42 protein-coding genes and 2 rRNA genes are annotated in these 48,625 nt (G+C 72.5%); 10 read left to right on the top strand and 34 right to left on the bottom strand.

All coding sequences use genetic code 11. The annotated features are described in order from the left end of the window. A partial coding sequence (locus VE614_RS22775) for an MFS transporter (protein WP_324940200.1) occupies nucleotides 1–1,000 on the bottom strand: 1,000 nt, incomplete at its 3' end. Between the two features lie 258 nt (nucleotides 1,001–1,258). On the opposite strand from VE614_RS22775, the gene VE614_RS22780 reads away from it, so the two are divergent. Next, nucleotides 1,259–2,554 carry a hypothetical protein gene (locus VE614_RS22780; RefSeq protein WP_324940203.1) on the top strand — a complete coding sequence of 432 codons (1,296 nt, stop codon included), beginning with the start codon at nucleotides 1,259–1,261 and terminating at the stop codon, nucleotides 2,552–2,554. A gap of 241 nt (nucleotides 2,555–2,795) precedes the next feature. Beyond that, entirely contained in the window at nucleotides 2,796–3,836 is a 1,041-nt protein-coding gene (locus VE614_RS22785) for a phosphatase PAP2 family protein (RefSeq protein ID WP_324940206.1), read from the top strand. A gap of 53 nt (nucleotides 3,837–3,889) precedes the next feature. Here the strand turns inward: VE614_RS22785 and VE614_RS22790 are convergent, their stop codons facing one another. Beyond that, entirely contained in the window at nucleotides 3,890–4,105 is a 216-nt protein-coding gene (locus tag VE614_RS22790; RefSeq protein WP_324940209.1) for an I78 family peptidase inhibitor, read from the bottom strand. 442 nt (nucleotides 4,106–4,547) lie between these two features. Between VE614_RS22790 and ctaD the strand changes: the two genes are divergently transcribed. Then, nucleotides 4,548–6,242: a cytochrome c oxidase subunit I gene (gene ctaD, locus VE614_RS22795; RefSeq protein ID WP_324940212.1), complete on the top strand. Its 1,695-nt coding sequence runs from the start codon at nucleotides 4,548–4,550 to the stop codon at nucleotides 6,240–6,242. 200 nt (nucleotides 6,243–6,442) lie between these two features. Here the strand turns inward: ctaD and VE614_RS22800 are convergent, their stop codons facing one another. Further along, complete coding sequence (locus tag VE614_RS22800; protein WP_324940216.1) at nucleotides 6,443–7,075, bottom strand: transglycosylase family protein; 633 nt, start codon at nucleotides 7,073–7,075, stop codon at nucleotides 6,443–6,445. Nucleotides 7,076–7,863: 788 nt separating this feature from the next. Between VE614_RS22800 and VE614_RS22805 the strand changes: the two genes are divergently transcribed. Continuing rightward, complete coding sequence (locus tag VE614_RS22805) at nucleotides 7,864–8,646, top strand: hypothetical protein (RefSeq protein WP_324940219.1); 783 nt, start codon at nucleotides 7,864–7,866, stop codon at nucleotides 8,644–8,646. Between the two features lie 133 nt (nucleotides 8,647–8,779). Continuing rightward, complete coding sequence (locus tag VE614_RS22810) at nucleotides 8,780–9,151, top strand: hypothetical protein (protein WP_324940222.1); 372 nt, start codon at nucleotides 8,780–8,782, stop codon at nucleotides 9,149–9,151. A gap of 53 nt (nucleotides 9,152–9,204) precedes the next feature. Here the strand turns inward: VE614_RS22810 and der are convergent, their stop codons facing one another. The 15 genes from der to VE614_RS22885 form a co-directional block, all read right to left on the bottom strand. After that, nucleotides 9,205–10,686, bottom strand: a complete 1,482-nt coding sequence (der, locus tag VE614_RS22815; RefSeq protein ID WP_324940225.1) for a ribosome biogenesis GTPase Der — start codon at nucleotides 10,684–10,686, stop codon at nucleotides 9,205–9,207. A gap of 76 nt (nucleotides 10,687–10,762) precedes the next feature. Beyond that, a complete protein-coding gene (locus VE614_RS22820; protein ID WP_324940228.1) occupies nucleotides 10,763–11,410 on the bottom strand; it encodes a lysophospholipid acyltransferase family protein in 648 nt (215 codons plus the stop codon). Next, nucleotides 11,407–12,102, bottom strand: a complete 696-nt coding sequence (gene cmk / locus VE614_RS22825) for a (d)CMP kinase (protein ID WP_324940231.1) — start codon at nucleotides 12,100–12,102, stop codon at nucleotides 11,407–11,409. The genes VE614_RS22820 and cmk overlap by 4 nt, the downstream gene beginning before the upstream one ends. Nucleotides 12,103–12,354: 252 nt before the next feature. Next, nucleotides 12,355–13,440 carry a prephenate dehydrogenase gene (locus VE614_RS22830; protein ID WP_324940233.1) on the bottom strand — a complete coding sequence of 362 codons (1,086 nt, stop codon included), beginning with the start codon at nucleotides 13,438–13,440 and terminating at the stop codon, nucleotides 12,355–12,357. Then, nucleotides 13,437–13,799 carry a chorismate mutase gene (gene aroH / locus VE614_RS22835; RefSeq protein WP_324940236.1) on the bottom strand — a complete coding sequence of 121 codons (363 nt, stop codon included), beginning with the start codon at nucleotides 13,797–13,799 and terminating at the stop codon, nucleotides 13,437–13,439. Before aroH ends, VE614_RS22830 begins: the two co-directional genes overlap by 4 nt. 124 nt (nucleotides 13,800–13,923) lie before the next feature. Next, nucleotides 13,924–14,526, bottom strand: coding sequence for an ADP-ribosylglycohydrolase family protein (locus VE614_RS22840; protein WP_324940239.1), 603 nt, complete (start codon nucleotides 14,524–14,526; stop codon nucleotides 13,924–13,926). A 30-nt stretch (nucleotides 14,527–14,556) separates the two neighbouring features. Next, nucleotides 14,557–15,675, bottom strand: coding sequence for a pseudouridine synthase (locus VE614_RS22845; protein ID WP_324940242.1), 1,119 nt, complete (start codon nucleotides 15,673–15,675; stop codon nucleotides 14,557–14,559). Beyond that, nucleotides 15,675–16,244, bottom strand: coding sequence for an SMC-Scp complex subunit ScpB (gene scpB, locus VE614_RS22850; protein ID WP_324940316.1), 570 nt, complete (start codon nucleotides 16,242–16,244; stop codon nucleotides 15,675–15,677). The genes VE614_RS22845 and scpB overlap by 1 nt, the downstream gene beginning before the upstream one ends. Nucleotides 16,245–16,300: 56 nt before the next feature. Beyond that, entirely contained in the window at nucleotides 16,301–17,272 is a 972-nt protein-coding gene (locus VE614_RS22855) for a segregation and condensation protein A (protein ID WP_324940245.1), read from the bottom strand. A gap of 18 nt (nucleotides 17,273–17,290) precedes the next feature. Continuing rightward, nucleotides 17,291–17,842: a hypothetical protein gene (locus tag VE614_RS22860; RefSeq protein ID WP_324940319.1), complete on the bottom strand. Its 552-nt coding sequence runs from the start codon at nucleotides 17,840–17,842 to the stop codon at nucleotides 17,291–17,293. After that, nucleotides 17,839–18,975: a ParA family protein gene (locus VE614_RS22865; RefSeq protein ID WP_324940248.1), complete on the bottom strand. Its 1,137-nt coding sequence runs from the start codon at nucleotides 18,973–18,975 to the stop codon at nucleotides 17,839–17,841. The genes VE614_RS22860 and VE614_RS22865 overlap by 4 nt, the downstream gene beginning before the upstream one ends. A gap of 424 nt (nucleotides 18,976–19,399) precedes the next feature. Continuing rightward, nucleotides 19,400–20,524 carry an alanine dehydrogenase gene (ald, locus tag VE614_RS22870; protein WP_324940251.1) on the bottom strand — a complete coding sequence of 375 codons (1,125 nt, stop codon included), beginning with the start codon at nucleotides 20,522–20,524 and terminating at the stop codon, nucleotides 19,400–19,402. Between the two features lie 132 nt (nucleotides 20,525–20,656). After that, nucleotides 20,657–22,744, bottom strand: coding sequence for a tetratricopeptide repeat protein (locus VE614_RS22875; protein ID WP_324940254.1), 2,088 nt, complete (start codon nucleotides 22,742–22,744; stop codon nucleotides 20,657–20,659). Nucleotides 22,745–22,907: 163 nt separating this feature from the next. Further along, entirely contained in the window at nucleotides 22,908–23,534 is a 627-nt protein-coding gene (locus VE614_RS22880) for an NUDIX hydrolase (protein ID WP_324940257.1), read from the bottom strand. Between the two features lie 98 nt (nucleotides 23,535–23,632). Continuing rightward, nucleotides 23,633–25,291, bottom strand: a complete 1,659-nt coding sequence (locus VE614_RS22885) for a CTP synthase (RefSeq protein ID WP_324940260.1) — start codon at nucleotides 25,289–25,291, stop codon at nucleotides 23,633–23,635. Nucleotides 25,292–25,813: 522 nt separating this feature from the next. Between VE614_RS22885 and VE614_RS22890 the strand changes: the two genes are divergently transcribed. Further along, the gene (locus tag VE614_RS22890; RefSeq protein ID WP_324940263.1) at nucleotides 25,814–27,616 is read left to right on the top strand and encodes a glycoside hydrolase family 15 protein; all 1,803 of its coding nucleotides are present in this window, start codon (nucleotides 25,814–25,816) and stop codon (nucleotides 27,614–27,616) included. Between the two features lie 69 nt (nucleotides 27,617–27,685). Beyond that, complete coding sequence (locus VE614_RS22895) at nucleotides 27,686–29,068, top strand: FAD-binding oxidoreductase (protein WP_324940267.1); 1,383 nt, start codon at nucleotides 27,686–27,688, stop codon at nucleotides 29,066–29,068. Nucleotides 29,069–29,080: 12 nt separating this feature from the next. On the opposite strand, the gene VE614_RS22900 is transcribed toward VE614_RS22895, so the two are convergent. Next, entirely contained in the window at nucleotides 29,081–30,712 is a 1,632-nt protein-coding gene (locus VE614_RS22900; RefSeq protein ID WP_324940270.1) for an NAD(P)/FAD-dependent oxidoreductase, read from the bottom strand. 11 nt (nucleotides 30,713–30,723) lie between these two features. Beyond that, complete coding sequence (locus VE614_RS22905; protein ID WP_324940273.1) at nucleotides 30,724–32,250, bottom strand: APC family permease; 1,527 nt, start codon at nucleotides 32,248–32,250, stop codon at nucleotides 30,724–30,726. A 223-nt stretch (nucleotides 32,251–32,473) separates the two neighbouring features. On the opposite strand from VE614_RS22905, the gene VE614_RS22910 reads away from it, so the two are divergent. Then, a complete protein-coding gene (locus VE614_RS22910) occupies nucleotides 32,474–34,117 on the top strand; it encodes a PucR family transcriptional regulator (RefSeq protein WP_324940276.1) in 1,644 nt (547 codons plus the stop codon). A gap of 117 nt (nucleotides 34,118–34,234) precedes the next feature. On the opposite strand, the gene VE614_RS22915 is transcribed toward VE614_RS22910, so the two are convergent. The 6 genes from VE614_RS22915 to VE614_RS22940 all read right to left on the bottom strand — a co-directional run bounded on the left by VE614_RS22915 (nucleotide 34,235) and on the right by VE614_RS22940 (nucleotide 40,460). Then, the gene (locus VE614_RS22915; protein ID WP_324940279.1) at nucleotides 34,235–35,371 is read right to left on the bottom strand and encodes a glycosyltransferase family 4 protein; all 1,137 of its coding nucleotides are present in this window, start codon (nucleotides 35,369–35,371) and stop codon (nucleotides 34,235–34,237) included. Between the two features lie 293 nt (nucleotides 35,372–35,664). After that, entirely contained in the window at nucleotides 35,665–36,405 is a 741-nt protein-coding gene (locus VE614_RS22920; RefSeq protein ID WP_324940283.1) for a hypothetical protein, read from the bottom strand. Between the two features lie 71 nt (nucleotides 36,406–36,476). Beyond that, nucleotides 36,477–38,198 carry a DNA repair protein RecN gene (gene recN / locus VE614_RS22925; protein ID WP_324940322.1) on the bottom strand — a complete coding sequence of 574 codons (1,722 nt, stop codon included), beginning with the start codon at nucleotides 38,196–38,198 and terminating at the stop codon, nucleotides 36,477–36,479. Nucleotides 38,199–38,453: 255 nt separating this feature from the next. Next, entirely contained in the window at nucleotides 38,454–39,359 is a 906-nt protein-coding gene (locus VE614_RS22930; protein ID WP_324940286.1) for an NAD kinase, read from the bottom strand. Continuing rightward, complete coding sequence (locus VE614_RS22935; RefSeq protein ID WP_324940289.1) at nucleotides 39,356–40,171, bottom strand: TlyA family RNA methyltransferase; 816 nt, start codon at nucleotides 40,169–40,171, stop codon at nucleotides 39,356–39,358. Before VE614_RS22935 ends, VE614_RS22930 begins: the two co-directional genes overlap by 4 nt. A gap of 7 nt (nucleotides 40,172–40,178) precedes the next feature. After that, nucleotides 40,179–40,460, bottom strand: a complete 282-nt coding sequence (locus VE614_RS22940) for a hypothetical protein (protein ID WP_324940291.1) — start codon at nucleotides 40,458–40,460, stop codon at nucleotides 40,179–40,181. Between the two features lie 41 nt (nucleotides 40,461–40,501). Here VE614_RS22940 and VE614_RS22945 point away from each other — a divergent pair, with 41 nt between their 5' ends. Further along, nucleotides 40,502–40,849: a sterol-binding protein gene (locus VE614_RS22945; protein WP_324940294.1), complete on the top strand. Its 348-nt coding sequence runs from the start codon at nucleotides 40,502–40,504 to the stop codon at nucleotides 40,847–40,849. Here VE614_RS22945 and VE614_RS22950 read toward each other — a convergent pair. The 4 genes from VE614_RS22950 to VE614_RS22965 all read right to left on the bottom strand — a co-directional run bounded on the left by VE614_RS22950 (nucleotide 40,833) and on the right by VE614_RS22965 (nucleotide 44,959). Further along, nucleotides 40,833–41,705: an ABC transporter ATP-binding protein gene (locus VE614_RS22950; RefSeq protein ID WP_324940297.1), complete on the bottom strand. Its 873-nt coding sequence runs from the start codon at nucleotides 41,703–41,705 to the stop codon at nucleotides 40,833–40,835. The two genes, VE614_RS22945 and VE614_RS22950, sit on opposite strands and share 17 nt — an antisense overlap. Continuing rightward, nucleotides 41,702–42,766 carry a FecCD family ABC transporter permease gene (locus VE614_RS22955; protein WP_324940300.1) on the bottom strand — a complete coding sequence of 355 codons (1,065 nt, stop codon included), beginning with the start codon at nucleotides 42,764–42,766 and terminating at the stop codon, nucleotides 41,702–41,704. The genes VE614_RS22950 and VE614_RS22955 overlap by 4 nt, the downstream gene beginning before the upstream one ends. Then, a complete protein-coding gene (locus tag VE614_RS22960) occupies nucleotides 42,763–43,806 on the bottom strand; it encodes a FecCD family ABC transporter permease (protein WP_324940303.1) in 1,044 nt (347 codons plus the stop codon). The genes VE614_RS22955 and VE614_RS22960 overlap by 4 nt, the downstream gene beginning before the upstream one ends. Before the next feature lie 124 nt (nucleotides 43,807–43,930). Then, on the bottom strand, nucleotides 43,931–44,959 hold the full coding sequence (locus tag VE614_RS22965) for an HAD hydrolase-like protein (protein WP_324940306.1): 1,029 nt from the start codon (nucleotides 44,957–44,959) through the stop codon (nucleotides 43,931–43,933). 77 nt (nucleotides 44,960–45,036) lie between these two features. On the opposite strand from VE614_RS22965, the gene VE614_RS22970 reads away from it, so the two are divergent. Then, complete coding sequence (locus tag VE614_RS22970) at nucleotides 45,037–46,329, top strand: DUF1015 domain-containing protein (RefSeq protein WP_324940308.1); 1,293 nt, start codon at nucleotides 45,037–45,039, stop codon at nucleotides 46,327–46,329. Nucleotides 46,330–46,400: 71 nt separating this feature from the next. Here the strand turns inward: VE614_RS22970 and VE614_RS22975 are convergent, their stop codons facing one another. From VE614_RS22975 to VE614_RS22990, 4 genes are all read right to left on the bottom strand, one after another. Next, on the bottom strand, nucleotides 46,401–47,030 hold the full coding sequence (locus VE614_RS22975; RefSeq protein WP_324940310.1) for a hypothetical protein: 630 nt from the start codon (nucleotides 47,028–47,030) through the stop codon (nucleotides 46,401–46,403). Continuing rightward, on the bottom strand, nucleotides 47,015–48,139 hold the full coding sequence (locus VE614_RS22980; protein ID WP_324940313.1) for a hypothetical protein: 1,125 nt from the start codon (nucleotides 48,137–48,139) through the stop codon (nucleotides 47,015–47,017). The genes VE614_RS22975 and VE614_RS22980 overlap by 16 nt, the downstream gene beginning before the upstream one ends. Before the next feature lie 146 nt (nucleotides 48,140–48,285). Continuing rightward, nucleotides 48,286–48,402: ribosomal RNA gene (gene rrf, locus VE614_RS22985) — 5S ribosomal RNA — on the bottom strand. A 104-nt stretch (nucleotides 48,403–48,506) separates the two neighbouring features. After that, a 23S ribosomal RNA gene (locus tag VE614_RS22990) occupies nucleotides 48,507–48,625 on the bottom strand; the annotation flags it as partial.

Consider the following 48,625-nt stretch of genomic DNA (forward strand, 5'->3'; position numbering starts at 1 on the left):
TGCGGCTGCTGCCGCTGGCCATCGCCGCTATGGTCAGCGGCAGCAGCCGCAGCCCGGTCTCCAGCGGGGACAGCCCCAGCACCAGCTGGAGGTACTGCGCCGCGATCAGCTCCAGTCCGACCAGGGCGAGCATCGCGAGCACGATGCAGCCGACGGAGGTGCTGAACGCCGGGCGGGCGAACATCTTCAGGTCGACCAGCGGATACGCCCGCCGCCGCTGGCGCCGCACGAACAGCACCAGCAGCACCGCGCCCACCAGCAGCGGCACCACCGTGGCCGGGCCCAGGCCCTCGCCGCCGCCGAGCCGCTTCACGCCGAGCACGGCGCCGAAGAGCCCGGCCGCCGCCATCAGGGCGCCGACGACGTCCCACGGGCCCTTGCCGTCGCCCTTGGACTCCGGCAGCAGCATCCGTCCCAGGGGCAGACTGACCAGCATCAACGGGATGTTGACGAGGAAGACCGAGCCCCACCAGAAGTGCTCCAGCAGGAAACCGCCGAGCAGCGGGCCCACGGCCGCGCCGACCGCGGCGACCGCGCTCCAGATGCCGATGGCGAGCGCCCGCTCCCGCCGGTCGGGGAAGACCTGGCGCAGGATCGACAGCGTCGCGGGCATGATCATCGCGCCACCGACACCGAGCAGCGCCCGGGCGACGATCAGCATCTGGGCGTCGGGGGCGAAGGCGGCCAGCGCGGAGGCCACGCCGAAGAGGGCGTATCCGAGGAGGAGGATCCGTCTGCGGCCCACCCGGTCGCCGAGCGTGCCGAACAGGATCAGCAGCGCGGCGCAGACCAGCGGGTAGGTGTCGACGATCCAGAGCAGCTCTATCGCGCCGGGCCTGATGTCCTCGGTGACGGCGGGCACGGCGACGTGCAGCACCGTGGCGTCGACGGCGACCAGCAGCAGGCTGACGCAGAGGACGACGAGCACCACCCAGCGGTTGGCACCGGCCCCGGCCGCCCGACGGCGCAGCCCGACGGCAGCCGTGGTCGTCCCGGACATGTACGTACCTCCCAGATGTTCCCTCGCGCTCGGCGGGCTCACGGAGGTGGGGACTCCCCCGTGACTCGGCCGGAGGAGCGGTGGTCTCCGGCCCGCGCAACGAACGGCGGGTGACACGTCAGCGTACGCGAGTCCACGCCGGGGTCACGTGGCGGAACTCTCACCCGTCCGGCGGATCCGGTGTGGCGTGTGCCACTCGGGCGGCCGGAGCCCGGCCGGCCCGGCCGCCCGGTTCCCCGCCCGCCGATAATCGAGCCCGTGACCGATCTTGAGACCCGGACCGCGGGCCCCGCGCGTCCCACGCGCCCGAGGCTGCCGCGCGCGGCGCCCGCCCTGCTGGGGTACGCGGCCGTCCGCGCCCTGGGCCTGCTCGCGCTGGCCGTGTGGAGCGCCGCGCGCGACAAGAGCGCGTACACCCTGCTGACCGCCCGCTGGGACTCCCTCTGGTACGTGAGGGTCGCCGAGCTGGGGTACGGCTACGAGGTCCGCCTGCCGGGCGGCGACGTGCACTCCAACCTCGCGTTCTTCCCGCTGCTGCCGTGGCTGGAGCGGCTGGGGCACGCGGTGACCCCGCTGTCGTACGCGGACGCCGGGTTCGCCGTCAGCCTGTTCGCCTCGCTCGCCGCGGCCTGGGGGATCTTCGCGATCGCCGATCTGCTGTACGGCCGGCGGGCCGGGATCTGCGCGGTGCTGGCGTGGGCGGTGCTGCCGGTCGGGATCGTGCAGTCGATGGCGTACAGCGAGTCCCTGTTCACCGCGCTGGCCGCCTGGTCCCTGTACGCCGTGCTCACCGGCCGCTGGCTCACCGCGGGCACCCTCGCCCTGCTGGCGGGGCTGACCCGGCCGGTGGGGCTCGCGGTGGTGGCGGCGGTGTGGGCGGCGGGGGCGGTGTCCTTCGTACGGGAGCGGCGCGACCGGGAGCCGCGCGACCGGGGGTCCCCGGCCCGGGCCGTTGGGCCATCCGCGCGACAGCGGAGCACGGCGCCCGCCCCGGGCGCGCACACCGCGCCGCACGCCTCCCTCCACCCCGGCGAGCCACCCCCGGAGGGCGCACCCGCATGGCGGCGCGCCCTCGGAATGCTGCTCGCGCCCCTGGGTGCCACCGGCTATGTGCTCTGGGTCGGCCACCGCACCGGCAAGGGCCCGCTCGGCTATCTGGACGTCCAGGCGGGCTGGCGCAACGGCTTCGACGGCGGCTACGCCTTCGCCCGGTTCGTCGCCGACAAGTTCACGTCGTTTCCGTCGGCTCCGGCCGGGGCCGGGCTGATCGCCGGAGTCGGACTGGTGATCTGGCTGTACATCGTCTGTGTCCGGCAGCGCCAGCCGCTTGTGCTGCTGGTCTACGCCGGGACGGTCACCGCCCTCGCGCTGTGCGCGTCGAGCTACTTCGGCTCGAAGCCGCGCCTGCTGCTGCCCGCCTTCCCCCTGCTGCTGCCGCCCGCGCTCGCCCTCGCCCGGCTGCGCCCCTCCCGGTCGGCGCTGGTCACGGCCGTCCTGGCGGTGGTGTCGGCGGGGTACGGGGCGTTCTGGCTGAACGGCTCGGGTCCGCCCTGACCGGCCCGGCTACGCCCGGTGAGCACCCGGCGAATTCGACCCCATGCGCCGGTGAACGAATTCATAAACGGCGCGAAACCGCCCCTCGCGGAATGATCAAAAGAATTGAAGGGAACACGACCCGGGCATTGCGGAATCCCTGGAAATAAACCCGCGCCTGAGAGCAATCCCACATCACATCGTCATTACAAACCCGGTGATTCGGCGAGGAAGTCAGCTCACTCGCTGTAACGTCGATTGGGTGCGTACCGAACCAAGGCCGACCCGGCTCGACCGGATCTTCGCCCGACTGGACCGCGAACCGCAGCGGCCGGTCCTCGACGTGCCGCGCATGACGCGGCACCGGGTGGTGCTCTTCGGCGCGACGCTCGCCTTCTACCTCACGATCGTCCTCGCCGTGGTGACCACCTCGTGGCTGGTCCGGCTGGACTGGCAGGCCATGCTCTTCCGGCCCTACCAGCAGTGGCCGGAGATCCACGCCTTCCTGGACTACTGGGTGGTCCTCGGCCAGCGCGGCCCCACGGCCGTGATGGTCGCGGCCTGGCTCGGCTGGCGCTGCTGGCGGCAGCACACCCTGCGCCCGCTGCTCGCCTTCGGCGCGGCACTGCTGCTGCTGAACGTGACGGTGGGCGCCGTGAAGTACGGGCTGGGCCGCTCGGGGCCGCACTACGCGACCGAGGTCGGTTCCAACGAGATGTGGCACTGGTTCCAGGCCGGCAGCGACATATTTCCCTCGGGCCACACCGCCAACGCGGTGGTGACCTGGGGCATCCTCGCCTATCTCGCCTCCACGCCGGGCGCCCGCCGCTGGCTGTCGGCCCTGTCGGCGGTGCTGTCGCTGAGCGTCGGCCTGACCACCGTCTACCTCGGTACGCACTGGCTGAGCGACGTACTGCTGGGCTGGGCCGCGGGTCTGCTGGTGCTGCTCGCGCTGCCGTGGCTGGAGCCGACCATCGCCACCGCCGAGGCCTGGCTGTTCACCCAGCGCGACCGGCTCCGCGACCGGCTGCGCGACCGCCGCGGCGGCGCCGTCCCGGTACCCGAGCCCGCGCTGCTCAGCCCGGCCCCGGCCGCCGAGGAGGAGCCGGTGCCGGTGCGGGAGATCGTCCCGCCGACCGCCGTGCGCACCTCGCGGGCGTCGGCGCTGCTGGCGCCGGGCCCGCACACGGCCCGCTCGGAGCGCATCCCCGTCACCCCGGCCGGAAGCCGCCGCCCGCCGCACCCCGACCGCCTCGCCCGCGGCACGGCGGCCCCGGCGGCGCGTCCGCTGACCGGCGGCTGAGAGCGCGTGAGTGAGGCCCCGGTCGTGGCGACCGGGGCCTCACTCACGCGCTCTCAGCCCTTCCAGGCGCGCGCCACCCGGCCGTCCCTGACCTCGAAGTTCAGCCGTCCCACGCGGTACTCCATCGTGATGATCGCCCCCGGTGGCAGCGCGCGCACCGTCGACCACCCCCGTTCCCGGGCGCGCCGCTCGGCGGCGTCCGCGGCGAGGCCGACGTAGGTGTCGGGGCTGTCCTGGGGTTCTGCGGAGGGTTTCGGAATCGGTGCCATGCCGCCACGCTAGGCGCGGGCGGCGGCGGAGGGAAGGGTGGTCCCGGAAGGGCAAGCCGACACACTGGGTCACTGATCCCCCTCCGGTCACACTTCTGTCACAGGATCACGACACGTGTTTCAGGCGGTACGCCTCACACGGATGAGCGGTTCCGTACGCCTTCCGCAGGCATTCGAACGCAATTCCCGCGTGTCGGCGCGGCTCGCCGAATTGCCCGGCGGAAAGTGCCGGGAGGACCGTCCCGGGAGCGCATTCCCTTCCCATTCCCGGCCGAGCGGCGCGGGCCGATTCCACACCGGAAATCCACGCTTCCGGCACAGAAGGCCCGTATGCGCCCTGTCGCGCTGCGCGACCGCGCGAGCATCATGGCGGGGCTCGGCCGCGGGTGCGGCGCGAGCGGCTGCGGGCCCGGGACGCGACGAGCGAAGGGGCGAGCGAGGCATGGGGACGGAGACGGTACCGGCGACGGCGCGACCCGTACGGACCAAGGCGCACGGCCGGGTGGTCATCGACTGGCTGACCACCACCGACCACAAGAAGATCGGTCATCTGTATCTGCTCACGTCGTTCGGGTTCTTCCTGGTCGGCGGGGTGATGGCGCTGGTGATGCGCGCCGAGCTGGCCCGGCCGGGGCTCCAGCTGGTGAGCAACCACGAGTTCAACCAGCTGTTCACCCTGCACGGCACGATCATGCTGCTGCTGTTCGCGACCCCGGCCTTCGCGGGCTTCGCCAACGAGCTGATGCCCCTGCAGATCGGCGCCCCTGATGTCGCCTTCCCCCGGCTGAACATGCTGTCGTACTGGCTGTTCCTGTTCGGCGGGCTGATCGTGCTCGGCTCCCTGCTGGTGCCGGACGGGCCGGCCGCCTTCGGCTGGTTCGCCTACGCGCCGCTGAACAGCCTGGAGCGCTCGCCGGGGGTCGGCCCCGATCTGTGGATCATGGGGCTGGCGCTGTCCGGCTTCGGCACGATCCTCGGCGCGGTCAACTTCATCACCACCATCATCGGGATGCGCGCCCCGGGCATGACGATGTTCCGGATGCCGATCTTCACCTGGAACACCCTGTTCACGTCGATCCTGATCCTGCTGGCGTTCCCGGTGCTGGCCGCGGCGCTGCTCTGTCTGGAGGCGGACCGGCGGTTCGGCTCGCAGATCTTCAACGCGGCGAACGGCGGGGCGCTGCTGTGGCAGCACCTGTTCTGGTTCTTCGGACATCCCGAGGTGTACATCATCGCGCTGCCGTTCTTCGGGATCGTCACGGAGATCATCCCGGTCTTCAGCCGGAAGCCGATCTTCGGCTACGTGGCGCTGGTCGGCGCGACGATGGCGATCACCGGTCTGTCGGTGGTGGTGTGGGCGCACCACATGTTCGCCACCGGCGCGGTGCTGCTGCCGTTCTTCTCCTTCATGAGCTTCCTGATCGCCGTGCCGACGGGCGTGAAGTTCTTCAACTGGACCGGCACCATGCTGGGGGGCTCGCTGTCCTTCGAGACGCCGATGCTGTGGTCGGCCGGCTTCCTGGTGACGTTCCTGTTCGGCGGGCTGACGGGGGTGATCCTGGCCTCCCCGCCGATGGACTTCCACGTCACCGACTCGTACTTCGTCGTCGCGCACTTCCACTACGTGGTGTTCGGCACGGTCGTCTTCGCGATCTTCGCCGGGTTCTTCTTCTGGTGGCCCAAGTTCACCGGGAAGCTGCTCGACGAACGGCTCGGCAAGATCCAGTTCTGGACGCTCTTCGTCGGCTTCCACACCACCTTCCTGGTGCAGCACTGGCTGGGCGCCGAGGGCATGCCACGCCGCTACCCGGACTATCTGGCCGCGGACGGCTTCACCGCCCTCAACACGGTCTCGACGATCGGCGCGTTCCTGCTGGGCCTGTCCACGCTGCCGTTCCTCTACAACGTCTGGAAGACCGCCAAGTACGGCACGAAGGTGGAGGTCGACGACCCCTGGGGCTACGGCCGGTCCTTGGAGTGGGCGACCTCCTGCCCGCCGCCGCGGCACAACTTCACGACGCTGCCCCGGGTCCGCTCCGACTCCCCGGCGTTCGACCTGCACCATCCGGAGTACGCCGCTCCGGCCCCCCAGCACTCCGACCCGGCGCACGACCGGAGCGTCCCCGGGCACCCCTGAACACCTCCCGCCAGGGCTCGTACGCCGGCTGGGCGACGCCGAACCAGCCCGTGGTCATCTCGCCGTGGGACACCCAGCCCACGCCGTCCCGCCGGCCCGCCACCGACAGGCAGTTCCGGGGCCTCGCCGAGCAGCGGCTGCCGCCCGTCCCGCCCGGCCGGACGGGCGTCGGGCAGGAACCGCGCCGCGGGCCGGGGCGCTCAGCGGTGAGGCCGTCGAACTGCGGCGTCGCCGAGCGGCGGGCCGAAGACCGCGGGTGTCCACTCCGGGTACTGGGCGCGGGCGGAGCTCGCCGGGAGGGCGATCATCATGCCCACCGTCAGCAGGTCAGGACGGGAGCCGATCGTCTTCTTGTTGGCCTGGTAGAGCGCCTGCCAGCCGCCCTTGACGCGGTACTTGCGGGCGATCGAGGCGAGCGTGTCCCCGCGTTTGACGGTGTGCATCCGCCCCTTGAGCCCGTACCGCTTGGAGCACACCGGCCAGGCCTCCCATCCCTGCACCGCCAGCACCTCCTGGGCGACGGCGATCTGCTCCGCGCGGGTGGCGAGGTCCGCGCGGGGCGCGTACTTCAGGCCGCCGAACGCCTCCCAGGTGGGCTGCCAGAACTGCAGGCCGCCGTAGAAGCCGTTGCCGGTGTTGATGTGCCAGTTGCCTCCGCTCTCGCACTCGGCGACACACCCCCAGGGCCACTGGTCCTCGGCGCAGGCGTGCGGCGCGCGGAGGGTCTGCGGTCCGGTCGGCGGGGACGGGGGTGCCGTCTGGGCGGCGGCGGGGGCGGGCGCGGTCAGCAGGGCGGCCACGGCCAGGGCGAGCGCGATCGGCGTGCGGAACATCGGCCCACGCTAAGCGGCGCCCCTGGGGCATCCTCCGAGCCGCGCCCAGCGCCCGCGGTGGTCCCACCCGGTCGGCGCACCGGGCCCACCCCGGACGGCGGCCTCAGAGGTTCCAGGCGCGGCCCGGGCACGATCACGTCGGGGGTGTCCCGGCGGTCCGCCCGGCGGGCCGTGCCGGGGCCGCCGGGGAGGCGGGGGCGGGCGCGGCGGGCGAGCTTCCGTACGCTCCGGCGCGCGCCGAGCGGATCGGCCACGCCCCACCCCTGGTCGCACCGGGCTCTGGTGGCGACCGCGAACTGCTGGTCCTTGGCGGCCCGGCCGTCGGCCGGCGCGCAGGCGGTGCCGGTCACGGTCGGCAGCCCTGGCGGGGCGAGCAGGGCAGCCCCGGCGAGAGCCGCCGTCGTAGGGCTCTTACGGACGCCGTCGCGGGCGTTATCGACACAACCGGCGCCCGGTTGACGCAAGCCAGTTCGAAGTTACCGACGGTATCGGCGAATTCCGGCCACCCCATTCATTCGCCGATTTCGGGATTTGTCGACCTCTCACCCGGGCGCCCCGTGACCCACCTCGCGGGCCCAAGTGCCGTAGGGCGCGGCGTAGTTGACGGTGAGCGCCGAACCCCGGCCCGAGGGCGACCCTCCGCGTCGGATGGTTCGATTCCGTTCGCCGTGCAGCGTGACTCCCGCCACAGATCGGCCGTTGTCATCTTCATGAGCCCGGGACCGTCCCGGACCACGGGCCGGGAGCCACCCGGCCTCGCCACGCACCGCATCCCCAGGGAGCCACCCGTGCCGCGCATGCTCGACGTCAGCGACGAGGTTCGCGCCGAGATCGGCGACGAAGAAGCCGACCGGCTGCTCGCCGGAGACAACACCCCGGGCAGTTATGACTGCACGTCCTGCCGCACCCCGGGCGACTCCGAGCGCGAGCGCACCAGCACCGTGCTGTTCATCGGCGACGAGACCGCCGTGCTCGCCTTCGCCCACGCCACCTGCCTGCCCTCCCAGGTCGTCCAGGTCACCGAGGAACAGCTCCAGGGCGCCGTGAGGTCCATCAGCGGCGACACCGTGGACCTGGAGCCCGACAAGGTCGCGCCCGAACAGGCCGTGCTCGGGGTGACCAGCGGGCTCGTCCTGATCGCCGGGGAGTTGCACCCGGCGCTGGTCGTCGAGCCGACCGGCCCCATCGTGCGGCCCGGCTCGACCGCCGTCGGCGACGACTTCCTGCCGCTGCTCATCGAGCAGGGGTTCATGCCGGTGACCGAGCTGAACTCGGTGCCTCCGGTGCTGCACGGATGGTCGGTGCTGCTGGCGATGGGGCAGCTGCACGCGGTGCTCCAGCCCGCGGCGAACGGTGGCCAGCCGGTGGCCTGGTGGCAGGCGCACCAGCCGTTGCAGGTCACGGAGGGCTGGCGGTCCGCCGCCAACAAGCACCAGCAGGTGCTGATGTTCGCCGCGCCGGCGGGGTCCATCGGACGGCAGCCCCGGGAGGACCTGCTGCGCGAGGCGCTGGACAAGGCCGCCGCCGGCGGCAAGCTGGTCGCGAGCACGCTGCCGCTGGCGGGCACGTGAGCGCCTGTTCGCCGTGAGGGTACGGCGCGGGCGGCTGCGGGTCCGTCGCGGTCGATCGCACGGTTCCCCGCGCCCCGTCCAGGCGGGTGTGCTCCCCCGCATCTTCTTGTGCCGTGGTGTCGTTTGGACATACGTGCACGCATACGACGCTCCCCGCCGCCAGTCCTATCCGTCGGTCCCTCCCCCGCCGCGCTCGGTCCATGACCAGAGCGGCCCCTCGCCCACGCCGATCTACGACAAGCTCTACGCCGAGTACGTCAAGTCGTTCCGCACCCTGCCGGGCGACCGCAGCGGTGAGGAGAAGCTGGGATTCACCGCCTTCGGGAGCATCCCGTACGGGGCGGGCTCGCTGGGCGGCTTCCTGGGTGGCTCGCTCGGCGGGTCGTACAGCGCCTACAGCGCGGGCGCGCAGAGCGCCCGGCAGAGCGGCGCACAGCCGTCGCAGTGGCAGCGCGTCCGACAGATCCCGGCGGCGCTGCCCCCGGCCCGGCGCGGCAACCGCTGACCGACGACGTGAAAGGGCGGCCCCTCACGGGGCCGCCCTTTCACGTCGTCACGTCACTTCTTCTTCGCGCCGCGCTTCTCGCGCACCCGCACCGAGATGTGGATCGGCGTGCCCTCGAAGCCGAACTCCTCACGCAGCCGGCGCTCGATGAAGCGGCGATAGCCCGCCTCGATGAAGCCGGAGGCGAAAAGCACGAACCGCGGCGGCTTGGTGCCGGCCTGGGTGCCGAACAGGATGCGCGGCTGCTTGCCGCCCCGGATCGGGTGCGGGTGGGCGGAGACCAGCTCGCCGAGGAAGGCGTTCAGCCGGCCCGTCGGCACCCGGGTCTCCCAGCCCGCGAGGGCGGTCTCGATCGCCGGGACCAGCTTCTCCATGTGCCGGCCGGTGCGTGCCGAGACGTTCACCCGGGGCGCCCAGGCGACCTGGCCCATCTCCGTCTCGATCTCCCGCTCCAGGTAGTAGCGGCGCTCCTCGTCGAGGGTGTCCCACTTGTTGAACGCGATGACGAGCGCCCGGCCCGCCTCGACGGCCATGGAGATGATCCGCTGGTCCTGCACGGAGATGCTCTCGGAGGAGTCGATCAGGACGACCGCGACCTCGGCCTTCTCCACGGCGGCGGCCGTGCGCAGCGACGCGTAGTAGTCGGCGCCCTGCTGGAGGTGGACCCGCTTGCGGATGCCCGCCGTGTCGACGAACTTCCAGGTCTTGCCGCCCAGCTCGATCATCTCGTCGACCGGGTCGCGGGTGGTGCCCGCCACCTCGTTGACGACGACGCGCTCCTCGCCCGCCACCTTGTTCAGCAGGGAGGACTTGCCGACGTTCGGGCGCCCGATCAGGGCGATACGGCGCGGGCCGCCGACGGCGCTGCCGAAGGTCTGCTCGGGGGCGTCCGGCAGCACCTCCAGAACGGCGTCCAGCATGTCGCCGGTGCCCCGGCCGTGCAGCGCGGAGACCGGGTGCGGCTCGCCGAGCCCCAGGGACCACAGGGAGGCCGCGTCGGCCTCGCCGCTCGGGCCGTCGACCTTGTTGGCGCACAGCACGACGGGCTTGCCCGCCTTGCGCAGCAGCCGGACGACCGCCTCGTCGGTGTCGGTGGCGCCGACCTTGGCGTCGACGACGAAGACCACCGCGTCGGCCGCCTCGATGGCGAACTCGGCCTGCGCGGCGACGGAGGCGTCGATGCCGAAGACGTCCTGCTCCCAGCCGCCGGTGTCGACGACCTTGAAGCGGCGGCCCGCCCACTCGGCCTCGTAGGTGACCCGGTCGCGGGTGACGCCCGGCCGGTCCTCGACGACCGCCTCGCGGCGGCCGATGACCCGGTTCACCAGGGTCGACTTGCCGACATTGGGGCGGCCGACGACGGCGAGCACGGGCAGCGGGCCGTGCCCGGCCGCCTCGATGGCGCCCTCGACCTCCGCCGGGTCGAAGCCCTCTTCCGCGGCGAGCTCCATGAACTCCGCGTACTCGGCATCGCCGAGCGCCCCGTGGTCGTGCTCGAAACCGTCCGAGCCGCCGGGCTGGATCTGGTCGTTCATGAAGTCCGTACCTCGTCGTTCATCGTGGTGATCGGTGGAGTGCCCCGATTCGGGGTGATCCACTACTCAGTGTCGCTCAGCGCCCGGTCAGACGCCTGGCGTTTTCCAGGTGCAGGCTGAGCTGCTTCTGGATGCGTTCGGTCGCCTCGTCCAGCGCCGTGCGCGTGCGCCGCCCGGAGCCGTCGCCCGCCTCGAACGGGTCCCCGAAGACCACGTCGATGCGGCTGCGCAGCGGGGGCAGCGCCTTTATCAACCGTCCGGGGCGCCCGGAACTTCCCAGCACCGCCACGGGCACCACCGGGGCGCCGCCGCGCACCGCGAAGTAGGCGAGCCCGGCGCGCAGCGAGGCGAAGTCGCCCTCGCCCCGGGTGCCCTCCGGGAATATGCCCAGCACCCCGCCGTTCTCCAGCACGCCCAGCGCCCGCGTGATGGCGGTGCGGTCGGTGGAGTCGCGGTCCACCTTCAGCTGGCCGATGCCGGTCAGGAAGGGGTCCAGCGGGCCGACGAACGCCTCCTTCTTGATCAGGAAGTGCGTCGGCCGGGGCGCCACGCCCATGACCATCGGCCCGTCGATGTTGTGCGAGTGGTTGATCGCGAGGATCACGGGTCCGCTCGGCGGGACCTTCCAGGCGCCGAGCACCCGGGGCCGCCACAGCCCGTACATCAGCCCGACGCCGATGCGCCGCCCGACCTCGGCGCCCCGCGCCGACGGAACCTCGCTCACTTCCCGGCCCGCTTCTCCTCGACGAGGGTGACCACGCACTCGACGACCTGCGCCAGCGTCAGGTCGGTGGTGTCCACCTCGACGGCGTCGTCGGCCTTGGCCAGCGGGGAGGTCTTGCGGCTGGAGTCGGCCGCGTCCCGCTTCAGCAGGTCCTCGCGGGTCGCGTGGACGTCGGCGCCCTTCAGCTCGCCGCTGCGGCGGGCGGCACGCGCCTCCGGGGAGGCGGTGAGGAAGATCTTCAGGTCGGCGTCCGGCAGAACCGTCGTCCCGATGTCACGGCCCTCGACGACGATGCCGTGCTCGGCGGAGGCCGCGATGGACCGCTGCAACTCGGTGATCCGGGTCCGCACCTCGGGGACCGCGCTGACCGCGCTGACCTTGGAGGTGACCTCCTGGGTGCGGATCGGGCCGGAGACGTCCACGCCGTCGACCGTGATGGCCGGGGCCACGGGGTCGGTGCCGGAGACGATCTCCGGCTTCCCGGCCACGGCGGCGATCGCCGTCGGGTCGTCGAGGTCGATGCCGTTGGTCGCCATCCACCAGGTGATCGCCCGGTACTGGGCGCCCGTGTCCAGGTAGCTGAGGCCGAGCTGCGCGGCCACGGCCTTCGACGTGCTCGACTTGCCGGTGCCGGAGGGGCCGTCGATGGCGACGATCACTGACGGAACGGTCCGGGCGGCGCCGTTTTCCACGGGGGGACACCTTCCTGGTGCGGGTGGCGGGGGCGGGGGGCGGTTCGGGTGCCCCGGACAAGGTTACTGGGTGCGGGTCCCCCATCCGGACGAGCGCCCGCCGCACGGCCCTCCCAGCCCGTCCGGCGGCGCCTCGCCGACACGGTCAGCAGGATCAGCCCGTCCGGCGTGTGCGGACGAGACCCGTCCAGGGCCGAAGCGGGGGCCCGGGGGCGGCGGCCCCGGAGACGACGGCCACGACAACGCGGGCCACTACTGCCGGATCGCCCAGCCCCGCTCCCGCAGCGCGGCACTCAGCACGGCCGCCGCCTTCGGCTCGACCGACAACTGCACCAGACCGGCCTGCTGCCCCGTCGCGTGCTCGATCCGCACGTCCTCGATGTTGACCCCGGCCTGCCCCGCGTCCGCGAAGATGCGGGCCAGCTGCCCCGGCTGGTCGTCGATGAGCACGGCCACGGTCTCGTAGGCCCGCGGCGCCGAACCATGCTTGCCGGGCACCCGGACCTGTCCCGCGTTGCCGCGCCGCAGCACGTCCTCGATGCCCGTGGCGCCCTCGCGCCGCTTGGCCTCGTCGGAGGACTGGAGGGCGCGCAGGGCACGTACCGTCTCGTCGAGGTCGGCGGAGACGTCCGCGAGGAGGTCGGCGACCGGCCCGGGGTTGGCGGAGAGGATGTCGATCCACATCCGGGGGTCGGAGGCGGCGATCCGGGTCACGTCCCGGATGCCCTGCCCGCACAGCCGTACGGCGGCCTCGTCGGCGTGCTCCAGGCGCGCGGCGACCATGCTGGAGACCAGGTGGGGCATGTGCGAGACGAGCGCCACGGCCCGGTCGTGGGCGTCCGCGTCCATCACCACGGGGACGGCCCGGCAGTGCGAGACCAGTTCCAGGGCGAGGTTCAGCACCTCGGTGTCGGTGTCCCGGCTCGGGGTGAGCACCCAGGGGCGGCCCTCGAAGAGGTCGCCGGTGGCGGCGAGCGGCCCGGACTTCTCGCGGCCGGACATGGGGTGGGTGCCGAGGTAGGACGCCAGGTCGAGGCCGAGCGCCTTCAGCTCGCGCCGCGGGCCGCCCTTGACGCTGGCCACGTCGACGTAGCCGCGCGCGACCCCGCGCCGCATGACGTCGGCGAGCACGGTGGCGACGTGGGCGGGCGGGGCGGCGACGACGGCGAGGTCGACGGGCCCGTCGGGTGCCTCGTCGGTGCCGGCGCCGAGCGCGGCGGCGGTGCGGGCCTGCTCGGGGTCGTGGTCGTCGAGGTGGACGGTGACGCCGCGCTGGACGAGCGCCAGGGCGGCGGAGGTGCCGATCAGGCCGGTGCCGATGACGAGTGCGGTCCTCACTGGGCGATGTCCTTGCGCAGAGCGGCGGCGGCGCCGAGGTAGACGTGGTGGATGTCGGCACGGGGCCGGTCGGACTCGATGTGGGCGAGGACCCGTACGACGCGGGGCATGGCGCCCTCGATGTCGAGTTCCTGGGCGCAGATCAGCGGCACGTCGGTGATGCCGAGCGCGCGGGCGGCGGCGGCCGGGAAGTCGCTGTGCAGGTCGGGCGTGGCCGTGAACCAGATGCTGATCAGGTCGTCGGCGGTGAGGCCGTTCCGCTCCAGGATGGCGGTGAGCAGGGCTCCTACCTGCGCGTCCATGTGCTCGGCGTCGTCCCGTTCCAGCTGGACGGCCCCCCGGACCGCTCGTACCGCCACGGCGCTGCTCCTTGCTGTGTGCGTACCGATCTGCGTCCGACCAGCCTAGTCAGCCCGGGACCGCCCGGCGCCCGGCGCCCGCCACCTGAGACGGGGCTTGCCCGCGCCGGCGCGACGGGTGCGCTCAGGCGTCCCGGAGCGCGCCCGGGGTCACCGGCTCGTCCCGGTACTCGATCCGGTCCGTCCAGGCCGCCGGCCAGACGTCCGCGCCGTGGTGGGCGCCCGCGAAGGCGCCGGTCAGGCAGGCGATGGAGTCGGAGTCGCCGGAGGTGCGGGCGGCGCGGCGCGGCGCGCCGAGCGGTTCCTCGACGGGGAGCAGGAAGCGGAGCAGCCCGGTGGCCGGCGCTTCCTCGGCGATCCAGCCCGCTCCGGTGGCGAGGCAGGGGTCGGTCTCCGGGGAGACGGTGCGGACCGCGTCCGCGCGCACCTGCCGCGCCAGCCGCTCGGGGGCGAGGAAGCCGCGTTCCATGGCGGTGCGCAGCCCGCGGCCGAGGGCGAGCGTCATCCGGGTGTCGTGGGAGACGAGCGCGGGCCGGGGCAGGTCCATCGGCCGCCAGGGACCGAACTCGGCGAGGATCGGCGGCACGTCGTCGAACTCGGCCGGAAAGCCGAGGGCGTCTCCGAGGGCGAGGCCGAGGAGCGCTCCGGTCGCGGCGCGTTCGGCACGCGGATCACCATCCCCTTTATCGTCACTCTGACAATAAAGGGGATGGCGGGACGCCGACAAGCCGTTTCCACGGTCGGCTCAGAGGTCGGCTTAGAGGTCGACTTCCTTCATCAGCATCCCGACCTCCGTGTTGGACAGCCGCCGCAGCCAGCCCGACTTCTGGTCGCCCAGGGCGATCGGGCCGAAGGCGGTGCGCACCAGCTTCTCGACCGGGAAGCCGGCCTCCGCGAGCATGCGGCGCACGATGTGCTTGCGGCCCTCGTGGAGGGTCACCTCGACCAGGTAGTTCTTGCCGGTCTGCTCGACGACCCGGAAGTGGTCCGCGCGGGCGTAGCCGTCCTCCAGCTGGATGCCGTCCTTCAGCCGCTTGCCCAGGTCGCGCGGGATGGGCCCGACGATCGCGGCCAGGTAGGTCTTCTTCACGCCGTACTTGGGGTGGGTCAGCCGGTGCGCCAGCTCGCCGTGGTTGGTGAGCAGGATGATGCCCTCGGTCTCGGTGTCCAGGCGCCCCACGTGGAAGAGCCGGGTCTCCCGGTTGGTGACGTAGTCGCCGAGGCACTGCCGCCCCTCCGGGTCCTCCATGGTGGAGACGACGCCGGCGGGCTTGTTCAGCGCGAAGAACTGGTACGACTGGGTGGCCACGGTCAGCCCGTCCACCCGGATCTCGTCGTTCTCCGGGTCCACGCGCTTGCCCTGCTCCAGGACGATCTCGCCGTTCACCTCGACCCGGGCCTGCTCGATCAGCTCCTCGCAGGCGCGCCGGGAGCCGTAGCCGGCGCGTGCGAGCACCTTCTGCAGCCGCTCGCCCTCCTGCTCGGCGCCCGGGAACGTCTTGGGCAGCTTGACGTCCTTCTTGTCCGCGTACCGCTCCCGGTTGCGCTCCTCGACCCGAACCTCGTACTCCCGCGAGGTCGCAGGGGCCGACCGTCCGCGCTGCTGAGGCTTCCGGGGACCGCCCTTGGCGCCGCCCCGGGCCGACGGGCCGCGGCCCGACTTCGCACCGTCCTGGGTGGCGCCGGGGCCGACGTCGTAGCGCCGCTCCTCCGGGCGCGGCTTCTTCGGTCGACCACTGCCCTGCTTGTCGTCGCGGTTGTTGCCGGCGCCGCGGAAGTTACCGCGCCCGCCGCCGCTCCCGCCGCGGCCGCCGCTGTTGCCACCACGGCTCCCGCCGTTGTTTCCGCTGCTGTTCCTGCCGCTGCTGCTTCGCATCAAAGTTCCGTCTTGTCGTCTGCGTCCTCGAAGTCCGGAGCGTCCGGATCGAACGACGGTACGCCTTCCTGGGTCTCGGCCTCGATCGCCTCCGCCTCCGGGAGGAAGGGCGCGAGCTCCGGGAGCTCGTCCAGACCGCGCAGGCCCATCCGTTCCAGGAAGTAGTTCGTCGTCCTGTACAGGATCGCACCTGTTTCGGGTTCCGTGCCCGCCTCCTCGACCAGTCCGCGCTGGAGGAGGGTGCGCATGACCCCGTCGCAGTTGACCCCGCGGACGGCCGACACCCGGCTGCGGCTCACCGGCTGACGGTAGGCGACGACCGCGAGCGTCTCCAGCGCGGCCTGGGTGAGCCGGGCCGTCTGGCCGTCCAGGACGAGGCGCTCGACGGCCGCCGCGTACTCGGGGCGGGTGTAGAAACGCCAGCCGCCCGCGACGAACCGCAGCTCGAACCCGCGGCCCTGCACGGCGTACTCGTCGGCCAGCTCCCGCAGGGCGTCGGCGACCTGCCGCCGGGGCCGCTCCAGGATCTTCGCCAGGTGCTCCTCGGTCGCGGGCTCGTCCACGACCATCAGCACGGCCTCCAGGGCGGGCTTGAGATCGAGTGCGGCGACCGTCTCCTCGCTCGTCACGCCTTCTCCTCCTCCTTCGGCTGCTCGGGCGGCCGGTCGAACTCGTCGGTCACCAGGGGCCGGTCGTCCCCGTCCCCACCGGTCCACCGCACCAGCAGATCCCCGAGGGCGGTCTCCTGCTCCAGGGCCACCGCCTTCTCCCGGTACAGCTCCAGCAGCGCCAGGAACCGGGCGACGACGGTGAGGGTGTCGTCGGTGTCCTCGACGAGCGCGCGGAAGCTCGCCTCGCCCAGCTCCCTCAGCCGGGCCACCACGATCCCCGCCTGTTCCCGCACGCTGACCAGCGGCGCGTGGATGTGGTCGACGTACACCTGCGGCTTCGGCTTCGGCTGCATCGCCTTGACCGCGAGCTTCGCGAACCCCTCCGCGCCGATGCTGATGACGACCTCGGGCAGCAGCTCGGCGTGCTGGGGCTCCAGGCCGACGGTACGGGGGTAGCGGCGGGCCTCGCCGTCCAGGCGCCCGCTGAAGATGTCCGCGATCTGCTTGTACGCCCGGTACTGGAGCAGCCGTGCGAAGAGCAGGTCCCGCGCCTCCAGCAGCGCCAGGTCGGCCTCGTCCTCCACCTCGGCGGCGGGCAGCAGCCGGGCCGCCTTGAGATCGAGCAGGGTGGCCGCGACGACCAGGAACTCGGTCGTCTGGTCCAGATCCCAGTCCGGCCCCCTCGCCCGGATGTGCGCCATGAACTCATCGGTGACCTTCGACAGCGCGACCTCGGTGACGTCCAGCTTGTGCCGGGAGATCAACTGGAGCAGCAGATCGAAGGGCCCCTCGAAGTTGGCGAGCCGCACCGTGAAGACACCGTCGTCAGGGGCCTTCGGCTCCGGCTCCGGCTCTGCTGCGACCGGCTCCGGTTCCGGGATCTCCACGGGAGCGTCGTCCGGCTCCACCGGCGGAACGCCAGGCCCCTTGCCCAGCGCGCGCCGACGCCCGGCACGGCCGGAGGCGGAAGCGTCGTACGAGGTCATAGCCCCCGCAGGCTACCGCTACCGCCCCCGCAGCCGCCGTACGAGGATGCTGGCGTCCCCCCGGGTCTCCAGATCGGCGAGCACGACGGCCACCGCCTCGCGCACGATCCGGCCCCGGTCGACGGCGAGCCCGTGCTCGCCGCGGAGCACGAGACGCGCGTGCTCCAGGTCCATCAGCTCCTCGGCGGAGACGTAGACGGTGATCTTCTCGTCGTGCCGCTCACGTCCGCTCGGCCGCCGCGTGGCCGTCCGCCCGCGCTTGCGGGGCGCGGCCGCGGCAGAACCTTCCTGCGCCGGCTGGCGCCGGGTGGCGCGCTCCCCGGCGGCGCCCCGGCTGCGGGACTCGCCCGCCTCCGCGGCGTCGGGCTCCGCGGGCATGTGCTCGGCGCCGTCGCCGTCGCCGCCCTGCGCGGGCACGGCCTGCGGGGCGTCGTCCGCGATCGACGGGTCGCTCTCGCCGGCCGGAGCCGGCACCCGGGGCTCGCCACCCGCCGGGCGCCGGGGAGCGGACGGCTGGAGTGCCATGCCCCCTGTCGTGCGGAACAGTTCGTCGGCCCCCGGCAGACTCACTCGGCGTGACACCGGGCGAGCACCTCCCTGGCGAGCTGGCGGTAGGCGGCGGCACCGACGGAGTTGGAGGCGTACGTGGTGATCGGCTCACCGGCGACCGTGGTCTCCGGGAAGCGGACCGTACGCCCGATGACCGTGTGGTAGACGTGGTCGTCGAAGGCCTCCACGACCCGGGCGAGCACCTCGCGGCTGTGCACGGTGCGCGAGTCGTACATGGTGGCGAGGATGCCGTCGAGCTCCAGCTCGGGGTTGAGCCGCTCCTGGACCTTCTCGATGGTCTCGGTCAGCAGCGCCACACCGCGCAGCGCGAAGAACTCGCACTCCAGCGGCACGATCACCTTGTGCGCGGCCGTCAGCGCGTTGACCGTGAGCAGGCCGAGCGAGGGCTGGCAGTCGATCACGATGTAGTCGTAGTCGGGCAGCAGCGGCTTGAGCGCGCGCTGGAGCGACGACTCACGGGCGACCTCGGAGACCAGCTGGACCTCGGCCGCGGACAGGTCGATGTTGCTGGGCAGCAGGTCCATGTTGGGGACCGCGGTCTTCAGCAGCACCTCGTCGGCCGACAGGCCCCGCTCCATGAGCAGGTTGTAGACGGTGAGGTCCAGCTCCATGGGGTTGACGCCGAGACCGACCGACAGCGCGCCCTGCGGGTCGAAGTCCACGAGCAGCACCCGGCGTCCGTACTCCGCGAGCGCGGCACCCAGGTTGATGGTGGACGTCGTCTTGCCGACGCCGCCCTTCTGGTTGCACATCGCGATGATCGTCGCGGGGCCGTGGTCGGTGAGCGGACCCGGGATCGGGAAGTACGGCAGGGGGCGTCCGGTCGGGCCGACGCGCTCACGGCGCTGGCGGGCCGCGTCGGGTGCGAGCGTGGCCGCGTACTCGGGATCGGGCTCGTACTCGGCGTCGGGGTCGTAGAAGTGCCCCTCGGGCAGTTCCTCGTAGTCGGCGAAGTGGTTGTGGGGCGCGCCACTTCCGTCGCCGGCCATGGCGTTCACGTGATGGCCATCCATGCTCTGGGGTGCTGTCTGAGCCATGTGGGGGCTGGTCTGGCTCTGGTGGGCTGCGAAGGTTCGGACAGCGACGGAGCCGACAGCCTCGAGCCCCGTGGAGCCCTGGCCCCGCGTAGGCATTCCTGGTTGACCACCCCCGGGAGAAAATGTCGACTCATTCACAAGTCGTCTTACCTCCTTGGTGACCAGGAAACTTCTAGACAAGGTCAGCGTGGCACCATGCCGACGTTCGGCGACTCTATGGCGTGTCGGGCGTCCGCAGCAACACAATCCGCCGGACCCGGCCCGATGTGTCGGCAATGAAACATCCCGCTGTCAAGGGCGTACGAGCGTCACACAGCAGATTTCACCGGTGTACGAATCGGTTAAAGGGATACGTTCGAGGCGAGTTGACCGAGAGTCGCAAAGTGACCATACACACATCCGGCCGGACCTTGTCGGGCAAGGTCCGGCCGGATGTTCACGGTTGACGACCCCTGTTGACGAATCGCCTTTTCCGTATGGATGACTTGAACCAGTCGCTGGGGCGCGGACCGGCGGGGCGTCAGCCGAGGAGCGACTCCAGCTCCACGTGCTCCAGGCCGTGCGCCTGAGCGACCTCCTTGTAAACGACCTTGCCGTCATGGGTGTTGAGACCCTTGGCGAGCGCGGCGTCGCGGCGCAGCGCCTCGACCCAGCCGTTGTTGGCCAGCGACACGATGTACGGCAGCGTGGCGTTGGTGAGGGCGTTGGTGGAGGTGTTCGGGACGGCGCCGGGCATGTTGGCGACGCAGTAGAAGATCGAGTCGTGGACCTGGAAGGTCGGCTCGGCGTGCGTGGTCGGACGGGAGTCCTCGAAGCAGCCGCCCTGGTCGATCGCGATGTCGACAAGGACACTTCCGGGCTTCATCCGGGAGACCAGCTCGTTGGTGACGAGCTTCGGGGCCTTCGCGCCCGGGATGAGGACGGCGCCGATGACGAGGTCGGCGTCCAGGACGGCCTTCTCCAGCTCGAAGGAGTTGGACATGACGGCCTTGACCTTGGTGCCGAAGATCTTGTCGGCCTCGCGCAGCTTGTTGATGTCGCGGTCCAGCAGGGTCACGTCGAAGCCCATGCCGACGGCGATCTGGGTGGCGTTCCAGCCGGAGACGCCACCGCCGATGACGACGGCCTTCGCCGGGGTGACACCGGGGACGCCGCCGGGCAGGACGCCGCGGCCGCCGTTGGCGCGCATCAGGTGGTAGGCGCCGACCTGCGGGGCCAGGCGGCCCGCGACCTCGGACATCGGGGCGAGCAGCGGCAGCGCGCGGCTGGGCAGCTCGACCGTCTCGTAGGCGATGGCGGTGGTCCCGGACTCGACGAGGGCGTCCGTGCATTCCTTGGAGGCGGCCAGGTGCAGGTAGGTGAAGAGGGTCTGGTCCTTGCGCAGGCGGTGGTACTCCTCCGCGATCGGCTCCTTGACCTTCAGCAGCAGGTCGGCGGTGGCCCAGACCTCGTCGGCGGTGTCGAGGATCTCGGCGCCGGCGGCGACGTACTCCTCGTCCGTGATCGAGGAGCCGAGGCCGGCGCCCCGCTCGATGACGACCTGGTGGCCGTTGCGCACCAGCTCGTGCACGCCGGCGGGGGTGATGGCCACCCGGAACTCGTTGTTCTTGACCTCGCGGGGGATGCCGACCTTCACGTCGATCACGGTCCTTGGCTCAGAGGGGGGTGTGGTACGTGACATACCCGGATGTACAGGGCACACCGGGAGACACCGCAGGAGAACGTGCGGCAGAGCCAGTCTAATGAAGGCGTTCCCGCTGTCTAGCCTTTCATTGCATCAATCTTCAGCGGATGTACTGCGGATTTCGCAGGCGTTAGCTCCGTGTTCCGGTTGTTGATCTTCCGGATCGCCCTCCTGCGCGGTCTCCTGGAGCTCTTCCCCCAGCATGCGCTCGGCCGCGCTGCGGTGCAGTCCGGCCGCCGTGGGATCGCCGAGGTGGTCCAGGGTGTCGGCCAGCCGCAGGTGCAACGCCGCCTGGAGCCGTACGTCCTCCGCACGGCGCGCCCACTCCACCGCCTCCTGGCAGGTGCGCAGCGACTCCTCGGGCCGGCCCGCGTACTCCTGCACCCGGGCCAGCTCGCTCAACGCCCGCGCGTGCGCGGCGACATCGCCGAGCTTGCGGTACCCGGCGACGGCCGCCCGCCAGCCGCGCACCGCCTCGCCGTAGCGGCCCGCGTAGGTGTGGACGGCGGCGATCCGGCCGTACAGCCGGGCGGCGTCCGCGCGCTCGTCGCGGGCCAGCCGCTGGGCCAGCGCCCGGCCGAACCAGTCGGCGGCCCGGTCGTAGTCGCCCAGCTCCTCGTGGGCACCACCTACGGATTCCATCGCGCGGCCGGTCGCATACGGGTCGTTCGCCTCCCGTCCCGCGTCCAGCGCGGCCCGGTAGCGCACCAGCGCCTCGGCGGTACGGCCGGTCTGGGCGTCCAGATCGGCCAGGTTCAGCAGGGCCGCCGCTTGCTCCCGGGGCAGGTTCTGCCGCTCGGCCACATCCAGCACGAGCTGGTGGATGCCGTACAGGTCGGGGGCCGCGGCCTGGGTGCCGAAGTGCGCGACCAGCGTCCGCACCAGCTGGGACAGCAGCCGCCGGGCCAGGGTGTCCAGCTCCCCGTCGGCGACCGCGAGGCGGGCCGCGGCCAGCAGGGCGGGCCGGCGGATGCGCAGCCAGTCCGCCGCCGCGCGCGGGCTGGGGAAGCGCAGCGAGCTGGGCATCCCGAGCAGCTTGGCACGGGCCTGCGGCGAGTCCGTCTCGGTGATCGCCCGGCAGGACTGGAGCAGCCGGACCGTCCGCTCCAGCATCCGGGCCCGGGCCAGCTGGAGCTCGGCCGGCTTGTCCTGCGTCTCGGTGAGGGCGCGCAGCAGCGGGTGCAGGGCGCCCGGCACCTCGTACTGCGGCAACGGCGAGTCCACCGCCCGCAGCAGGCCGAGGGCGACGAAGTCGTCCAGGGTGGCGCGGGCCCCGCTGACCGAGCAGCCGGCGAGCGCGGAGGCGGTGTGCGGGTCGACGTACCCGGCGGGGGCCAGGGCGAGCAGTCGCAGTATCCGGGCGGCGGGCACCGGGAGGGAGACGTAGGCGAGCCGGAAGATCCGGCTGAGCGGGGTGCCCGCGGTCTCCTCGTCGTCCTCGGCGCGCAGCTGCTTGGCGAGGTCGGCGACGGCCGCCTTGGGACGGGCGGCCAGCCAGCCGCCGGCCAGCATCAGCGCGGCGGGCTGGGCCTGGCACTCCTCGACCAGGGTCTCGGCGGCCCGCGGGTCCACGGTGATCCGCACCGAGCCGGTGCGCCGGGACAGCAGTTCCACCGCCGTTTTGGTGTCCAGGCCGCCCAGGGTGCACGGGCGGACGTCGGCGATCCCCGTCAGGGGGCCCTGCGATACGGCGACGGCCAGGCAGTCCGGAGTGTCCGGCAGCAGCGCGTCGACCTGCTCGGCGTCGGCCGCGTCGTCCAGCAGCAGAACGGCCCGGCGGTCGGCGAGTGCCGCGCGCAGCGCCGCCGCGAGATCGTCCCCGGCGGCTCCGGCGGGGGCCGGCAGCTCCAGCGCGGCGAGCAGCTCCCGGGCGACGCGGACGGTGGGGACGGGCGTGCCGTCGGGTTCGCTGAGCCGGGCCCGCAGCACCCCGTCCGGGTAGCGGTCGGCGACCTGCCGGACCAGTTCCTCGGCGAGCGCGGTGCGGCCGGAGCCGGGCCGGCCGGCGATCAGCAGCACCCGGGCGCGCGGCGCCTTGCGGCCGGCCAGGGTGTCGAGTCCGGCGCGCTCGATGTCGGCGCGCAGTTCCTTCAACTCCCGTGTGCGGCCCAGGAAGAGGTTTTCCGGCGACGTGTGTTCCGACAGCTCCAAGCCGCCTGTGTCCACCGCCTGATCCGTCACGGGCCACACTCCCGTCCCACCTGCACGTGCACAGCCCGACGGGTCTCCGATCGGGCGTTTCCAGAGCCTAGTTCACGCTCTGCGACGATCCCGGTGGAGCACGGCGGTGACGTCCCCCGATCGGATCAGGCGATGGTCACACCGAAGGCGGTGACCGGGCGGATCAGGACGCGAACGGCCGGGCCGGCCACGGCGCCTCCGCCGGGCGCAGGGCGTCGAGTCCGTCGCCCGCCCGCGCGGCGACCAGGGAGAGGACACCCACGACCAGGCAGTTGTTGTGCAGCTCCCCGGCGAGCACCCCGCGCACCAGCTCCTGGACCGGCACCCGCTCCAGTTCCATGTCGGCCTCTTCGTGCTCGACCTCGAAGCGCTCGCCCTCGGCCTCGGAGAGATCGCGGGCGAGGAAGATCCGTACGGCCTCGTCGCAGCCGCCGGGCGTGGTGTACACGTCGGTCAGCACCCGCCAGTCCTCGGCCTTGACGTGCGCCTCCTCGTACAGCTCGCGCTGTGCGGCGTGCAGCGGGTTCTCGCCGGGCACGTCGAGCAGTCCGGCCGGGATCTCCCACAGCTTCTGGCGCACCGGGTGCCGGTACTGGCGCAGCACCAGGACACGGTCGGCCTCGTCGAGGGCGAGGACGGCCACCGAGCCGGGGTGGACCTGGTAGTCACGGGTGACCGCCGTGCCGTCGGGCATGACCACCTCGTCGGTGCGGACGGAGGTCTTGTTGCCCCGGAAGGGGGTGTCCGTGGCCCGGATCTCCCACTCCTCGGGAGTGTCCTTGATCGTCATGCCCTGTCCTTCCAGACGTACAGAAGAAGACGTACAGAAAAAGCCGGGGCGCGTCCCCGTTGAGAAGGACGCACCCCGGCCACCGTACAACCGTTGTGTTACTTGCCCGTCTTCGCCGTCTTGCGCTCGACGGCCGCCTTCACCAGGCCCGCGAACAGCGGGTGCGGGCGGGTCGGGCGGGACCGGAGCTCCGGGTGTGCCTGCGTGGCCACGAGGTACGGGTGGACCTCACGGGGGTACTCCACATACTCGACCAGCTTGCCGTCCGGGGAGGTGCCGGAGAACTGGATACCCGCCTTGCTCTCCAGCTCCGCGCGGTACGCGTTGTTGACCTCGTACCGGTGGCGGTGCCGCTCCTCGACGTACTCCTTGCCGTCGTAGACCTCGCGCACGATGGAGCCCTCGGCCAGCTTGGCCGGGTACATGCCCAGCCGCATCGTGCCGCCCATGTCGCCCTCACCGGCGACGATGTCGAGCTGCTCGGCCATGGTGGAGATCACCGGGTGGGCGGTGGCCGGGTCGAACTCGGTGGAGTTCGCGTCGGCGATACCCGCCAGGTTGCGCGCGGCCTCGATCACGATGCACTGCAGGCCCAGGCACAGGCCGAGCAGCGGGATCTTGTTCTCGCGGGCGTACTGGATGGCGCCGACCTTGCCGGAGACACCGCGGTCGCCGAAGCCGCCGGGGATGCAGATCGCGTCCACGTCGCCGAGCTGCTCGGCCGCGCCGGCCGGAGTGCGGCAGTCGTCGGAGGTGACCCACTTGATCTTGACGCGGGTGTGGTTGGCGAAGCCGCCGGCGCGCAGCGCCTCGGTCACCGACAGGTACGCGTCGGGCAGGTCGATGTACTTGCCGACCAGCGCGAGGCTGATCTCGTGCGCCGGGCGGTGGACACGGTCGAGCAGGTCGTCCCAGGTCGTCCAGTCCACGTCCCGGAAGGGCAGGTCCAGCTTGCGCACGGCGTAGGCGTCCAGGCCCTCGGCGTGCACGACCTTCGGGATGTCGTAGATCGACGGCGCGTCGGGGCAGGCCACGACGGCGGCCTCGTCGACGTCGCACATCAGCGAGATCTTCCGCTTGATGGCGGTGGGCACCTCGCGGTCGCAGCGCAGCACGATGGCGTCGGGCTGGATGCCGATGTTGCGCAGGGCGGCGACGGAGTGCTGGGTCGGCTTGGTCTTCAGCTCGCCGGACGGGCCGATGTAGGGCAGAAGGGAGATGTGCACCACGAAGACGTTGTCCCGGCCGACCTCGTGGCGGACCTGGCGGACGGTCTCCAGGAACGGCAGCGACTCGATGTCGCCGACCGTGCCGCCGACCTCCGTGATGACGACGTCCACGTCGTCCGCGGCCATCCGGCGGATGCGGTGCTTGATCTCGTTGGTGATGTGCGGGATCACCTGGACCGTGTCGCCCAGGTACTCGCCGCGCCGCTCCTTGGCGATCACCGTCGAGTACACCTGGCCGGTGGTGACGTTGGCGGAGCCGTCCAGGTCCCGGTCGAGGAAACGCTCGTAGTGGCCGATGTCCAGGTCGGTCTCGGCGCCGTCGTTGGTGACGAACACCTCACCGTGCTGGAAGGGGTTCATCGTGCCCGGGTCGACGTTGATGTACGGGTCGAGCTTCTGCATGACGACGCGCAGGCCCCGCGCCTTCAGCAACATGCCGAGGCTGGAGGCGGTCAGACCCTTGCCGAGCGAGGAGGCGACACCCCCGGTGACGAAGATGTGCTTGGTCGTCGTTGTTTTGGGCGGCATGGCCAAGAGGGGGCTCCCGTGGTCTCGGTCTGGGGGTGCGGTGCGGCCGTCCGGTCCGGTGGGGCACCGGGGTTTTCCTGGAGGAGCCGTCGCTGCGGTTCGGGGGTTCTGCGCCCACCGGTCCACGGGCTACCAGGGTATCAGCGCCTGGGCGGGATGGCTTCCGGCGACGCTCTGCGCACGGCCCGCCACGGATGTGAACCGCTCACGCGTCTCTCACCCTCTGCTCACCCGTTCGGCGCAAACCCGTTGTCCGGAGCGGCACGCGGATCATCTACGTGCGTCGTATCCTGCTCGGACACTCGCTGCCGAGCCCGCCGGCCGAACGGCACCACCCCCGCCCGTAAGAAACCGGAACAACGAGAGCTCGTCAGATCGTTGAGTGACGACTGTCGTCCGGGGCCAGCGGCTCGGCGACGATTTTGCTTCACAGCTCAACGACGCATTACAACGACCCCTTGACCGCACTCAGCGAAAGCCCCCTTGTTCGGGGCTACGTGGCCGTTCGACTGGAGTTAGCACGTGGCCGGGCGCATCGAAGACTACGCACTCATCGGAGACATGCAGACCGCCGCCCTGGTCTGCCGGGACGGCACAGTCGACTGGCTGTGCCTGCCCCGCTTCGACTCGCACGCCATCTTCGCCGGTCTGCTGGGCACCGAGGAGCACGGCTTCTGGCGCATCGGCCCGGCGCACGCGGCCGACGCCGAGCCGCCGGTCGCGGCCCGGCGCAGCTACCGCGGCGACTCGCTGATCCTCGAGTCCGAGTGGGACACCCTGCGCGGCACGGTCCGGGTGATCGACTTCATGCCGCCGCGTGACGGCGCGCCCCAGCTGATCCGGATCGTGGAGGGCGTCTCCGGCCGGGTCCCGATGCGCTCCGCGCTGCGGATGCGGTTCTCGTACGGCCGGGTGGTGCCCTGGGTGCACAAGCAGGAGGGCCGCACGGTGGCCGTGGCCGGTCCCGACTCGGTGTGGTTCGACACGCATGTCGAGACCGAGGGCAAGGAGCTGACCACCTACTCGGAGTTCACGGTCTCCCCCGGCGAGCGGATCGCGTTCACCATCTCCTGGCAGCCCTCGCACAAGGAGGCGCCGCCGCTGCCGGAGCCGGAGCAGTCGCTGGAGGCGACGGAGGACTTCTGGCGGGAGTGGGTCGAGCACTGTACGTACCACGGCCCCTACCGGGAGCCGGTGATCCGCTCCCTGATCACGCTGAAGGCGCTGACGTACGCGCCGACCGGCGGTATCGTCGCCGCCCCGACCACCTCCCTGCCGGAGGAGATCGGCGGCGTGCGCAACTGGGACTACCGCTACACCTGGCTGCGGGACGCGGCGATCACCCTGTCCTCGCTGCTGCGCACCGGCTACCGCGAGGAGGCCCGCGCCTGGCGCGAGTGGCTGCTGCGGGCCGTCGCCGGCGACCCGGAGAACCTCCAGATCATGTACGGCATCGCGGGCGAGCGCGAGCTGGGCGAGGCCGAGCTGGACTGGCTGCCCGGCTATGAGAGCTCCGCCCCGGTCCGGGTCGGCAACGGCGCCGCGAACCAGCTCCAGCTGGACGTCTACGGCGAGGTCACCGAGGCCCTGCATCTGGCCCACATGACCGGCCTGTCGCGCAGCGACTATGCCTCCCTGCTCCAGCTGAAGCTGATCAGCTACCTGGAGAAGCACTGGCAGGAGCCCGACGAGGGCATCTGGGAGGTGCGCGGCCCGCGCCGCCACTTCGTGCACTCCAAGGTGATGGCGTGGGTCGCCGTCGACCGCACGATCAAGCTGATCGAGTCCGGCGACGCGGACGGCCCGCTGGAGCGCTGGAAGGAACTGCGCGAGGACATCCACCGCGAGGTGTGCGAAAAGGGCTACGACAAGGAGCGCAACACCTTCACGCAGTCCTACGGCTCCAAGGAGCTGGACGCCGCGCTGCTGCTGATCCCGCAGGTGGGCTTCCTGCCCCCGGACGACAAGCGGGTCATCGGCACCGTGGAGGCGATCCAGCGGGAGCTGTCCACCCCGGACGGGTTCATCCTGCGCTACCCGACGCAGGGCGAGCACGAGGGCGTCGACGGCCTCCCCGGCGACGAGGGCGCCTTCCTGGCGTGCTCGTTCTGGATGGCCGACGACCTCGCGATGATCGGCCGCGTGGACGAGGCCCGCAAGCTGTTCGAGAAGCTGCTGTCGCTGCGCAACGACCTCGGCCTGCTCGCCGAGGAGTGGGACCCGCGCCTCCAGCGCCAGGTCGGCAACTTCCCGCAGGCCTTCAGCCACGTCCCGCTGATCGACACCGCGCTGCGGCTGACGGCCTCCGGCGCGTACGGCGGCTGAGCGAGCCGCCCGGGCCGTGCCCGCCTAGGCTGGGACGTACGCGAACCCCCTGTGCGAAAGGGGGCGGCCATGGCTTCCCTCTCGAAGGCGGGCGCGGCCCTCGCCGCGCTGCGCGAGGACCTGGCCGGTGAGGTGTTCGCGCCGGGGGACGCGGGCTACGACGATGCCCGGACCGTCTTCAACGCCATGATCGACCGCCGCCCGGCGGTGATCGCGCGGTGCGCGCACGAGGACGACGTGGTGCGCGCGGTGCGGTTCGGCCGGGACCTGGACCTGAACATCGCGGTGCGCGGCGGCGGGCACAGCGTGGCCGGAATGGCGCTGAACGACAACGGGCTGGTCGTCGACCTGCGCCGGATGCACGGCGTGACCGTCCATCCCGGTGCCGAGGCGGTCCGCGTGGCGGGTGGCGCCACGATGAGCCACCTGGACCGCGCCACCCAGCCGTACGGTCTGGCCACCACCGGCGGGCGGGCCTCGACGACCGGGGTCGGCGGTTTCGTGCTGGGCGGCGGCAGCGGCTGGCTGGACCGCTGGTGCGGGCTCGCGGTGGACAATCTGCTCGGTGTGGAGCTGGTCACCGCCGACGGCGAGCGGGTGCGCGCGAGCGCCGACGAGAACCCGGACCTGTTCTGGGCGCTGCACGGCGGCGGCGGCAACTTCGGTGTCGCCACCGCGCTCACCCTCAAGCTGTACGAGCTGCCCGAGTTCGCCATCGCCCTGCTGCTGTACCGGCCGGAGACGGGCCGGGAGGTGGTGCGCACCTACCGGGACGTCATCGAGTCCGGACCGGTGGAGGCGGGCGGCGGCGTGCTGTATCTCACCGCGCCGCCGGAGGAGTTCGTCCCGCCGCACCTGGTGGGCGCCCTGGTGTGCGCGGTACTGCTGACATACGCGGGCGCCGAGGAGGACCTGCGCGAGGTCGCCCAGCCGCTGCTGGCGCTGCCGCACGAGGCCGAGATCGTCGGGACGATGCCGTACGCCGACGTCCAGTGCATGATCGACGATCCGCCGGGGATGCGGAACTACTGGTCGGCGGAGTATCTGACGGGCGCCCCGGACGACTTCGTGGACGTCTTCTGCGCCCTCGCCCGGAACATGCCGGCGGGCACCGGCACCCAGCATGTGCTGTTCCCGCTCGGCGGCGCCATCGCCGACGGCCCCGCCGAGTACCCCGTCCCCTACCGGGACTCTCCCTGGGCCGTCCACCCGTTCGGCATCTGGGCGGACCCGGCCGACGACCGGCGGTGCATCCCCTGGGTCCAGGACGTGCGCAACCACGTCCGCCCCTGGACCACCGGCGCGGTCTATCTCAACTTCATCGGCGACGAGGGCGCCGACCGGGTCCGGGCGGGCCTGGGCCCGGAGAACACCGCCCGGCTGGCCCGGCTGAAACGCCGCTGGGACCCGGACAACGTGTTCCGCTTCAACCACAACATCAGGCCCGCCTGAACCAGCGCCGGGCTACCGCACCGCGTCGATCACCTCCCGCGCCGCCCGCTCGCCCTCGGTCGCGCCGCCCTCCATGAACCCCTGGAAGTCGTAGGAGCAGTGCTCGCCGCCGATGTGGATGTTGCCCTGGGGTGTGCCCTCGTAGCCGGCGTACCGGTGCAGATAGCCGACCGGCCAGTACGAGTAGGCGCCCTGGGCGTACGGGCTGAGGTGCCAGGCGGACAGCTGCGCCTTTCCGGTCCAGGCGGCCGAGGTGCCGGGGAAGAAGGCGTCGATCTCCCTGGTGTGGGCCGCCGCGAGTCTCGCCACGTACGGATCGCTCTCGGTGGAGAACGGACCGGCGGGGGCCAGCGTCCTGGCGAGGGTGCCGCCGTGGTACTGGATGAGGATGCCGCCGGTGCCCGGCTGGATCTTGGTGGTGTCCCAGGTCTGCTGCACCCGGCTGTCGGTGAAGCAGTCGCCCGCCGACACCCCCGGCCAGGCCCCGGTGCCGCGCCAGGGGCGGCGGGTGAACTGCATGTTGAGCTTGGTGCAGTACCCCATTCGGGCGTCCCTCAGGAGGCTCGTCATCCGGCTGTCGAACCCGGCGCGGCTCAGGTCGAGCTTCTGCAGCACGGGCAGCGGCACGCACAGGATCGTGTGGTCGGCGGTGACCGTGCGGGTGGCGCCCGCCTCGGTGAACGTCAGCGTCTGGGTGCCGTCGGCGTTGGCCCGCACCGCGGTGAGCGACCAGCCGTGCCGGATCGTCCCGTCGGGCAGGTGGCCGGCGATGGCCTGCGGGAGCCGGTCGTTGCCGCCGACGACGTGGTAGCGCTCGTTGGACAGGCCCCAGATGTTGAAGTTGCCGGGATTGGTCTGGTAGCCCATCAGCAGGACCAGGGCGAGCGAGGACTGCTCGGTGGTGTCGGCGCCGTACTCGACGTTGTAGGCCACGTCGATGAACCGGCCGAGCGGGGAGTCGTGGCCGCCGGGCACCCGGGACTCGATCCAGTCGTATATCGACATGGTGTCCAGGGCGGTGCCGGTCGGGGTGGATCGGTTCCACTTCACCTCCCCCGCCTCGATCAGGTCGCGGTGCAGGGCCTGGTAGACCGCCTTGAAGTCCTCGTCGGCGTGCTCGCGCGGGTAGTACTCGCCGTTGAACCACAGGACTTCCTCGGCCCCGTTGGGCCCGCCGCCGAGGAAGTCCTCGACGGGCAGCGAGAAGCGGCGGCACAGCTCCAGCATCTTCTTGTGGCTGGTGTCGATCAGCTCGCCGCCGATCTCCGAGGTCTGGCCGTACGCCCAGTGGCCGCGCTGGGTGTGGATCCGGCCGCCGGCCCGGCTCGGGTTCGCCTCGTACAGGGTGCAGCCGAGGCCGGCGTCGTGGAGCGTGAGCGCCGCGGTGAGCCCGGCGATCCCGGCGCCGACGACGGCGATCCGGGGGGCGGCCGCGGCCGGCGCGGGAGCGGCCGCCGCGACGGTCGTGGTGGCGGCCGTCGCGACGGTCGTGGTGGCGGCCGTCGTGGCGGCGAGGGCCGCCGCTCCCTTCAGGACGGACCGGCGCCGCAGCCGGGCCTCCCCGACGGGCACGCCCAGCGCCTGGGCGGCGGCGTGGTCGGCGGTGAGGGAACGGAGGACGTGCAGGGCATGCGTACGGGACATGGTGCTGCTCCTCAGACGGTGGCGGTTGCTTGCTCGATGTCGTCGTCCGTGCGCTCGGCCGCGTCCTCCAGGACGATGCGGCCGATGACCTCGTAGCGTTCGGGGCGGCGGGCCTTGAGGTAGCAGCCGAGGCCCAGGCCGCCGAAGAAGACCAGCCCGACGATCCACGGGATGGCCTCGAAGAAGAGCGAGTCGGCCGCCGTACCGGCCGCGGTGTCCAGGTTGGCCACCAGCAGCCCCACGACCGCGATCATGCCGATCCCGCCGAGCAGCGGGGCGGTCAGGGTGCGGAACCAGTGCCGGTCCTCGGGGTGGTTCCTGCGGAAGTAGCCGATGACGGCGAACGAGCACAGGGTCTGCACGATGAGGATCGCCATCGTGCCGAGGATCGCCAGCAGGGTGTACAGGTGGATGTAGGGGTCCTGCCCGGTCAGCCAGAAGGCGCCGACCAGCGCGACCGCGATGACCGACTGGACGAAGGAGGCGACGTACGGCGATCCGTGGCGGGCGTGGGTGCGGCCCAGCGCGGGGTGCAGGAAGCCCTCGCGGCCGATGGCGTACAGATAGCGGGCCGCGCACTGGTGGAAGGCCATACCGCAGGCGAAGGACCCGGTGATCAGCAGCCACTGAAAGGCGTCCACCGCCCAGGCGCCGATGAAGCTGTGCGCCGGGTCGAAGAACAGGTCGAGCGGGCTGCTCCCGGAGGAGGCCTCGACCGAGCCCTTGAGGCCGTTGCCCGCGATGGTCATCCAGGAGACGTAGATGTAGAAGAGCCCGACGCCGACCACGGAGATCAGGGTGGCGCGCGGGATGACCCGCTTCGGATCGCGGGACTCCTCGCCGTACATCGCCGTCGACTCGAAGCCGACCCACGACCAGAACGCGAAGAACAGGCCGAGCCCGGCGGAGGTCCCGGTGAAGGCGTTCGCCGGGTTGATCGGCTCGACGGGGATGCCGTCCGGGCCGCCGCCCTTGAGCAGCACGGCGGTGGCGACGGCGAAGAGCACGGCGATCTCGGCGATCAGCATCACGCCGAGCGCCTTCGCCGTCAGGTTGATGTCGAAGTACGACAGCACGGCCGTGACCAGCAGCATCGCGGCGGCGTAGACGATCCACGGCAGGTCGAGGCCGAGCTGGTCCTCGACGGTGGTCCGGGCGAAGTAGGAGAAGACGCCGACGATGGACGCCTCGAAGACGATGTACGCCAGCACGGCCAGCATCCCGGAGGCCATGCCGGCGATGCGGCCCAGGCCGTGCGAGATGTAGCCGTAGAAGGCGCCCGCCGCGGTGATCCGGCGGGCCATGGCGACATAGCCGACCGAGAACACCGTCAGCACCAGCGTCGCGAAAAGATAGCCGGCCGGCGCGCCGGTGCCGTTGCCGAAGCCGACCGCGATGGGCAGGTTGCCGGTCATCGCGGTGATCGGCGCGGCGGTCGCCACCGCCATGAACACCACGCCCACCAAGCCCACGGAGTTCGCCTTCAGGCGATGCACCTCTCGCGTGGGTGTGTGCTCTCCCGTGGGTGTTTCTGCCATTCCCGCCCCTCTCAAAGGACCGTCACAACGAAATCCGAAGGCTGCTCGGGGGTTGCACTGCGAATGCGACAGTGTTGCGGCAGAGTGACGCACGCCACAACAGACACGGGGTCGTGCAATTCGGCGCCGGGGGCGACGCATTGTCGGGCCAAAGCGGCCGGTGATCGTTCCCGTAACCGTCCGGAGATGTCGCCGGAACACGCCCGCCGGTACCGTCCGCTGCATGGACAGCCGTACGGACCACCGATTGGACAGCCAGGGCGCCGGCATCACCGTGCAGCGCGCCCTGGAGCTGCCGGGCCTGCGCAGCGGCCTGCCCGAGGTGCTGGCGGGGGCGGACCGGCTGCAGCGCACCGTGCGCTGGGTGCACGCGGGCGAGGTGCCCAACATCGCCTCCCTGCTCAAGGGCGGCGAACTGCTCCTGACCACCGGCTACGGCCTCGGCACCCGCCCCGCCGAACAGCGCGCCTTCGTCCGCACCCTCGCCGAACGCGGCATCGCCGCCCTGGTGGTCGAGCTGGGCCCGCGCTTCACCCGGCTGCCCGCCGCCCTCGTCGAAACGGCCCGCGCCGCCGGACTCCCCCTGGTCCAGCTGCACCGCGAGGTGCCGTTCGTGACGGTCACCGAGGAGATCCACACCGAGATCGTCAACGGCCACTACGCCCTGCTCCAGCGCGCCGAGGAGGTGCACCGCCGCTGCACCGAGGCCCTGCTCGGCGGCGGCGGAGTCCCCCAGGTCCTCGGCATCCTCGCCCACTTCGGCACCAACCCGGTCTTCCTGGAGACCGCCGACGGCCAGCTGCTCTACGCCGCCGGCGCCGGCCCCGAGGGCGCCGACCCGCTCCAGGTCTGGGAAGGCCTGCGCGGCCAGCACAAGGACGCGCCGCCACCGGCCGGTTCGGTCCTCGTCGACGTACCCGGCGGCGGCCCCGGCACCGGCTCGGTCCGCGCCCGCCTGGTCCTGCTGCCGGTCCGCGCCCCGCTCGCGCCGGTGCACCGCATCGCCGCCGAACGCGCCGCGGGCATCCTCGCCGTCGTCCTGATGCAGGCCCGCCAGGAGGAGGAGCTGGCCGCGCGCGGACGCGGCGACTTCCTCACCGACCTCGCCGAGGGCCGCATCGCCGCCGACGACGCCCCCGCCCAGGCCCGCGTCCTGGGCTTCAAGCCGGGCGACAGCCCGCTGCTGCCGGTGGTGATGCGGCTGGGCGACACCCTCTCCCCCGGCGGGGGCTGGGCGGTCCTCGCCCGCGCGGTCGCCGAGGAGCTGGCGGCGGTGGGCGTACCCGTCCTCCTCGGCGTACGCCCCGTGGAGGGCCGGGTCCCCCTCCTGCTCGGCCTGCGCTCCGAGCCGGAACGCTCGGCGGTCGCCGACCGGGTCGCGGCGGCGCTGCGGGCCGGGGTGGAGCGCGCCGGGATCCAGCGGCCGGGCGCCCCGCCGCCGGTGGTGGTCGTCGGGGTGGCCGGCGGCTGGGCGGCGGCCTCCGCCGGGCTGCGGCACGCGGCGGAGACGGCGACCGCGGCCCAGGGCCTGACCGACCGGCCCTGGTACGACGCCCGGCGCCTCGACATCGACCTGCTGCTGTGGCGCCTGCGCGACCATCCCGACCTCGCGGCCTTCGTGGACCGCGCGATCGGTCCCGTCCGCGACCACGACCGCCGCGCCCGGCCCCCGCTGCTGCCCACCCTGGAGACCTACCTGGCCCACGCCGGCCGCAAGGCGGAGACGGCCCGCGAACTGCATCTGAACCGCCAGACCCTCTACAACCGCCTCGCCCGCATCGGCGAACTCCTGGGCACCGACCTGGACGACCCCCAGACGGTGCTGGCCCTGAGCCTGGCGCTGCGGGCTCGCCGGCACGTGGGGTGAGAGTGCCGGGACGGGTGAGAGGGCCGGGACAGGTGAGACGGCCGGGACGGGTGAGACGGCGGGGACGGGTGAGACGGCCGGCCGAGGCACGTACCGGACGACCGGCCGGGGCCCCGGTCAGGCCAGCGGCCGAGGCTGCGTCAACTCGTCGTAGACACTGAGTACTTGCGCGACGGTCTCGTCCTCCGTCGGCCAGGTCGCCGCCTGCCGCACGCCCCGCTCCCGCAGCAGTTGCCGCCGCTCCGGATCCCCGAGCAGCCGTACGACGGCCTCGGCGAAGGCTTCCGCGTCCCCGGCCGGTACCAGTTCCGCCGCGTCCCCGACCAGCTCGGGGATCCCGCCGACGGCGGTCGCGACGACCGGCACGCGCGCGTGCAGGGCTTCCTGCGCCAGCACGGACCGCGACTCCCGGCAGCTCGGCAGCAGCACCAGATCGGCCGCCGCGAGCAGCGCCCCGACATCGTCGCGCGCCCCGACCAGCCGCACGGGCAGCCGCTCGCCCTCGATGCGGCCCTGCAACTCCGCCCGCAGCGGCCCCTCGCCCGCGACCACGACCACCGGCCCGGGATCCAGCGCCCGCCAGGCGCGCGAGGCGTCCAGCAGCAGGTCGTACCCGCGCTGCCGGTCCAGTGAGCCGACCGCCAGCAGCAACGGCCGCCCGATGGCCCCGAGTTCGGCCCGCACCTTGGAGCGCTGCCGGTCCGGGTCGCCGCGCTCCACCGGCGTACGGGGGCCGGGCAGGGACACCGCGGCGAGCCGCGCGTCCCGCGCGCCGGTGCGGCGCGCCCGGTCCACCAGGTCCGAGCTGGTGCCCAGCACGACGGCGGCGGCCTTCGCCACCCGCCGCTCCAGCACCCGCAGCAGATGCCCGCGCGCCCCTTCGGCATACGGCCGGTTGTGCCAGGTGACGACCAGCGGAACGTGTTTGCCGCTGAGTGCGAGCGCCGCGCGGAAGGAGGCGTGCAGCCCGTGCGCGTGCACCAGGTCGGCGTCGGCGCAGGCCGCCCGCAGGGCGGCCACGGACACCGGGTCGCTGCTGCGCGGCACATGCACGTGGTCGGCGCCGGCGCCGGTGAAATCGTAGGTGTGATCGGCCCCGGCGGGGGCGCACACGGTGACCCGCACGCCCCGTGCGACGAGCCCCGCGGCCAGCGAACGCACATGCGCGCTGCTGCCGGCGTTGCCTCCGCCCAGCACCTGCACGGTGCGCAGCGGCGACTGGCCGTGCGGTGAGTGGCTGCTCACGGGGGTCACGTGGCCGGGCTCCTGATTCGGCGTCGGTAGATCACGACGGTCACGGAGAAACGTACAGAAGGATCGGGCGGAGGGGGTGTACCGCGCGGCGCCTTCCCTACCCGTCAAGGATGCCAGCCCGTACGCCCGTTCCGGGACCACCGCACACCCGAGCGCCGCCCGGCCCGGCGGCAACGCGCCATGTCACATCCCCCACACGAGTGAACCGGCGACGCGCGCGGGTGACCCCCGGCCCTCACCCGTGACCCGGTCCCCACCCGTGGCCCGGCGCCCCGCACCGCGGCGGCGGGGGCTCACCCCCGCGCGCCCGCTAGCGCACTCACCCGCTCCCCGCACACGGCGGCGGCCACCACGGCCGCGGCATGGGCGACCAGCCCCGCGCGCCCGCTCCCCGCGACCACCGCGGCCCCCAGCGCCGCGCCCAGCGCATGCGCTCCCGCGTCCCCGATCATCGCCCGCTCCCCCAGGTCGTCCGGCAGCACGGCCCCCGCGGCCCCCATCGCGGCAGCGGCCAGCCCGGCCCCCGCCCCCTTCCGCAGCAGCCCCGGCGCCCCGAGCGCCAGCACGGCCCCGGCGGCCCGCCCCGGCCGCACGTCCACGAGGTTCACCAGGTGCGCGGCCCCGGCGATCACCACTCCCGCCAGCACCTTGTCGGCCACCCGCTCCTTCATCAGCGCTCCCGCGAGCAGCCCGGCGGCCGAGATCCCGAACAGTTTCACGGCACCGCTGGTGACCTCGCCGTCCCGGAGCGCGGACAGATGCGCGCGGAACCCGCGCCGCGGATCACCGGCCCCCGCGAAGTCGTCGTACGCCCCACAGGCCCCCGCGACCGCCACGGCGACCCCGGCGACGGGCCGCACCCGCCCGGCCGCGAGCGCGGTGGCGACCGCGGCGGCGGGCCCGGCGTACAGCTCGACGGCGCGGCCGGCGTGGTTGGCACGGTGCCAGTGGGGGTGGCCGGCGGGGGTGGTGGAGCGGAGGAGGGCGGTGACGGCACGGGTGAGCAGGGCGGAACCCCCAAGCGAAACGATCATGCCCTCACCCTAGGGCCCGGCTGGGAGCCCGCGGAGCGGGCCGGGAACGGGGGTGCGGAGCACCCCGAAAGCTACTCCGCGTCCACCCGCGCCGCCGCCAACAGCTCCTCCGCGTGCGCCCGAGCGGTCTCGGAATCCTCCTGCCCCGCCAGCATCCGGGACAGCTCCCGAACCCGCTCCTCCCCTTCCAGCACCTTCACCCCGGACCGCGTCACCGATCCGTCGTTGGTCTTCTCCACCAGCAACTGCCGGTCGGCGAACGCGGCCACCTGCGGCAGATGCGTCACCACGACGACCTGCGCGGTCTTGGCGAGCCGCGCCAGCCGCCGCCCGATCTCGACCGCGGCCTTGCCGCCGACTCCCGCGTCGACCTCGTCGAAGAGGTACGTCGGCACGGGATCGGTCCCGGCGAACACGACCTCGACGGCCAGCATGACCCGGGACAGCTCACCGCCGGAGGCGCCCTTGGCGATGGGCCGCGCGGGCGCCCCCGGGTGGGGCGCGAGCAGCAGCTCGACTTCGTCGACGCCGGACGGCCCGTACGCCACGGTCCGCCCGCCGACCTCGACGCCTTCCGGGTCCTCGGTCTGCCGGATGTCGAAGGACACGCGCGCGTGGGGCATGGCCAGCGAGGCCAGCTCGGCGGTGACGGCGGCGGCGAACCGTTCGGCGGCCTCGGTCCGCGCGTCGGTGAGCGCCTGCGCGAGCCCGCCGAGTTCGGCGCGCAGCGCGTCCCGTTCGGCGGTCAGCTCCTCGATCCGCGTGTCGTCGCCGTCCAGCTCGGTCAGCCGCGCGGCACTCCGCTCGGCCCAGGCCAGCACCGCGGCCACGTCCTCGCCGTACTTCCGCGTCAGCGCGCCCAGCGCGGCCCGCCGCTCCTCGACCGCGGCCAGCCGCAGCGGATCGGCGTCGAGATCGTCGGCGTACCCGGCCAGCTCCCCGGCGACGTCGCCCAGCAGGATCCCGATCTCCCCGATGCGTTCGGCGAGCGCGGCCAGTGCCGGATCGTGCGACCGCACGGCCTCCAGGGCCCGGTGTGCGCCCGCGACGAGCGTGGAGGCGTCGACACCCTCGGGGTCCTCGGGATTGCCCGCGAGGGCGGCGTGGGCGGCCGCGGCGGCGGACGCCAGCGCTTCGGCGTGTCCCAGCCGCTCGGCCTCCTCGGCCAGCTCGGTGTCCTCTCCGGGGCGCGGTTCGACGGCGGCGATCTCGTCGAGCCCGTAGCGCAGCATGTCGGCTTCCTGGGCCCGCTCACGCGCGCGCGTGGTGATCTCGTCCAGCTCGGCCGAGACGGCCCGCAGCCGCTTGTACGCCTCGCCGTACTTGGCGAGCGGGACGGCGACCGCGTCCCCCGCGTACCGGTCGAGCGCCTGCCGCTGCCGGGACAGCTTCAGCAGTCCCTGCTGGTCGGTCTGCCCGTGCACGGCCACCAGCTCGTCGGCCAGCTCGGCGAGCAGCCCCACCGGCACGGACCGTCCGCCCAGATGCGCCCGCGACCGCCCCTCGGCGGAGACGGTACGGCTGATCAGCAGCGCCCCGTCGTCCAGCTCGGCCCCGGCCTCCTCGGCCCGTACGGCCACGGAGGCGTCCGCCGACAGCGCGATCCGTCCCTCGACGACCGCCTTCTCGGCACCGATCCGCACCAACGCCGGGTCCGCGCGCCCACCGAGCAGCAGGCCCAGGCTGGTGACCACCATGGTCTTGCCCGCGCCCGTCTCACCGGTGACAGCGGTGAATCCCGGCGACAGCTCGACAACGGCGTCGTCGATGACTCCGAGCGACCGTATCCGCATCTCCTCCAACACGGACACGACCTTACGAGGTCCGGGTCGGGGAGTGCGAGGTGCCCTGTCACCCGGGCGGGTGGACCCACCTCCACGAGGCGCGGGAAACCGCGCGACAGGCCACGGACGACCCGCACCCGCCGAGGAGGAGCCCCTCCCGGATGGCGCACGACGCCTGGGCCAGGCCTGTCGTCCGGATCACCCCGGCGTCGCGGGGGCCGAGAGGCGCCCGACCTCACAGCCGGGCTGATCCGAACGAAAGGCCTAGTGCGGCACCCCCCGCCACCCGGACACCGGCAACGCGAACTTCGCCACCAGCCGATCCGTGAACGACGCGTGATGCAGCCGGGCCAGCCGCACCGGCACGGCCCCCCGCCGCACCTCCACCCGCGCCCCCGGCGGCAGCTCGACCGTCCGCCGGCCGTCGCACCACAGCACGCCCGGCGGGATGTGCGGCAGCACCTCCACCGCGAGCACGGAATCCGGCGAGGTCACCAACGGCTTCGCGAACAGCGCGTGCGCGCTGATCGGCACCATCAGCAGCGCCTCCACCTCGGGCCACACCACGGGCCCGCCCGCGGAGAACGCGTAGGCGGTCGATCCGGTCGGTGTGGACAGCACGATGCCGTCGCACCCGAACCCGGTCACCGGCCGCCCGTCGATCTCCAGCACGACTTCCAGCAGCTTCTCGGCGCCGGCCTTCTGCACGGCCGCCTCGTTGAGGGCCCAGTCGGTGTGCACGATGTCGCCGTTGCTGTGCACGACGACGTCGACGGTCATCCGCTCCTCGACCTCGTACGCCCTGGTCACCACCCGGTCGACGACCTTGTCCAGGTCGTCCCGCTCGGCCTCCGCGAGGAATCCGACTCGCCCCAGGTTGACGCCGAGCATCGGCACCCCGGACGCCCGCGCGAACTCCGCCCCGCGCAGCAGGGTGCCGTCCCCGCCCAGCACGATCAGCAGCTCGCACCCGTCGAGGCACTGCGGAGTCGCCTCCTTGACCAGCACGACCTCGTCCGGCAGCGGCAGATCCCGGGCCTCGTCCTCCAGGACCCGCACCCCGATCCCGGACCTCAGGAGCCCCTTCACCACGAGCTCGGCGCTGCGAATGGCTGCCGGACGCCCGGTGTGGGCCAGCAGGAAAACAGTACGAGCTCGGTTCGATGTCAACGCGGCCCCTCCGCCACTGCACGGTCAACGTCGGCCGGGTCCAGCTCCGGAGCACCGGCCCGCAGCCACAGAAAGTACTCGACATTCCCGGAAGGGCCGGGCAGCGGACTGGCGGTGACGCCCCGCACCCCGAGCCCCAGTTGCCACGCCTTCCCGGCCACCGCGCGCACGGCCTCCGCCCGCAGTTCCGGACTCCGTACGACACCCCCGCTGCCCAGCCGCTCCTTCCCCACCTCGAACTGCGGCTTGACCATCATCACCAGATCGGCGTCCGGGCGCACGCACCGCACCAGCGCGGGCAGCACCAGCCCGAGCGGGATGAAGGAGAGATCCCCCACGACCAGGTCCACAGGTTCTCCGTCGATCGCCTCGAGCGTCAACTCCCGTACGTTGGTACGGTCCTTGACGGTGACGCGTTCATCGCTCTGCAGAGTCCAGGCCAGCTGCCCGTAGCCGACGTCGACGGCGACGACGTGCGCCGCGCCCGCGCGCAGCAGCACATCCGTGAAGCCGCCGGTGGACGCCCCGGCGTCCAGCGCCCGCCGCCCCTCGACGGCCAGCCCCTGCGGCACGAAGACCTTCAGCGCCCCGGCGAGCTTGTGCCCGCCCCGGGAGACGTACTCGGGGTCGTTGTCGTCGGAGGCGACGACGATGGCCGCCGCGGTCTCCACCTGCGTGGCGGGTTTGGTCGCGACGGTCTTGCCGACGGTGACCCGCCCGGCGGCGATCAGCTGGCTGGCGTGCTCACGCGAGCGCGCGAGCTTGCGGCGGACCAGCTCCGCGTCGAGACGGCGGCGTGCGACTCCTGCCACGTTCGGTTCAGCTCCTATTGCCATACGTCGACGGGGGCGCCGGAGGTCCCGGGCGGGCGTCGAGCGCGGTGAGCGCGTCGCGCAGCCCCCGGTGTACATCCTCGTACACCTCGACGTGTCCGTCCGTGGCGAGGTGGTCGGCGTCGGCCAGCCGGTCCAGGGCGGCATCGACGTCGGCGTTCCCGGTGGGCGTGCGGGGCACGGCGAGCGGGGCCGGGGCGGCGGGGTCGTACGCGGACTCCGGCGCCGCCGGGACCGGCACCCCCACTGCGGGCACTTCGTCGTTCATGCCCCGACGCTACCCCGAAGCCCTGGGGTACCGTCGATCCGATGGCCACGATCGAGGAGTGCCGCAGCGCACTCGACAAGCTCTCGGACAACATGCGGCACTCCCAGGGGGGCGTGCGCGAGGCGGCGGCCCTGGACCGCTCGGTGAGCTGCCACATCACGGACTTGGACGTCACCTTCGCCGGCCGGATGACCGGCGGCCGGATCGAGGTGCGCGACACCCTTCAGGGCCCGCCGCGCGAGAAGGCGCAGATCCGGCTCGCGATGACCGGGGACGACCTGGTCGCGCTGGTCGACGGCGAGCTGCACTTCGCGCGGGCCTGGGGCTCGGGCCGGGTGAAGCTGGAGGCGGGCCTGACCGACCTGTTCCGGCTCAGGAAGCTGCTGTAGCCGCCACCTTCGCGCTCTGTGCCCGGGCCCCCGCGCGGGCCGGGCGCGCGGCCGGCACCACCAGCGGCGTACCGGTCTCCGGGTCGTCGATGACCTGGCAGCGCAGCCCGAAGACCCGCTCGACCAGCTCGGCGGTGACGATGTCGTTGGGCGCGCCCTGGGCGATCACCTCGCCGCCGCGCAGCGCGATGAGGTGGGTGGCGTAACGGGCGGCGTGGTTGAGGTCGTGCAGCACGGCGACGAGCGTGCGGCCCTGCCCCTCGTGCAGCTCGGCACAGAGGTCGAGCACATCGATCTGGTGCTGGATGTCGAGGTAGGTGGTCGGCTCGTCGAGCAGCAGCAGCGGGGTCTGCTGGGCGAGCGCCATCGCGATCCACACCCGCTGGCGCTGCCCGCCGGACAGCTCGTCGACATACCGGTCGGCCAGCTCGGCCACCCCGGTCTGCGCCATGGACTCCCGGACGACCCGCTCGTCCTCGCTCGACCACTGGCGCAGCAGGCCCTGGTGCGGGTACCGGCCGCGGCCGACCAGGTCGGCGACGGTGATGCCGTCCGGCGCGATCGACGACTGCGGCAGCAGGCCGAGGGTGCGGGCGACCTTCTTCGCGGGCATGGACTGGATGACCTCCCCGTCCAGCAGCACCCGCCCCTGGGTCGGCTTCAGCATCCGCGACAGGGCCCGCAGCAGGGTGGACTTGCCGCACGCGTTCGGGCCGACGATCACGGTGAAGGAGTTGTCGGGGATCTCCACCGAGAGCTGTTCGGCGATGACCCGCTGGTCGTAGGCGAGGGTGACGTTCTCGGCGGACAGGCGGTTCACGGTGCTCCTTCGGTTGTTCGGGGAGGGGGCGCTCATATCCGGCCCGCCCGGCGCTCGGTGACCAGCAGCCACAGCAGGTAGACGCCGCCGACGACGCCGGTGACCACCCCCACGGGCAGCTGGTCGGCGCCGAACAGCCGCTGCGAGACCCAGTCGGCGGTGACCAGCAGCGCGGCGCCCATGCACAGCGACGGCACCAGGTTCGGGCCGGGCGAGCGGGTCAGCCGCCGGGCGAGCTGCGGCGCGGTGAGCGCCACGAAGCTGACCGGGCCGGCGGCGGCGGTGGCGGCCGCGGTGAGCAGGACGGCGGACACCATCAGCAGCATCCGGACGCGTTCCACGCGCACCCCGAGAGCGTGGGAGATGTCGTCGCCCATCTCCATCATCCGCAGCCCGCCCGCGTTGGCGAGGACGAGCGGGACGAGGACGGCGCACAGCGCCAGCAGCGGCCACACCTGCGCCCAGTCCCGGCCGCTGAGCGAGCCGGTCATCCAGACGAGGGCGCGGGAGGCGTCGACCAGGTCGGCCTTGGTCATCAGATAGCCGTTGACGGCCGTGACGATCGCCGAGACACCGATACCGACCAGAACCAGCCGATAACCGTGCACACCCCGCTTCCAGGCGAGCACATAGATGGCGAGACCGGTCACCAGACCGCCCACCAGGGCCCCCATGGTGACCTCCGAGGCGCTGCCGGAGAACAGCACGATCACCACCAGCGCCCCGGCCGTCGCCCCCTGCCCGAGGCCGAGGATGTCCGGACTGCCCAGCGGATTGCGGGAGATGGCCTGGAACAGCGCGCCGCCGAGCCCCAGCGAGGCGCCCACCAGCAGGCCGACCAGGACCCGCGGCAGCCGCAGCTCGTTGACGATGAACTCCTGTCCGGCGTTCCCGCCGCCCAGCAGCGTCTTCAGCACATCGGCGGCCGCGATCGGGAAGTCGCCGGTGCCGATCAGCAGCACGCTCGCGGCGAACGCGGCGACCAGCAGCAGCATGACGACCGTGACGGCCCGGGCATCCACCCGCACGGACAGCCCGCCCGGGGTCCGCAGGGCGCGGGCTGTGCTCTTCTCTGCGCTTTTCTCTGCGCTCTTCACAGTTGCGCCGTCCTCCGCCGTCGTACCAGAAAGATGAAGACCGGGCCGCCGAGGATCGCGGTGACGATGCCGACCTGGAGTTCCGCGGGCCGGGCCACGACCCGGCCGATGACGTCGGCGCCGAGCAGCAGCACCGGCGACAGGACGGTCGCGTACGGCAGGATCCAGCGCAGGTCCGGGCCGGTGAAGGAGCGCACGACGTGCGGCACCATCAGCCCGACGAACACGATCGGCCCGCAGGCGGCGGTCGCGGCTCCGCACAGCACGGTCGCGGCGAGCATCGCCAGCGCCCGGGTGCGGTTGAGGTTGGCGCCGAGGGCCTTGGCGGTGTCGTCCCCCATGGCCATGGCGTTCAGCGGCCGGGCCAGGCACAGCGCGAGCACCATGCCGACCGCCATGAACGGCAGCACCTGGACGATGGTCTCGTCGGTGGCCGACGTCAGCGACCCCACCGTCCAGAACCGCATCCGGCCCAGCGCCGCCTCGTCCAGGATCATCACGGCCTGGAGATAGCCGTAGAGGGCAGCGCTGATGGCGGTGCCGGCCAGCGCCAGCCGCACCGGCGTGGCACCCCGGCTGCCACCGAGGAACCAGACCAGCGCGCCCACCGCGGCGGCCCCGCAGAACGCGAACCACACATAGCCGCTCAGGCTGGTGACGCCGAGAAAGGTGATGGCGGAGACGACGGCGGCGGAGGCACCCGCGTTGATGCCGAGCAGCCCGGGGTCGGCCAGCGGATTGCGGGTCAGCGCCTGGAGCACGGCACCGGCGAGACCGAGCGCCGCTCCGGCGAGCAGACCGAGCAGGGTCCTGGACAACCGGTCCGCCACGACCGTGTCCCCGTACGTCCCCGAATCCTCGAACAGGCCGTGCCAGACCTGATCCAGGGACAGCCCGCGGGCACCGATCGCGATGCTCGCCAGCGCGACGATCACCAGGATCACCACGGAGGCGAGCAACCCGACGGCCCGTGTCGCCCGGCGGTTCGGGGGCGCGGGAGCGGTCGCCGCGCGCGGTTCGGGAGGACTTTCAACCAACACGCAGTTAGGTTAGCCTACCCTGCCAACCGATCAAGATCAGGAGCTTCCTGCACCACCCGGAACACCCCCGTTCCCGCGAAACCGGCCTCCAGCGCCCCGTCGACCGCCCGCAGCCGCTCCCCGCTCACAGCCCCAACCGCGCCAACGCCTTCCCCGCGTCCAACTCACACGCCCCTTCCCCGGCCACGGCCCACGCGGCAGCACACAACGCCCGCAACCCGTCCAGCGCCTCCCCCTCTCCGGCCAGCTCCAGCCGCTCACCCCCCGCCGTAGCCGTCCACCCCCCGCACCGGAACCCGCCCCCGGCCTCGGCCACCTCGGGCTGCCCCGTCAGCAACCCCCGCAGATCCGCGTCCACGTACGTCGGCCGATGCCGAGGCTCCGCGGCCAGCAGCTGCGCCCCGTCCGTCACCCCGGTCAGCACCAGCAGCGAGTCGACACCCCCGTTGAACGCCCCCTCGATATCCGTGTCCAGCCGGTCCCCCACCACCAGCGGCCGCTCGGCCCCGGTCCGCAGAATCGTCTCCCGGTGCATCGGCGGCAGCGGCTTCCCCGCCACCCGCGGCTCGGCACCGGTGGCGATCCGCACCACCTCCACCGCGGCCCCGTTCCCCGGCGCGATCCCCCGCGCACCGGGGATCGTCAGATCGGTGTTGGACGCGAACCACGGCACCCCGCGCGCGATGGCGTAACAAGCCTCGGCGAACCGCCCCCACGGCAGCTCGGGGCCCCCGTACCCCTGCACCACCGCCGCCGGCTCGTCCTCCGCCGACTCCACCGGGACGAGCCCCCGCTCGCGCAGCGCCACCCGCAGCCCTTCCCCACCGACCACGAGCACCCGCGCCCCCGCCGGCACCTGCTCGGCGATCAGCCGCGCCACTGCCTGCGCGGACGTGATCACGTCGGACGCCTCCGCGGGTATCCCCAGCTCCGTCAGATGCGCGGCCACCGCGTCCGGCGTGCGCAGCGCGTTGTTCGTGACGTACGCCAGGTGCATCCCGCCCTCCCGGGCCGCCGCCAGCGACTCGACCGCGTGCGCGATCGCGTTCCCGCCGGCGTACACCACCCCGTCCAGGTCGAGCAGCGCCGTGTCGTACGCCTCGCTCAGCACCCGCCCACTGCCCGCGGGCCTCGTCCTGACGCCCTGGCTCATCGCACACCGCTCCTCGTCCACGTCCGGTCTCTTTCCCCGATCATCCCCCATGCCACTGACACACGTACGATGCCGGGATGAACACAGCAGGTCACTCGGAAGCAAAGGTGCGCCGAGGCCTGGAACTCACCCCGTTCCGAGGCCTGCGCTACGACCCCGACCGGGTCGGCAGCCTGGCAGCCGTGACATCCCCGCCGTACGACGTCGTGGTACGCCCCGACGGCCTGCACCACCTGGAGGCCGCTGACCCCCACAACATCGTCCGGCTCATACTTCCCCAGGCGGCCACCCCCACCGAGCGCAACGAGCAGGCCGCCGTCACCCTGCGCCGCTGGCTCGCGGAGGGCGTCCTGACCACCGACCCCGAGCCCGGCCTCTACGTCTACGAGCAGCGAGACGGCGCCGGCCTGCTGCAACGGGGCGTCATCGGCGCCCTGCGCGTCTCGGAGCCGTCGGAACACGTGGTCCTGCCGCACGAGGACGTCATGCCGCACGTGGTCGCCGACCGCGCGGCCCTGATGCGCGCCACCGAGGCGAACCTCGAACCCCTCCTGCTGACCTACCGCGGCAACGGCTCGGCCGCCGACACCACCGCCGTCATCGAGCGCATAGCCGACCTGCCTCCGCTCCTGGCCACCACCACGGAGGACGGCTTCCACCACCGCCTGTGGTCCGTGACCGCCCCCGCCGACGTCGCCAGGATCCAGGCCGACCTCGGCCGCCACCAGGCACTCATCGCCGACGGCCACCACCGCTGGGCGACCTACCGCCGGCTCCGCGCCGAGCACCCCTCCCCCAGCCCCTGGGACTACGGCCTGGTCCTGCTCGTCGACACCGCGCGCTACCCGCTGCGCGTCCGCGCCATCCACCGTCTCCTGCACGGCCTGCCGGTCGCCGACGCCCTCGCCGCCCTCGACGGCCTGTTCCGCGTACGCCACCTCGAAGCACCCCTCGCCGAGGCCCTGACCGCCCTCGGCGACGCCGCCCGCGACGGCAACGCCTACCTCCTCGCCGGCGACGGCGGCTTCCACCTCGTCGACCGCCCGGACCCGGCCCTGCTGGCCCGCACCGTCCCCGCCGACCGCCCCGGGGCCTGGCGCTCCCTGGACGCCACCGTCCTGCACGCCACCCTCCTCGACCACGTCTGGCGCATCCCCGAGGACTCCCCGGCCCACATCGCCTACATCCACGACGCCGCCGCCACCGTGGCCAAGGCGGAGCGCGACGGCGGTACGGCCGTGCTGATGCACCCGGTCCGCGAGGAGGTCGTCCGCGACCTCGCCCGCCAGGGCGTCACCATGCCCCGCAAGTCCACGTCCTTCGGCCCGAAACCGGCCTCGGGCCTGGTCCTGCGCGCCCTGGACAGCTGAGCGGCGCACCCGAGAACGCGCACGAAAAAGGGGCGAGACCGACTTCGGTCCCGCCCCTCTCGTGCTACGCGTCAGTCGCGGGCGTCGTCCTCGCCCTCGCCCTGGCCCGGCTCACGGCCCGCGGCGTCCTCGTCGAGCGCGTCGACGAACTCCACTCCGTCCAGCTCGGCAAGCCGGTCGGACGCGTCCGTGCTGCCGTCCCGGTCGGCCTCCACGGCCTTCGCGAACCACTCCCGTGCCTCGCGGTCCCGCCCGGCCGCGAGCAGCGCGTCGGCGTAGGCGTACCGCAGCCGCGCGGTCCACGGCTGTACGGCGTTGGAGGCCAGCTCCGGGCTCTGCAGCGTCACGATGGCCGCGTCCAGCTGCCCCATGTCACGCCGGGCGCCGGCCGCGACGAGCCGCATCTCCACCTGCCCGGCCTTGTCCAGCTTGTGCACCTCCGGCGCACCCGCCATGTCCAGGGCCTTCTCCGGCCGCCCGAGCCCACGCTCGCAGTCGGCCATCAGCGGCCACAGATCCACGGTCCCGGTCATCCGCCGCGCCGCCCGGAACTCGGCCAGCGCCTCGCTGTACTTCTGGTTGGCGTACGCCGCGAAACCGGCCGCCTCCCGCACCGCCGCGACCCGTGACGCCAGCCGCAGCGCGACCTTGGCGTAGCCGTACGCCCCTTCCGGGTCCTCGTCGATCAGCCGCGCGACCATGACCAGGTTCTTGGCGACATCCTCGGCGAGCGTCTTCGGCAGGCTCTGCAGCTCCTGCCGAACGTCCTTGTCGATCTCGTCGCCCGTGACGTCCTCGGGGATCGGCAGCCGCTTGATCGGCTCGCGGTCACGGTCCCGCTCGTCACGGAACCGCCCACCGCCGCCCCGCCGGTCGTCGCCGTCCCGGCCACGGAATCCACCGGGCCGTCCGCCCCGGTCGTCCCGACGCGGCCCACGGCTTCCACGGTCGTCCCGCCCACGGAAACCACCGCGCTCACCACGGCTGTCATCCCGCCGGAACCCACCACGGTCACCGTCCCGCCGGTCATCCCGGCGGTCGTCACGGCGGTCGTCACGGCGGTCGTCACGCCGATCGTCACGCCGAACATCGCGCCGGTCGTCACGCCGGAAGCCCCCACGGTCCCCGCGGTCGTCACGCCGGTCGTCCCGACGGAACCCACCGTCGCGGTCGTCCCGCCGGTCGTCACGCCGGTCGTCGCGTCGGCCGTAGCCGGCACCGCGACTGTCGTCACGACGGAAGCCCCCGCGATCGCCACGGTCGTCACGCCGGTCGTCCCGACGGAAGCCTCCACGGTCCCCGCCGCCGTCACGCCGGTCGTCGCGCCGGCCGTAGCCGGCACCGCGACTGTCGTCACGACGGAACCCGCTCCGGTCACCGTCACGGCGGTCATCACGCCGGTCATCGCGTCGGACGTAGCCACCGCGGTTGTCGTCCCGCCGGAAAGCCGGCCGGTCGCCACGGTCGCTGCGCTCATCCCGCCGGTCATCCCGACGGAAGCCACGATCGCGGTCGTCTCCCCGGGACCCACGATCCCGGTCGTCCCGACGCGGTCCACGATCGCGATCGTCACCACGCCGGTCGTCCCGCCGGTCATCGCGCGGGCCGTAGCCGGCACCGCGACTGTCGTCACGACGGAAGCCGCCGCGGTCGCCGCGGTCAGCACGCTCACCTCGGTCGTCCCGTCGGTAGCCACCGCGGTCGCCGCCGTCACGACGGCCGTAACCGCCCCGGTCGCGGTCGTTACGGTCGCGGTCGCTGCGCTCGCCGCCGCGACGGAAACCGCCGCGATCGCCGCGATCCCCACCATCCCTGCGCCGCTGGTCGCGCTCCGGACGGTCGTCGGGAGAGTTGGTGGACATCGGTGACTCCTGTCTTCGGTACCGCATGCATTGTAAAAACAAAAGGACCCCTGGTCCCAGCTGAACGCTGGTGACCAGGGGTCCTCCAAAGATTGTTCGGCGGCGTCCTACTCTCCCACAGGGTCCCCCCTGCAGTACCATCGGCGCTGTAAGGCTTAGCTTCCGGGTTCGGAATGTAACCGGGCGTTTCCCTCACGCTATGGCCACCGAAACCCTAATGGTTTCGAGCGAACAAGCACACTCTTCTGTTATGCGTTCTACTCAAAGCCGACAACGGTCGTTGTCTCAGAACTAACACAGTGGACGCGAGCAACTGAGGACAAGCCCTCGGCCTATTAGTACCGGTCAACTCCACACGTTACCGTGCTTCCATATCCGGCCTATCAACCCAGTCGTCTACTGGGAGCCTTACCCCATCAAGTGGGTGGGAGTCC

This window comes from Streptomyces sp., from assembly GCF_035645055.1.
In the GTDB taxonomy this organism is placed as follows: Bacteria; Actinomycetota; Actinomycetes; order Streptomycetales; family Streptomycetaceae; genus Streptomyces.

Bases quoted from the DNA above. Each gene is read 5' to 3' on its own strand.
- VE614_RS22790 (WP_324940209.1), bottom strand. From the start codon at position 4,105: ATGGCACCGATTCCGAAACCCTCCGCAGAACCCCAGGACAGCCCCGAC.
- ctaD (WP_324940212.1), top strand. From the start codon at position 4,548: ATGGGGACGGAGACGGTACCGGCGACGGCGCGACCCGTACGGACCAAG.
- VE614_RS22800 (WP_324940216.1), bottom strand. From the start codon at position 7,075: ATGTTCCGCACGCCGATCGCGCTCGCCCTGGCCGTGGCCGCCCTGCTG.
- der (WP_324940225.1), bottom strand. From the start codon at position 10,686: ATGAACGACCAGATCCAGCCCGGCGGCTCGGACGGTTTCGAGCACGAC.
- VE614_RS22845 (WP_324940242.1), bottom strand. From the start codon at position 15,675: ATGCGAAGCAGCAGCGGCAGGAACAGCAGCGGAAACAACGGCGGGAGC.
- scpB (WP_324940316.1), bottom strand. From the start codon at position 16,244: ATGGTCGTGGACGAGCCCGCGACCGAGGAGCACCTGGCGAAGATCCTG.
- VE614_RS22855 (WP_324940245.1), bottom strand. From the start codon at position 17,272: ATGACCTCGTACGACGCTTCCGCCTCCGGCCGTGCCGGGCGTCGGCGC.
- VE614_RS22865 (WP_324940248.1), bottom strand. From the start codon at position 18,975: ATGCCTACGCGGGGCCAGGGCTCCACGGGGCTCGAGGCTGTCGGCTCC.
- VE614_RS22880 (WP_324940257.1), bottom strand. From the start codon at position 23,534: ATGACGATCAAGGACACTCCCGAGGAGTGGGAGATCCGGGCCACGGAC.
- VE614_RS22885 (WP_324940260.1), bottom strand. From the start codon at position 25,291: ATGCCGCCCAAAACAACGACGACCAAGCACATCTTCGTCACCGGGGGT.
- VE614_RS22895 (WP_324940267.1), top strand. From the start codon at position 27,686: ATGGCTTCCCTCTCGAAGGCGGGCGCGGCCCTCGCCGCGCTGCGCGAG.
- VE614_RS22900 (WP_324940270.1), bottom strand. From the start codon at position 30,712: ATGTCCCGTACGCATGCCCTGCACGTCCTCCGTTCCCTCACCGCCGAC.
- VE614_RS22905 (WP_324940273.1), bottom strand. From the start codon at position 32,250: ATGGCAGAAACACCCACGGGAGAGCACACACCCACGCGAGAGGTGCAT.
- VE614_RS22910 (WP_324940276.1), top strand. From the start codon at position 32,474: ATGGACAGCCGTACGGACCACCGATTGGACAGCCAGGGCGCCGGCATC.
- VE614_RS22920 (WP_324940283.1), bottom strand. From the start codon at position 36,405: ATGATCGTTTCGCTTGGGGGTTCCGCCCTGCTCACCCGTGCCGTCACC.
- recN (WP_324940322.1), bottom strand. From the start codon at position 38,198: ATGCGGATACGGTCGCTCGGAGTCATCGACGACGCCGTTGTCGAGCTG.
- VE614_RS22940 (WP_324940291.1), bottom strand. From the start codon at position 40,460: ATGAACGACGAAGTGCCCGCAGTGGGGGTGCCGGTCCCGGCGGCGCCG.
- VE614_RS22945 (WP_324940294.1), top strand. From the start codon at position 40,502: ATGGCCACGATCGAGGAGTGCCGCAGCGCACTCGACAAGCTCTCGGAC.
- VE614_RS22950 (WP_324940297.1), bottom strand. From the start codon at position 41,705: ATGAGCGCCCCCTCCCCGAACAACCGAAGGAGCACCGTGAACCGCCTG.
- VE614_RS22965 (WP_324940306.1), bottom strand. From the start codon at position 44,959: ATGAGCCAGGGCGTCAGGACGAGGCCCGCGGGCAGTGGGCGGGTGCTG.
- VE614_RS22970 (WP_324940308.1), top strand. From the start codon at position 45,037: ATGAACACAGCAGGTCACTCGGAAGCAAAGGTGCGCCGAGGCCTGGAA.
- VE614_RS22975 (WP_324940310.1), bottom strand. From the start codon at position 47,030: ATGGTCGCGCGGCTGATCGACGAGGACCCGGAAGGGGCGTACGGCTAC.
- VE614_RS22980 (WP_324940313.1), bottom strand. From the start codon at position 48,139: ATGGTGGGGATCGCGGCGATCGCGGCGGTTTCCGTCGCGGCGGCGAGC.